The organism is Mesorhizobium sp. M1338 (assembly GCF_040318045.1).
GTDB lineage: Bacteria > Pseudomonadota > Alphaproteobacteria > Rhizobiales > Rhizobiaceae > Mesorhizobium.
In genome coordinates this window covers 111,771-166,212 of record NZ_JAMYLL010000005.1, presented here as the reverse complement: position 1 = coordinate 166,212, position 54,442 = coordinate 111,771, and the positions used below count along the sequence as shown (strand labels likewise).

Below are 54,442 nucleotides of genomic sequence, written 5' to 3'. Positions count from 1 at the left end.
CGGCATGATCAACACCTGGAACCGGCTGTGCGTCCCGTTCCAGGCACTTCATCCGATGCCGGCGGCCAAGGCCGCCTGATCGTCCTGATCCAGTTTTGGAGCGCCGTCGATCGGCGGCGCTCCAATTGTTTCTTCAAGGGGAGAGTTCGATGCCTGCCGATTTGCCTTCGACCTTATTGTTCCTCGGCCGCCTGCTGCTCGGCGGCGTCTTCGTTTTCGCCGGCTTGCGCAACATTCAGAATACGGCGTTCCTGACCCAGTTGATGGCCGCGCGCGGCGTGCCGCAGGCGCGGCCGGCGCTGTGGCTCGGCATCGTGCTTCAGGTCGGCGCCGGCGTGCTGGTGATCGCCGGCTTGTGGACGGCAATCGCGGCAGCGGTACTGCTGGCATTCCTCATCGTTGCCACGCCGATGTTCCATAATTTCTGGGACCATCAGGGCGCCGACCGGGCGTCGCGCATCAACGGCTTCGTCGGCAATGTCGCGCTGAGCGGCGGTTTCCTGTCGCTGATCGCGCAGTCGTTTTAGCCGCAGTTCCATGCCGACTGCGGCACTGTAGCGCCGACAGTATGGATCATTAAAACGGAACCAATCGAGCGGTTGACGCATTTCGCCCCTGTATGCCGAACATCCCGGGATGAAATATGAAAATTGCCCATGTAGCGCCGCTCTATGAATCGGTGCCGCCCAGACTCTATGGTGGCACCGAGCGCATCGTCTCGTATCTCACCGAAGCGCTTGTCGATTTGGGCCATGAGGTGACGCTGTTTGCCAGCGGCGACAGCCAGACCTCCGCGAAGCTGGTGGCTGGCCGGGAATGCGCGCTTCGCCTCGATCCGCGTCCTTTCAAATCCGAGATCGCGGCGCATCTTTCGATGCTTGCCGAGGTGCGGAAACGGGAGCGGGAGTTCGACGTCATCCACTTCCACCTCAGCCACTTCCTGCACTTTTCCTTCTTCGAGGACATGGCGGAGCGGACGGTAACGACGCCGCATGGCAGGCTGGATTATGTCGATCTGGCGCCGGCCTATGAGTGTTTCCCGCGTTTTCCCCTGATTTCCATTTCGCGCAGCCAGAAGGCGGGCCTTGCCAGCGCCAACTGGCTAGCGACGATCCATCATGGACTGCCGACCAACATTTACGAGCCGAGTTTCGAGACGACGGCGGAGGAACCCTATCTTTGCTTCCTGGGCCGGTTTTCACGCGACAAGCGCCCGGACCGCGCCATCGAGATCGCCTTGCGCTCGGGATTGAAACTGAAGCTTGCGGCAAAGATCGGCGACGACGATCGTTCCTATTTCCACAAGATGGTCGAGCCTTTGATCGACGGCGATCGCATCGTCTATGTCGGCGAGATCGAAGAGGACCAGAAGGCGGAGTTTCTCGGCAAGGCGGCCGGCCTGCTGTTCCCGATCGACTGGCCGGAGCCGTTCGGTCTGGCCGCCATCGAGGCCATGGCCTGTGGCACGCCGGTGATCGCCTGGAATTGCGGCGCGCTGCCCGAGATCATCGATCAGGGCGTAACCGGTTTTATCGCCGGATCGATGGACGACGCCGTCGCCGCGGTGCCGGACTTGCTGCGGCTCGACAGGCGAAAGGTGAGGGCCGTTTTCGAAAAGCGGTTTTCCGCCAAAAGAATGGCCGGCGATTATCTCGCCGCTTATACGCGCCTGATCGGTGTCCCGGTTGAGGCGAAGGCATCGTGAGCAACGATGTGTTCGGGCGACGACAACGAAACAAGAGGGGATTTGTGACGAATGGCCCAACTCGATGAGCGCCAGCTCGATCCCGCCGTAGCGCTTGCTTCGCTCGACGCGACCGCTCCTCGCGAGCCGCACCGGCTGTTCGCGCTTAAGCAGGGCGACTGCTTTGCGGTTGCCGATGCCTTTGGTGACATACGCGGCGCCGGTGACGGTTTCTTCCGCGACGATACACGCGTGCTCTCCGAATTCCGGCTGACCGTCGGCGGCAGGCAGACATCGCTGCTTGGCGCCTCGCTCAGCCAGGACAATGTGCTGTTCACCGCCAATCTGACCAATCTGCCGATGCAGAGCGTCAGCGGCCGCGACATTCCGCAGGGCGCGATTCATATCGAACGCGTCAGGCTGCTTTGGCAAGACAGGCTGTTCGAGCGCATCACCCTTTCCAACTACAGCCGGGAGACCTCGACAATCGGCGTTTCCCTGCACTTTGCCGCCGATTTCCGCGACATGTTCGAAGTGCGCGGCTCGACACGGCCGAGGCGCGGAATGGCCCATGTGGCCGAGATGGATGCGACATCCGTTCTGCTGCGCTACGACGGGTTGGATGGGCTGGTGCGCGTATCGGCGGTATCGTTCTCGCAGGCGCCGGACCAGTTGACGGCCGACCGTGCCGATTTCCTGGTTGCCGTAACCAAGCGCAGCCGCAAGGTGCTTTATGTCGAGGTCGGTCCCGAGATGGCGGATGCGCCCGACCGCGACCGTTTCCGCGCCGCCGCCGCCCGGGCGCGCTTTGGCATGCGGGCCAAGCGCCGCCATGGCGCGACGGTGCACAGTTCGGGCCGCGTCTTCAACGATTGGGTGGAGCGCGCCCGCGCCGATGTCGCGCTGCTGACCACGGAGCTTTCGACCGGACCCTATCCCTATGCCGGCATCCCCTGGTTCTCGACGGCGTTCGGCCGTGACGGCGTCATCTCGGCGCTGCAGATGCTGTGGCTCAATCCAGGCCTGGCGCGGGGCGTGCTGGCCTTCCTTGCCCAACACCAGGCGACGGAGACGTCGCCGTTCAGCGATTCGCAGCCGGGCAAGATCATGCACGAGACGCGCAAGGGCGAGATGGCGGCGCTGCGCGAGCTTCCTTTCGGCCGCTATTATGGCGGTGTCGACACGACGCCGCTCTACATCCATCTCGCCTGCGCCTATGCCGATCGTACCGGTGACATGGCGTTCATCGACAGCCTGTGGCCGTCGCTGTGCGCCGCGGCCGAATGGACGGAGGAGGCGGGCCGCGAGACCGGCTTCGTCACCTACCAGCGTGCCGCCGAGTCCGGCCTCGCCAACCAGGGATGGAAGGACAGTTTCGATTCCGTCTTCCACGCCGATGGCCGCATTCCCAAGGGCCCGATCGCGCTGGTCGAGGTGCAAGGCTATGTCTTTGCCGCCTTCCGGGGGCTGGCCGCACTTGCCCGTCGCCGCGGCGAGGACGACAGGGCCGATCACTGGGAGGGCCGCGCCGAGGCCATGCGGGTCGCAGTGGAACGCGATTTCTGGCTCGACGATCTCGGCTTCTATGCCCTGGCGATCGACGGTGAAGGCGAACCCTGCAAGGTGCGGACCTCGAATGTGGGCCATCTCCTCCTTGTCGGACTGCCCGAACCGGGGCGGGCGCGGATGGTCACCGATCAGCTTCTTTCCGCCTCCTTCCACTCCGGCTGGGGGCTGAGGACGCTTGCCGACGATGCGGTGTTCTTCAACCCGATGTCGTATCACAATGGCTCGATCTGGCCGCATGACACCGCCATGTGCGGTGCCGGCCTGGCGCGCTATGGCGAGCGTGAAAGCGTGGTCCGCCTAATGAGCGGCACGTTCGAGTCCGCGGTCCATTTCAACATGCGGCTGCCCGAACTGTTCTGCGGCTTTACCCGAGCGCCGGGCGAAGCACCGATCGCCTATCCGGTAGCCTGCCTGCCGCAAGCGTGGTCGGCTGGCTCCGCCTTCATGCTGATGCAGGCCTGCCTTGGCCTGGAGATCGACGGCTGGGATGGCGAAATCCGCGTTACCCGTCCCAGGCTGCCGATCGGCATCGACATGCTCACGCTTCGCCATCTGGGCGTCGGCGAAAAAGTGGTCGATCTCACCTTCCAGCGCGTCGGCGACCGGGTCGTCGCTTTCCTCGCCGACCGCCATGAAGGGCTGGTGCCGCTCATCGTTAGAACATGAACCAGATTGGGCGGAACCGATCCCGGCCTTGTGCGTTGCAAAAATGTAGGTCCGGACGGCGATCTTATCGCCGGTGGATAGTTTCAAATCGGAAACACGAACAAAACGGCCGCCGAACGGCCGGAGGTGAGTTGATATTCCAATGACAAATTACGGTGCGGACCTGCTCTGGGTTCTGATCCTTGCGAGCCTCGGTCTTTCCGCTCTTGCCGTTTTCTTCTCCATATCGCGGCAGCGTCGCAGTCACCCTCCGGCGGTCGTACATCCGGCCGGCGAGGACGTGGCCGCGGAAGCGGCGCGCAAGGTGATACGGGAGTTCGAAAAGAATGGCCAATCGGCCGACGCGGCGCTGGTGACATGGTCGCCCGAAACATTGCGCAAGATCCTGGCCGACGACCTGCCGGGGGCACAGGTTATCGTGGTGTCCAACCGCGAACCCTATATCCACAACATCAATAATGATGGCGTCGAATTGCTGGTGCCGGCCAGCGGGCTGGTGTCTGCGCTCGAGCCGATTACCCGCGCATGTGGCGGCACCTGGATTGCCTATGGCGGTGGAACGGCAGACCGTATGATGGTCGACGACAACGATCGCGTGCAGGTGCCGCCCGGCAATCCGTCCTACACGCTGCGCCGGGTCTGGCTGACGGAGGAAGAATATCAGAGCTACTATCTCGGCTTCGCCAATGAGGGTCTCTGGCCGCTTTGCCACATCGCCTTCACCCGGCCGATTTTTCGCGCCTCGGACTGGGAAGCCTATGAAGCCGTCAACCGGAAGTTCGCCGACACGATAGTCGCCGAAGCGCGCAACGAGCGGCCGATCGTGCTGGTCCAGGATTATCACTTCGCGCTGCTGCCGCGGATGATCCGCGAGCGCCTGCCCGAGGCGATCGTCATCACCTTCTGGCATATCCCATGGCCGAACTCGGAGGTGTACAGCATCTGCCCGTGGCGTGAGCGCATCCTTGAGGGACTGCTCGGCAGCTCGATCATCGGTTTCCACACCCAGTTCCACGCCAACAATTTCACCGAAAGCGTCGATCGCTTCCTGGAAAGCCGCATCGAACGGGCGGATGCGGCCATCTCCTATGGTGGGCAGACGACGCTGGTGCACGCCTATCCCATCTCGATAGAATGGCCGGCGGACCTTCTGGCAAGATTGCCTGATGTAGATGACTGCCGCGCCCGCCTGCGGAATAGGTTCGGACTGAAAGCGGATGTGAAGCTGGCCGTCGGGGTCGAGCGTCTCGACTACACCAAGGGCATTCTCGATCGGTTTCACGCGCTGGACGAATTGTTCAAGCGATACCCTGAATGGATCGGAAAACTGGTTTTCCTGCAGGTCGCGGCGCCCAGCCGCGGCACGCTCCCTGCCTACAGGCTGCTCCATGACGAATGCCACCGTTATGCCGAAGAACTCAACCAGCGTTATGGCAGCGAGGGCTACAGACCGGTGATCATGGTGGCCCAACATCACTCTCAGGAACAGGTCTACGAAATCTACCGGGCCGCTGACATATGCATGGTCACAAGCCTGCATGACGGCATGAACCTGGTCGCAAAGGAATTCGTCGCGGCGCGAGACGACGAACAGGGCGTTTTGATGCTCAGCACATTCGCCGGTGCTTCGCGCGAATTGCTGGAGGCGCTGATCGTCAATCCCTACGACGCCGCCATGATGAGCGAAGCGCTGCTGCAGGCGCTGACCATGACTTCAGAAGAACAGCGCGAACGTATGCGGCCCATGCGCGAGACCATCCGCAACAACAACGTCTATCGCTGGGCCGGCAGCATGCTTCTGGACGCTGCGCGCTTGCGCAAGCGCGGTGATCTCGACCGGGTGACCGGTGTTGGCGACCGTCCGCAAGGTATCGACAATGTCGTTCCCATGTTCGAGCGCAAACGGGTGGCACTATCATGAGCGATATCCTGCAAAAGGCTGCGAGCGAGACCCTGCAAAAGCCGCAGCCCTTGCTGACCGGCGAGTGGGCGCTGTTCCTCGACATCGATGGCACCCTGCTGGAGCATGCCGAACATCCGGACGCCGTTTCGGTCAGCGCCGAGCTTCGCTCTTTGCTGCAAGGCCTGGATCACAAGTTGGACGGGGCATTGGCCTTCATCACCGGCCGCTCCGTTGCGGCCGTGGACCATCTGTTTCAGCCTTTGAAGTTGCGCGCGGCCGGGCTTTATGGCCTGGAACACAGGCTCCTGCCGGACGACGATGTCGAAATCGCGGACGAGCCGGCGGATATTGCCGCCCTTGCCGACGAGATCGAGGCCGAGTTCGGTCGCGGGAAGGTCTATATCGAGCGCAAGGGCCGGGTGCTGGCCATCCACACGCGCGCCGCCCCGCACCTGCTTCCCCGCGCCACGCAGCTTGTCGAGCAAGCGCTGGCCGTCCTGCCAAAGGGCTATCGGGTGGTTGCCGGCAATGCCGGTGTGGAGTTGCTACCGCTCGAGGCAGCCAAGGGCGCCGCGATCCGGCGCTTCATGGATATCGCGCCATTCAGAGGCCGCCGCCCGGTCTTCCTGGGCGACGACACCTCGGACGAAAACGGCTTCGAAGCCATCAATGATGCCGGCGGAATATCGATACGGGTGAAGCCACCAGCGCATACCGCCGCGCGGTACGGGCTTGCCGGCGTTGCCGAGACGCTCGCCTGGCTGAGAGGCCAACTTTAGGTCCAGCCGACGCATCCGCGATCGTGCATCTGGAAAGGGTAAGGAAAGGAACGGTTCGATGGGACGCTTTGCACAACTGGTTCGAGAGATCACACCGAGTTGGCTTCATTCCCGCTCCTCCCGCCATGGGTCCGCCAACATTTCACCGTCCGACGCGGACTACAGCTGGCAGGAGGCGATCGACAACAAGATGTATGGAGCCGACACGCCTGACTATTCCTATGTTCCGGATAAGCCCGCTTCAGATGCCGCAAGACCGGCCGGCGACAGCTCCATGGGCGAGAAAAACATGCAGCGCGGTCCAACGAAGTCCAATTGAGGGTGAAAGCATTTCCGCGGCGGACGATCGCTACGCCGCAAATCGCAGGCCGCCGTCGCAGGTCAGGACCTGGCCGGTCATGAAGCCGTTGGAGACGAGAAACGCGATTGCGTCGGCGACATCCTCGGCGCGGCCGACGCGGCCGACCGGGGTCTTGCCGGCATAATCGGCAAACAGCGCCTGCCTCTGCTCCTCGGCCAGGAAATCCCACCAGGGCGTGTCGATGACGCCGGGCGCCACGACATTGACGCGCAGTGGCTTCAGTTCCACCGCCAGGATCGGCACCACGGTCAACAGCATGCCGTTGATGGCGGCGATGCCGGAGACGCCGGGAGTTGCGAGCTGGGCCGATACAGCCGAGATGAAGGTCACCGATCCGCTTCTGTTCAAGGTTGGCAAGGCGGCCTGCAGGCAGGACAGCTGCGGGCGGACTTTCTCGTCGACGCCGCTGCCGATGTCGCTCAGGTCAAGCGTCGGGAAGGGGCCAAGGCCCTTGCCGCCGCTGGCGGCCAGCACCAAATGGTCGAAAGGGCCGAGGCGCTCGAAGAACCCGCTGGCCTCGTCCGGCTTCGCGGCATCGAAAGTGGCCTTGTCGGCAGCGCCGTCAAGGCTTTTCCATGCGTTCTTCAGCTTCTCCTCGTTGCGCCCGGTGATGGTCACCTTCATCCCGGGACCAAGCAGTTTTCGTGCCGTCGCCAGGCCGATGCCGGATGAGCCGCCGATGACGACGGTGTGTTGGATTGTCGTGGTCATGAACGCTGTTCCTTCGATGTGGGGGAAGCCAGGCCGACGAGGTCCTGGCTCAAACTTCGCAACTGTTGTCTCGCGCTGGCGTCGTAGGCTTGGTCATCAGCGCGGGATTCCCGCAGGCCGTCGAAATAGAGGCCGCTTTTCCCGTCGAGCGCGGGTGATGTCGCGAGGTTGAGGATGGCGTCGGCGCCGGTTTCGACCGAACTCCATGGCGTCACGCCTGCCTGCCGGACCATGGTGGTGTTCATGTAGCTCGCCGGATGCAGTGCGTTGACGGTGACGCCGGCGCCCTTCAACTGCTCCGCGAGGTCGACAGTGAACAGTATCTGCGCCAGCTTGCTTTGGCAGTAGGCGCGCACGCCGTCGTAACTGCGGGTCAGCATGACATCGCTAAAATCGATCGCCTGCTGCCCCGCCGAGGCGACATTGACAATGCGCGCCGGAGCACTGGCCTTCAGCAACGGCAGAAGCTCCGATGTCAGCAGGAAACCGGCGAGATAATTGACCGCGAAGCGCAGTTCGTAGCCATCAGCGCTGACTTGGCGTTTGGCGCCTTGGCCCGCCGTTCCGATGCCGGCGTTGTTGATGAGGATGTCGAGCCGGTCCGTCTTGGCACGCACCGCCTCGGCGAGGCGGCGAACCTCGGCCAGAGAAGAGAGGTCGGCGACCACAAGCTCGGCCTTGCCGCCGGCGGCTTCGATCTCAGTGACAACAGCCTTGCCGCGCGTTGCATCGCGGCCGTGTACAAGGACACGGGCACCCGCGGCGCCGAGCCGTTGCGCGACGACGCGGCCAACGCCGTCGGTCGAGCCCGTGATGAGGATTGTCTTGTCTTTCAGGTCCATGTTCAGAGCCTCCGTTCTGTTGCTCTGGGTGGAAGATGGGACAGTTGGCGTGAGCCAAACAGTTCAAACTTTATCCTGGTATCAATACTGCTATAATAAGCGCATGGAGTCCCAACCCCGACCGGCCCCCACACACTCCGCTGAAGACAGTCGCCGGCGCGAGCTCGGTGCTTTCCTGCGCTCGCGCCGCGAAAGGCTGACGCCCTCGGCCATAGGCATCGCCACCGGCCTGAGGCGGCGCACGCCCGGGCTGCGCCGTGAGGAGGTGGCGATGATCGCCGGCGTCGGCACGACCTGGTACACGTGGCTGGAGCAGGGGCGGGAGGTCCGGCCCTCGGTCGAGGTGCTGGCCGCGCTCGCCGAAGCACTGCGCCTCGACGCCGCCGAAAAACAGCATTTGTTCATCCTGGCCGACCGCCAGCAGCCGGAACGCCGTGCCGTGGCGCCGGAAAAGGTCGACGGCCCGTTGCTGCATATGCTGCAAAGCCTGGTTCTGCAGCCGGCTTATGTGGTCGGGCGACGCTGGGACGTGCTCGCCTGGAACCCGGCGGCCGTCGCGGTGTTCGGTGATTATGGCCTGCTGGAGGGTGACGCCCGCAACATCGTCCACATGGTGTTCACCAATCCGCACCACCGGCGCCTGCTGGTCGACTGGGAGGAATTGGCGCGCACCGTGCTGGCCTCGTTCCGGGCGGCGAGCGCCCGGTATGTCGGCGATCCGGATTTTGAGCGGCTGATTGAGTTGATGACGCGCTCGAGTCCCGAGTTTCGCGCCTGGTGGCCGCAGCGCGACGTCGCGCACCGGCTGTCGGGCGTGAAGCATGTCCGGCACCCGAGCGCGGGGGCGATGACATTCGAGCATATGAGCCTGTCGATCAGTGACGGCTCCGATATGAAGCTGATCGTCTACACGCCGCTTGCCGAGCAGAACTCCGTCGCCAAGCTGCAGACATTGCTGGACGCGCTGCCGGCCGAGCGGCGCAGCGCCTGAAGCGTCAGCTTTTCGGCTTCAGCCCGTCGAGGAATAAATGCTCCAGGAACCTTGCAGCGTCCTCGAATCGGCCGTCGCCGCCACGGTTCGGCCCGAGCACGGCGCGGACCTGGACATCGAAATCAGCATAGTGCTGCGTCGTCGCCCAGATCGAGAAGATCAGGTGCCAGGGGTCGGTGCGGGCGATCTTGCCGGCGCGCATCCAGCCCTTGATGACGACGGCCTTCTCGTCGACCAGCGTTTTCAACTCCCCGGTCAAGAGCGGCATGATGCGCGGTGCGCCTTGCAGGATTTCGTTGGCGAACAGCCGGCTCTCGCGCGGGAAATCGCGCGCCATCTCCAGCTTGCGCCTGATGTAGCTGCGCAATTCGGTCAGCGGATCGCCAATGTCGTCGAGTTCGCGCAGCGGCGCCAGCCAAGTGTCGAGCAGGCGCTGCATCAGCGTCTCGTGGATGTCTTCCTTGCGGCGGAAATAGTAGAGCAGGTTCGGCTTCGACATGCCGGCGGCTTCGGCGATCTGGTCGATGGTCGACCCACGAAAACCGTTGGTGGAGAACACCTCGAGCGCCGCCTCCAGGATGAGTTCCCGCTTTTCCTGCTGGATGCGGGTCCGGCGAGGCGTGTCCGTTCCGGTGGTCACCGTTGCAAGCCCTCGTGTTGAGGGTCATCTGGACCAATTCTCTGGACCAGTTTTTCCCTAGCCTGTGGAACGCACTTCAGGTGCCGCATTTCCGCTAGTAATCCCTTGACCGCCGACAGGGCGGTGCTAACGTTTGTCCAATCGGTCAAAAATTTGCGTAGCATGAAAACGCGGCAAAGACCAAGCGTTGGGCGCACCGAAACAGGTTACAAGGGGAAGTCTTGGTCATGTCCAACCGGCTGAAAGTCACGCCGAACGATCTCAGCGCATTCTGGATGCCGTTCACGGCAAACCGGCAGTTCAAGCAGGCGCCGCGCATGATGGTGTCCGCCAAGGACATGCATTACACGACCAGCGACGGCCGCAAGGTGCTCGACGGCACCGCTGGTCTCTGGTGCGTGAATGCCGGCCATTGCCGGCCGAAGATCACCGAGGCGATCCAGCACCAGGCCGCCGAGCTCGACTATGCGCCGGCCTTCCAGATGGGCCATCCGATCGTCTTCGAGCTGGCCAACCGCCTGGTCGACCTCGCGCCCAAAGGCATGGATCATGTCTTCTTCACCAATTCCGGTTCGGAATCGGTCGAAACCGCGCTCAAGATGGCGATCGCCTATCACCGCGCCAGGGGCGAGGGTTCGCGCACCCGGCTGATCGGCCGCGAGCGCGGCTATCACGGCGTCAATTTCGGCGGCATCTCGGTCGGCGGCATCGTCACCAACCGCAAGATGTTCGGCACGCTGCTCGGCGGCGTCGACCATATGCCGCACACGCATCTGCCGGAAAAGAACGCCTTCACCAAGGGCGTGCCGGAGCATGGCGCGGAACTCGCCAACGAGCTGGAGCGCATCGTCGCGCTGCATGACGCCTCGACCATCGCCGCCGTCATCGTCGAGCCGGTCGCCGGCTCCACCGGCGTCATCCTGCCGCCGAAGGGCTATCTGCAGAAGCTGCGCGAAATCTGCACCAAGCACGGCATTCTGTTGATCTTCGACGAGGTCATCACCGGTTTCGGTCGTCTCGGCACGCCGTTCGCCGCCGATTATTTCGGCGTCACGCCTGACATCATGACCACAGCCAAGGGCGTCTCCAACGGCGTCATCCCTATGGGAGCGGTGTTCGTGAAGAAGGAAATCCACGACGCCTTCATGACCGGCCCCGAGCACATGATCGAGTTCTTCCACGGCTACACCTATTCGGGCAATCCGATCGCCTGCGCGGCCGCTCTGGGCACGCTCGACACCTACAAGGAAGAGGGCCTGCTCACCCGCGGCGAGGAACTGGCGCCGTACTGGGAAGACGCACTGCATTCGCTGAAGGGCGAGCCGAACGTCATCGACATCAGGAACATCGGCCTGATCGGTGCGATCGAGCTGGCGCCGATCGCCGGCCAGCCGACCAAACGGGCCTTCTCGGCCTTCGTCAAGGCGTTCGAGCGCGGCGCGCTGATCCGCACGACCGGCGACATCATCGCGCTGTCGCCGCCGCTGATCATCACCAAGGGCCAGATCAACGAATTGATCGACCATGTGCGTGAAATCTTGAGGGCGATCGATTGAAGAACTGGACGCGGATATCCCTCCCCTGCGAGGGGAGGGGGGCCGCGAAGCGGTCGGGTGGGGTCGGTGCGGCAGTGCGCCGACCTGATCTTTTGCTGCGAGGTCGCTCCTGATGCCCCGTACCCGCGCGAGTTTCGAAATGCGCCAGAAGGCGCGCGCGCTTCGAGTTCACGCGACCAAGGGCGAATCCCTGCTGTGGTATGAACTGCGGGAGCTGAAATCAGCCGGCATCAAGTTTCGCCGCCAGTGCCCGATTGGGCCCTATATCGTCGATTTCGCTTGCCTCGCGGTGAAGCTGATCGTTGAGGTCGACGGTGATCCGCTCGAACACGAGAGGGGTAAACGGCACGATGCCGTTCGTGACGCCTATCTGCGCTCACTCGGGTTCGATGTCTTTCGCGTTGACGAGCCCGATGTCATAAACAGCGCGTGGCATGTCGCGCGGGTGGTCAAGGAAAAGGTCGCGCGCATGTTCGGCGACCCCACCCGACCGCTTCGCGGCCACCCTCCCCTCGAGGGGGAGGGGGACGCAGGCGCTGCACAATCGATGAGGTTTTAAAGCATGGCCGCACCCGGCGAGAATCTGCGAATCAATTCAGACCGTTTGTGGGATTCCATCATGGAAATGGCGAAGATCGGTCCCGGCATTGCCGGCGGCAACAATCGCCAGACCGTGACCGACGAGGATGGCGAGGGCCGGCATCTGTTCAAGCGCTGGTGCGATGCGGCCGGGCTCGAAATGGGTGTCGACGAAATGGGCACGATGTTTGCCCGCCGAGAAGGCACCGATCCCAGCCTGCCGCCGGTCTATGTCGGCAGCCATCTCGATACGCAGCCGACCGGCGGCAAGTATGACGGCGTGCTCGGCGTGCTGGGCGGGCTTGAAGTGGTGCGCTCGCTCAATGATCTCGGCATCAAGACCAAACATCCGATCGTCGTCACCAACTGGACGAACGAAGAAGGCGCGCGCTTCGCGCCGGCGATGATGGCGTCCGGCGTGTTCGCCGGCGTGCTCGACCAGGCCGATGTCTACGAGCATACCGACAAGCAGGGGAAAAAATTCGGCGAGGAGCTCGGACGCATCGGCTGGAAGGGCACCGAGAAGGTCGGTGACCGCAAGATCCACGCCTTCTTCGAACTGCATATCGAGCAAGGACCGATCCTCGAGGACGAGGGCATCGACATCGGTGTCGTCACCCACGGCCAGGGCCTGAAATGGCTGCAGGTGACGCTGACCGGCAAGGAGGCGCATACCGGCTCGACACCAATGCCGAAGCGCCGCAATGCCGGGCTCGGCATGGCTCGCGTGATCGAGCTGGTGCACGAGATCGCCATGGACTACCAGCCGGATGCCGTCGGCGCCGTCGGCCACATGGAGGTCTACCCCAATTCGCGCAACATCATCGCCGGACGCACCGTCTTCACCATCGACATCCGTTCGCCGGAGAAGGAAGTGCTGGACGCCATGGACGGCCGCATCCGCGAAGGCATCGACACGATCTGCGAGGCGTTGGACATCCAGTACAAAATCGAGCAGGTCGGCCATTTCGATCCGGTCACCTTCGATGCCGGCTGCGTCAAGGCGATCCGGGATGCCGCCGAACGCCTCGGCTATTCCCACCGCAACATCGTTTCCGGCGCCGGCCATGACGCCTGCTGGATCAACCGCGTCGCTCCGACCGCAATGGTCATGTGCCCCTGCGTCGACGGCCTCAGCCACAACGAGGCCGAGGAGATCACCAAGGAATGGGCCAGCGCCGGCGCCGACGTTTTGTTCCACGCAGTGGTGGAGACGGCGGAGATCGTCGGGTGAACTGTCGGCGCTGTACCCCCACCCCTAACCCCTCCCCACAAGGGGGAGGGGGATCAGTAGTGCCGGCGCCTATGGCGAAAGCTTTGAAGGGTTCAGCTGTGATAGCGCGACGCCAAGCCTCCCTCCCCCTTGTGGGGAGGGATTGAGGGTGGGGGTACTCTTGGCACCGACCGGAATTGATCCTGCTGTTATCAAACGGGCCAGGGTTTTGCGTCGGAACATGACGGAAGGCGAGCGTAAGCTCTGGTCCGAGTTGAAGGAGTTCCGTCGCCTATACGGTTTACACGCCAGAAAGCAGGCACCCATCGGCCCTTACGTTGCTGACTTTGTTCTGCATGGGAAGAACCTCGTTATCGAAGTGGATGGAGAGCATCACTTCACACCGGAGCAGATGGAGAAGGATCGGATACGCGACGCATGGTTTTTCCGACAGGGCTATCGTGTGTTGCGGTTTTCGACCGGAGATCTGGCGAACTCTTTCGATGGTTGCATCGAGGAGATATTGAGGGAAGTTGGAGTCATGTAGAGGCCGGGCTTCAGCCCTGAACCGATCTGAAATACTGCCAAGACGCTCGCAAAGAAGCGCGATGAGAACAAGGGAACAAGAAAAATGACCAAAGTCATCAAGAACGGCACCGTCGTCACCGCCGACCGCACGTGGAAGGCCGATGTGCTGTTCAGCCACGGCAAGATCGTCGCCATCGGCTCGGACCTGCATGGCGACCACGAGTTCGATGCCACCGGCTGCTACGTCATGCCGGGCGGCATCGACCCGCACACGCATCTCGAAATGCCGTTCATGGGCACCTATTCGGCCGATGATTTCGAATCCGGCACGCGCGCCGCCTTGGCCGGCGGCACCACCATGGTGGTCGATTTCTGCCTGCCGGCGCCGAAGCAGTCGCTGCTCGAAGCCTTGCAGATGTGGGACAACAAGACCTCCAAGGCGTCCTGCGACTACTCCTTCCACATGGCGATCACCTGGTGGGGCAAGCAAGTGTTCGACGAAATGGCTGATGTCGTCGACAGGGGCATCACCTCGTTCAAGCACTTCATGGCCTACAAGGGCGCGCTGATGGTCGACGACGATGAGATGTATGCGTCGTTCCAGCGCTGCGCCGACCTTGGCGCGCTGCCGCTGGTGCATGCCGAGAATGGCGACGTGGTTGCGGCACTCTCGCAGAAGCTGCTCGCCGCAGGCAACAACGGTCCCGAGGGCCATGCCTATTCGCGGCCGCCGGAAGTCGAAGGCGAAGCGACCAACCGCGCGATCATGATCGCCGACATGGCCGGCGTGCCGCTCTATGTCGTGCATGTCTCCTGCGAGCAGGCGCATGAGGCCATCCGCCGGGCGCGTCAGAAGGGCATGCGCGTGTTCGGCGAGCCGCTGATCCAGCACCTGACGCTGGACGAGAGCGAGTATTTCGACAAGGACTGGGACCATGCGGCGCGCCGCGTGATGAGCCCGCCCTTCCGCAACAAACTGCATCAGGATTCGCTGTGGGCCGGCCTGCAGGCCGGATCGCTGCAGGTGGTGGCGACCGACCACTGCGCCTTCACCACCAAGCAGAAGCGCAACGGCGTCGGCGATTTCACCAAGATCCCGAACGGCACCGGCGGGCTTGAAGACCGCATGCCGGTGCTGTGGACCACCGGTGTCAACACCGGCCGGCTGACGATGAACGAGTTCGTCGCGGTGACCTCGACCAACATCGCCAAGATCCTCAACATGTATCCGAAAAAGGGCGCAATCGTCGAAGGCGCCGACGCCGACATCGTCGTCTGGGATCCCAGCGCCAAGAAGAGGATTTCCTCGAAGAAGCAGCAGTCGGTCATCGACTACAATGTCTTCGAGGGGTTCGAGGTGACCGGCCTGCCGCGCTTCGTGTTTTCGCGTGGCGAACTGTCGATCCAGGAGGCTGAGGTGAAGGCCAAGCCTGGTCATGGCGAGTTCGTCGCCCGCGAGCCGAATGCGGCGGTCAACCGGGCGCTGTCGACGTGGAAGGAAATTTCCGCGCCGCGCAAGGTCGAACGCACCGGCATCCCGGCGACCGGGGTTTGAGCTTGGCGCGTTCGGCCGCGCTCATTTCGTTGGTCTTGGCGGCAATTGCCGCTGGCCCGGCGGCAGCCGGCGGCGTGCTGGCCGGCTCCTGGGGCAATGATGTCGGCTGTGCCGGCGTCAAGGCCGGTTATCAGGACAGTGACGCTTATATCGTGCTGACCGCCGAAGGCATCGAGACCTATGGCAGCGGCTGCCGGTTCGCGCGGCAATTGACGCCGGTACTGGGCTCGCAATCGCTCAGTTCGACCTGCTCCGCCGAGGGCGAAGCGGAGACGACGATCGAAACAGTCGTGGTCACCAACAAGGGGAAGGATGGTTTCTTCGTCACCATCCCCGGTCTTGAGGAAATGGGGCCGCTGCAATCATGTTCGTGACGTTTTGGGGGTGAGCATGCGTGGTTTTGGTCTGTCTGTTGCGATGGTTCTCGTGCTGGCCGCGGGGCAAGCCTCGGCGGCGGGCATCGATCTGTCCAAGCCCTATGGCAACAAGTCCGGCTGCATCAACAAGAACGGCCAGGAAGTCTATGCGGAAGACATGCTGCTGCTGAACGATACGGAATTCATCACCGCGACCAGCGCCTGCACCTTTACCGATAAGAAGACGCAGGCTGACGGTTCGCTGGTGGTGAAGTCAATGTGCGAGGCAGAAGGCGAGGATGGTCAGTCGCCGATACAGTTCACCATCAAGCGCAGTCCCAAGAACGCCAAGAAGCTGGTGATCGCGGATGAGGATGGCACTGTGTACGGGGAAGTGTCTCGGTGCCGTTGACGCGCAAGTTCCCATCGACTCCGTCGGTTTCAGGCGACGAGCGCATCCAGTTCCGGCAACAGCACGACGCTTTCCTGTTCGTTGGGATCGGTGCGAGCAATGACGGCCGAAGACGGGGCGCCGCTCAGATTGGCCGGCAGATGCGGCACGCCGGCGGGAATGTAGAAAAGGTCGCCAGCCTTGACGACGATATGATGCTCGAGCCGTTCGCCATACCACGTATGGACTTCGCCGGAGAGGACATAGATCGCCGTCTCATGGCTCTCATGCATGTGCGCCTTGGCGCGGGCGCCGGGTGGCAGGGTGAGCAGATGCATGCAGATGCCGGAGGCACCGACGGTTTCGGCGGCGATGCCGGCGAAATAGGTCAATCCCTGCTTGCCTTCATAAGTGCTTTCAGGGCGGATAAGATGACAAGTGGGTTTGGGCGACATCGGGAAACTCCGGGCGTCGATTGAATGCGGACAAGACCAATGGGACAGGGCGAGTGGAAAACAACATCGCGATAAAAGCAATCGGATTCCAGCCGGCGCCGCAGGGACGGGACCAGGCAGGCGGCAGCCGATGACAGGGACCTCGCCAGCCGTCGTCGCGGCAAGCAAACTCGGACTGACCTTCCAGACCAATGACGGGCCGGTGCAGGCGCTGTCCAATGTCGATCTCACCATCGGCAAGGGAGAATTCGTCTCCTTCATCGGGCCTTCTGGCTGCGGCAAGACCACGCTGCTGCGTGTCATCGCCGATCTGGAGAAGCCGACCTCGGGGACGATTTCGGTCAATGGCATGACGCCCGAACAGGCACGCGAGAAACGCGCTTATGGCTATGTCTTCCAGGCAGCGGCGTTGTTTGCCTGGCGCACCATCGAGCGCAATGTCGGGCTGCCGCTGGAGATCATGGGCCTGTCCAAGGCGGAACAGGCGCAGCGCATCAAGCGCACGCTCGACCTCGTCAACCTCTTGGGGTTCGAAAAGAAGTATCCCTGGCAATTGTCGGGCGGCATGCAGCAGCGCGCCTCGATCGCACGCGCGCTGGCCTTCGATGCCGACCTCCTGCTGATGGACGAGCCGTTCGGCGCGCTGGACGAGATCGTGCGCGACCACCTCAATGAGCAATTGCTGGAACTGTGGGGACGGACCAACAAGACCATCTGCTTCGTCACCCACTCCATTCCCGAAGCCGTCTACCTGTCGACGCGCATCGTCGTCATGTCGCCGCGCCCAGGCCGCGTCAGCGATGTGATCGAATCGACGCTGCCGAAAGAACGGCCGCTCGACATCCGCGAGACGCCGGAATTTCTGGCGATCGCGGCGCGGGTGCGCGACGGGCTGCGGGCAGGGCATAGTTATGATGATTGAGGGGATGCCGGACGAGGTTCCTCCTCTCCCCAGCGGGGAGAGGGTGGCCGGAGCGAAGCGGAGGTCGGGTGAGGGGGTGGCCACCCGCGCCTTCGTCATCCTAGGGCGGAGCCAACGCGAAGCGGCGAGCGCAGACCCTAGGATGACGAAGGCGTGGTTGGCCGTTCCCGCTACGCACACCCCTTTGCGGCTGCTCCGCCCTAGGATGACGAACGCGTGGTGGGTCGCTCGCGTTACGCAGAGCGCACGCCTATCTGGCGAGGCCTGCTAATGGACACCTTCCGCGACAAGCTCATTCCCGTGACCTCGATCCTCGCTGGCGTGGTCGTGCTCTGGTATGTCTTCGCCGTCATCCTCAACACGCCGTTCCAGCGCGATCTCGACCGCCGCGCCGGTGAAACACATACCTTGAGCGAGTTCATCGGCAAGACGCTGGCGCAGCCGAAGCCGACACTGCCGGCACCGCATCAGGTGGCGGTGAATTTCTTCGAAAACACCTTCCTGCGGCCCGTCACCTCCAGTCGCAGCCTCGTCTACAATGCCTGGGTGACGCTGTCGTCGACGCTGCTCGGCTTTGCTTTCGGCACGGCGCTCGGCATCATCATCGCTGTCGGCATCGTGCATGTGGCGACGCTCGACCGCAGCCTGATGCCCTGGATCATCGCCTCACAGACTATTCCCATCCTGGCGGTGGCGCCAATGATCATCGTCGTGCTGGCGGCGGTCGGCATCACCGGCCTGATCCCGAAGGCGATGATCTCGACCTATCTGTCGTTCTTCCCGGTGACCGTGGGCATGGTGAAAGGGCTGCGTTCGCCCGAGATCATGCATCTCGATCTGATGCACACCTACAATGCCAGCCTTGCGCAGACCTTCTGGAAATTGCGCGTGCCGGCCTCGGTGCCGTTCCTGTTCACCTCGATGAAGGTGGCGGTGGCGGCGAGCCTGGTCGGCGCCATCGTCGGCGAACTGCCGACCGGTGCGGTCGCCGGCATCGGCGCCAAGCTTCTGGCAGGCGCCTATTACAGCCAGTCCATCGACATCTGGTCGGCGCTGGTCGCCGGTTCGGTGGTGGCGGCACTTCTGGTCATGGTCGTCGGCATCGCCGGACGCATCGTCGACCGCGCCATGGGCGGGAGGCCGGCATGAACTGGCTGAAACCTTCGTGGCAAGCAGTACTGGCCATCGTGCTGTGCCTGTTCGCGGTGGCGCTCGGCGCGATGTCGAGCCCGGAAGCGGCGGCACTTGCCGACCCGACAGCCAGCTTCGACTACCCCTATCTCGGAACCAAGGGCTTGATGCTCGGCCTGGCGGTGCTGGCGGCGCTGATCTCGATGGCCAGGATTCCTCCTCTTGCGGAAGCGGTGGTGCTGTTTGTCGGCGCCCACCTCGTCGCCTGGCTGCTGATATCGGGCATTACAGGTTTCGAGGGCACCGCACTGGCGCCGTACTTCCTGCTGCTCGCGGCCGCATGGCTGCTTGGCTGGCGCTGCGTGGCGGTGCTGTCGTCATTGCGTCCTTTAGCCAGTTGGGCACGGACGGGGTTGCGCCTGATCATCCCGGCCATCTTCGGCGCCTGGATCCTGATCATCTGGGAAACGGTGACGCGAGGCGCGGGCATCCCCTTCATCCTGTTGCCGCCGCCTAGCGCCATCGGCGTGCGCATCGCCGGTTCGCTGCCTGTACTCGGCGCCGATGTCCGCCAGACCATCTTCAAGGCAGTTGTCTTCGGCTATGTCGTGGGCAGCAGCGCCGGCTTCATCGCCGCGGTGCTCGCCGACCGCGTGCCGTTCCTGCGGCGCGGGCTGCTGCCGATCGGCAACATGGTCTCGGCGCTGCCGATCATCGGCGTAGCACCGATCATGGTCATGTGGTTCGGCTTCGACTGGCAGTCCAAGGCGGCGGTGGTCATCATCATGACCTTCTTCCCGATGCTGGTGAACACGGTCGCCGGCCTTACCGCCTCCGGCCATATGGAGCGCGACCTGATGCGCACCTATGCGTCGGGTTACTGGCAGACGCTGCTGAAGCTCAGGCTGCCGGCAGCCGCGCCTTTCATCTTCAACGCGCTGAAGATCAACTCGACGCTGGCGCTGATCGGCGCCATCGTCGCCGAGTTCTTCGGCACGCCTGTCGTCGGCATGGGCTTCCGCATCTCGACCGAGGTCGGGCGGATGAACATCGACATGGTCTGGGCCGAAATCGCAGTTGCAGCACTTGCGGGTTCGGTCTTTTATGGCGTGGTCGCTCTTGTCGAAAGAGCCGTCACGTTTTGGCATCCCTCTGTCCGTGGTGGATAGGGCGGTGGGTTTAAGGGCACTAACTTCAGAGGGTAATAAAATGAAAAGACTGATTATTCCTGTTCTGGCCGGCGCGATGTCGCTTGCCGCTTTCCAGGCAATGGCCGCCGACAAGGTGACGTTGCAGCTGAAATGGGTCACTCAGGCCCAGTTTGCCGGCTACTATGTCGCCAAGGCCAAGGGTTTCTACGAGGCCGAAGGCCTCGACGTCGAGATCAAGCCGGGCGGCCCGGACATCGCGCCCGAGCAGGTGATCGCCGGCGGCGGCGCCGACGTCATCGTCGACTGGATGGGCGGTGCGCTGGCCGCCCGCGAAAAGGGCGTGCCGCTGGTCAACATCGCCCAGCCGTTCAAGAAGGCCGGCATGGAACTTGTCTGCCCGAAGGACGGACCGATCAAGACCGAAGCCGACTTCAAGGGCCACACGCTCGGCGTCTGGTTCTTCGGCAATGAATATCCGTTCTACGCCTGGATGAACAAGCTCGGCCTCAAGACCGACGGCGGCCCGGACGGTGTCACCGTGCTCAAGCAGAGCTTCGACGTGCAGCCGCTGATCCAGAAGCAGGCGGATTGCATCTCGGTCATGACCTACAACGAATACTGGCAGTTGATCGACGCCGGCTACAAGCCGGAGCAGTTGACCGTGTTCAACTACTCGGCGATGGGCAATGATCTGCTCGAGGACGGGCTCTATGCGTCGGAAGACAAGCTCAAGGATCCGGCTTTCGAAGACAAGATGGTGCGTTTCGTGCGCGCCTCGATGAAGGGCTGGAAATACGCCATCGACAACAATGATGAAGCCGCAGGCATCGTCATGGACGCAGGCGGCCAGGACGAGAACCACCAGAAGCGCATGATGAGCGAAGTCGCCAAGCTGGTCGACAATGCCGACGGCAAGCTGGACCCGGCAACCTACGAGCGCACCGCCAAGGCGCTGCTCGACCAGAAGATCATCACCAAGGAGCCGACCGGCGCCTACACCACCGCCATCACCGACAAGGCGGTGAAGTAAGCCTAGTCAGCGACACACCGATCTCGAAAGCGGCGCCTCCGGCAAGAATGTCAGAGGCGCCGTTCCTTTATGGTGTTCATGACGAAGCTGGTCTCGATCGAGGCGACGCATTTCAGCCGCGCGATCTTTTCCTTGATGAAGCGCTCGTACTGTTCGAGGCTTCCCGTCACCACCTTCAGCACATAGTCGCGCGAACCGGTGACGAGGTGGCATTCCAGCACCTCCTCCCAGCCGCGGATCGCGTCCTCGAACATGACGATCTCGTCCTCGTTCTGGCGGCCGAGCCGGATGGTGGCGATGGCGACCATGCTCCAGCCGAAGGCTGAGGGATCGACCAGCGTGGTGTAGCCCCTGATGACGCCGGTTTCCTCCAGCCGCCGCACCCGCCGCAGGCAAGGCGAGGGCGACAAGCCGATCCGTTCGGCAAGCTCGTTGTTGGTGATGCGGGCGTCCGCCTGCAGCTCACGCAGGATCCTGCGGTCGAAATCATCGGCTATCTTCTGCTGCACTTTCGGTCTCTCCAGGCAATTTGTTGCGGGAATGCAGCCATGCGAGCCGAAGAATAGCAAGGACTGGCCGATCGGGATCGCATAAATTGCCGCGACACTCCTCGAGAAAGGCAGGAAAGATCATGACCGCGCCACGCCCGTCGAAAACCCATATCGGCAACCACAAGCTCCATCCGGAGACGCTGATGCTGAGCTATGGCTTCGATCCGCAGCTTTCGGAGGGCGCCGTCAAGCCGCCGGTGTTCCTGACCTCGACCTTCGTGTTCAAGTCGGCGGAGGAGGGACGCGACTTCTTCGACTACACGTCCGGGCGCAAGGAGCCGCCGAGCGGCACGGCGTCCGGCCTGGTCTATTCGCGCTTCAACCATCCCAACAGCGAGATCGTCGAGGACCGGCTGGCGGTCTACGAGGGGACGGATGCCTGCATCCTGTTTTCGTCTGGCATGTCGGCGATCGCCACCACACTGCTCGCCTATGCCCGTCCGGGCGACGTCATCCTGCATTCGCAGCCGCTTTACGGCGGCACGGAGACGCTTCTGACGCGCACGCTTTCCGGTTTCGGCATCGGCGCTGTCGGCTTCGCGGATGGCGTCGACGAGACGGCTGTGCGCGCGGCTAGCGACGCGGCCGTCGCGAAAGGCCGCGTGTCGGTCATCCTGATCGAGACGCCGTCGAATCCGACCAACAGCCTGGTCGATATCGCGCTGATGCGGACGATCGCCGACGAGATCGGCGCGGCCCAAGGGTCGACGCCGATCGTCGTCTGCGACAACACATTGCTCGGCCCGGTTTTCCAGCGGCCGATCGAACACGGCGCCGATGTCTCCGTCTATTCGCTGACCAAATATGTCGGTGGCCACTCCGACCTGATCGCGGGTGCCGCCATGGGCAGCAAGAGGGTCACCAAGCCGATCAAGGCGCTGCGCGGCGCGATCGGCACGCAGCTTGACCCGCATTCCTGCTGGATGCTCGGCCGCTCGTTGGAGACGCTGTCGATCCGCATGGAGCGGGCCAACGACAATGCGCGGCTGGTCGCCGAATTCCTGCGCGATCATGCCAAGGTCGAGAAGGTGCATTATCTGCCGTTCCTGGGCGAGGATACGCCGGCAGGCCTTGTCTACAGGGCACAATGCAGCGGCGCCGGCTCGACTTTCTCCTTCGACATCAGGGGCGGGGAGAAGGCGGCCTTCGCCTTTCTCAACGGGCTGCAGATATTCAAGCTGGCGGTGAGCCTCGGCGGAACGGAATCGCTGGCCAGTCATCCCGCGGCCATGACCCATTCGGGAATTCCGTTCGACGTGCGCCAGCGCATCGGCGTGCTGGAGACCACGGTCAGGCTGTCGATCGGTGTCGAGCACCCCGACGATCTGATCGCCGACCTGACGCAGGCGCTGGCGGCGGTCTGACGGGGTCACCTGCCCTGGAATCCGGGAAGGGCGAGCGATCGGATTCTCTTATCGGCCATCACAAAAGCGTGTGGTGGGATACATTTCGATGCTCAGCCGTTGCGTTACCGCATGCGCGCGCCGGGAGGCGCGACGGATGCGACATCCCAATCGGAGGTTCTTCATGCGCAACCTATCCTTCTTCCCGGCGCTTTCGGCGCTGGCCATTTCGACCGCGTTCCTGTTCGCATCGCCGGCTCTGGCCGCCACGGAAAAGTTCAAGGCGACGCTCGACGGCGGCCAGCAAAACCCGCCCGTCACCACGAAGGGCAAGGGCACGGCCACTTTCACGTTCGACACGGCCAAGAAGAAGCTCAACTGGAACGTCAAATATTCCGGCCTCAGCGGACCAGCAACGGGCGCGCACATTCACGGCCCGGCGGCGATGGGGGCAAACGCCGACCCGGTCATCCCATTCAAAAAGCTCAAGAGCCCGATCAGGGGATCTGAAACGTTGACGGATGCGCAGGCGGCTGACCTGGAGGCAGGCAAATATTACGTCAACATCCATACATCAGCCAACCAGGACGGCGAGATCCGCGGCCAGATCGAAAAGGCGAAGTAGGATTCCGAGAGAAAGGGGCGGGTGACCGCCCCTTTTTCATCAGGCCTTGTCGCGAATCTGGGTCATCGTCTTGGTCGGCGTGATTGCCTCGGGGTCGAGCCTGATTTCGACGATCGCCGGCTTGCCGCTGGCACGGGCACGCTCGAAGGCCGGGGCGAATTCGGCGGTCTTCTCGACGGTTTCGCCGTGACCGCCATAGGCACGGGCCAATGCCGCGAAGTCAGGATTCTTCAAATCAGTAGCGACGACGCGGCCGGGATATTCGCGCTCCTGATGCATGCGGATGGTGCCGTAGATGCCGTTGTTGACGACGACGACGACGATCGGCAGGTCATATTGCACGGCGGTGGCGAATTCCTGCCCGTTCATCAGGAAGCAGCCGTCGCCGGCGAAGGCGACCACGGTGCGGTCCGGAAACAGCTCTTTGGCGGCGACCGCCGCAGGTGTGCCATAGCCCATCGAGCCTGAGGTCGGTGCGCCTTGCGTGGCAAAGCGGCGGAAGCGGTGGAAACGATGCACCCAGGTGGCGTAATTGCCGGCGCCGTTGGTGAGGATGGCGTCGTCGGGCAACATCTTTTCCAGATAGTTCATGATCGGCCCCATCTGGACCGAGCCGGGGCCGCTTTCCGGCGGCGTCGACCAGTCGAGATAGGCGGCATGCAGCTTTGGCGTCTCGGCTGCCCAGGTCGGCGAGGCCGGCTTGCGCTTGGCGAAAGCCTCGACGAAGGCGGAGGGCGAAGCGTTGATCGCCAGTGTTGGCCGGTAGACGCGGCCGAGTTCGCCGGCGTCGGCATGGACATGGACCAGCGCCTGGTCGGGGTAGGGGCTTTTCAGCAGCGTGTAGTCGGACGACGGCATTTCGCCCATGCGGCCACCGATCAGCAGCACCAGATCGGCCTGCTTGATCGCTGTCGCCAGCTTCGGGTTGATGCCGATGCCGACATCGCCGGCATAGTTCGGATGCAGATGATCGAACAGCATCTGGCGGCGGAAGGAGCAGCCGATTGGCAGCGACCACGCCTCGGCGATCGTGCGCATTTGTGCAACCGCCTCGGCATCCCAGCGCGTGCCGCCGAGGATAACGAAAGGCCGCTTGGCCTTGGCCAACAATTTCTCCAGCGCGTCGAGTTCGGCTTCGCCGGCCCGCGTTTCGACCGGCGTGTGCGGCAAGGCGATGGGTGCCTCTACGACGCTTGTCAGCATGTCTTCCGGCAGCGAGATGACGACCGGGCCGGGGCGGCCGGATGTCGCCACCGCGAAGGCGCGGGTGACGAATTCGGGGATGCGCGAGGCGTCGTCGATCTCGACCACCCATTTGGCGATATCGCCAAAAAAGCGCTTATAGTCGACTTCCTGGAAGGCCTCGCGCTCCTTGGCGTGGCTGGCGACCTGGCCGATGAACAGGATGACGGGTATCGAATCCTGCATGGCGATGTGGATGCCGGCCGAGGCGTTGGTGGCGCCGGGGCCGCGGGTGACGAAGCAGATGCCGGGTTTGCCGGTCAGGCGGCCGTGACAATCGGCCATCATGGCAGCACCGCCTTCCTGGCGGCAGACTATGGTGCGGATCGCTGAATCGTGCAGCGCGTCGAGCACCGCCAGATAGGATTCACCCGGCACGCAATAGATGCGGTCGGTGCCGTTGGCTTCGAGCGCATCGACGATCAGTTGTCCGCCGGTCTTCATTGTCCAGACTTCTCCAGTTCGGCAAGGATCTCTTGCGTGTGCTCGCCCAGGCGCGGCGAGGGGCGCTCATAGACCAGCGGCGTGCCCGACATGACCATCGGTGCGCGCACCGACGGCAGAAGGTTGCCGTGGCCATCGTCGAGGTCGAGCCGCATGCCGCGCGCGATTGTCTGCGGATCGGCGAACATCTGGCCGATCGTGTTGATCGGGCTGGCCGGCACGCTCGCCGCTTCCAGCCTTGCCAGCAGCGGATCGCGATCAAAAACCTTCAGCGCCTCGATGATGCGTTCGCGCAGCCTGACCCGGTTGGCGACCCGGGCAGGATTGGTGGCGAAGTCGGGATTTGCAGGTAGATCGTCCAGCCCGACGGCAGCGCAGAATTTGGCGAACTGGCCGTCATTGCCGACCGCCAGGATGATGTGGCCATCCCTGACCGGCACCACTTCGTAAGGGGCGATGTTCATATGCGCATTGCCCATCTGCACCGGTGACTTGCCGGAGACGAGATAATTCAAATTCTGGTTGCCGAGCGCCGAGATCTGGGTGTCGAAAAGCGACATGTCGATATGCTGGCCTTCGCCGGTCCGTTCGGCATGGCGCAGTGCCGCCTGGATGGCGATGACCGAATAAAGGCCGGTGAAGATGTCCGAGATGGCGACGCCGGCTTTTTGCGGCTCGCGGCCGACCTCGCCGGTGATCGACATCATGCCGGCCATGGCCTGGATAATGAAGTCGTAGCCGGCGCGTGGGGCGTAAGGTCCGTCCTGGCCAAAGCCGGTGATCGAGCAATAGACGAGGCGCGGGTTGATCTTGCGTAGGCTGTCATAGTCGAGGCCGTACTTCTTCAGGCCGCCGAGCTTGAAGTTTTCGATCAGCACATCCGAAGTCGCGACCAGCCTGCGCACGGTCTCAGCGCCCTCCGGCGTCGAGAAGTCGATGGCGATGGAGCGCTTGCCGCGATTACAGGAATGGTAGTAAGCGGCCGACAGGTTCTCGCCGTCCTTGCCCATGACGAAGGGCGGGCCCCATTTGCGGGTGTCATCGCCACCATCGGGGCTTTCCACCTTGATGACATCGGCGCCAAGATCGGCAAGCAATTGCCCGGCCCAAGGCCCGGCAAGGATGCGGGCGAGTTCAACGACGCGGACGCCTTTCAGCGGGGGTTCGGCCATAAATCACCGTGGTTGCTGCAATCACCTTGATTGCTGCGAATGCAGAGCCTCTACCAAGCCCTGCAATGGCTGTCACGGCTCTTGCGATAGGCCAATCCCTTCAACCCTTCAGCACGCCGTCGGCCCAAGTCGCAAAATCGTTCATGATGATGTCGCGATTCACCTCGTTCAGGCTTTCGTGGCGGGTGTCGGCGTAAACCTTTGAAACGAGATTCGAAAAACCCATTCCGCGCATGCGATCGGCAAGATGGGTGATCCCTTTGCCGTAGTCCGATGCGGGATCCTTCTCGCCACCGACGATGCCGATGCGGAGATCGCGCCGGATACCGGCAAAGCCGGCATCCCTGCCGCCATTCAGCGCCATGCCGACGACGTCGCGCCACATCGACACCGAGGCATCCCAGCCGCACAGGGGATCGGCGATGTATTTCGCCACTTCCGCTTCGTCGCGCGACAGCCAGTCGAACAATGTGCGGTGGTTGGGCACCGCCTTGCCCCAGGCCTGGAAGGTGAGTTTCGGCAACAGCCGGGACGGAACATCCGAGCCCAGCCGGAACCGTTCCCAGGCAAGGATGCCGAGCGCCAGCTGGCCGAGCAGGCCAGCTGAGAAATTGCCGTTCCAGATCGCGGCGGCATGAACGCGCGACGAGTGGCGCAGCAGGTAGTTCAGCGCCACGGACGCACCCATCGAATGACCAAACAGGATGACCGGCCGGTTCGGCTGTTCGCTGGCGATGACATCGTGAATGGCGTCGACGTCGGCGATCACCTTGGCCGGACCGTCCTTGCCCGCGAACCTGCCGAGCGGGGCATCGGGGGCCTTGGTCGCACCGTGGCCACGATGATCGTGGACATAGACGTGGAAGCCGCGTGCCCCGAGGAAATCGGCGAAGCGGGCATAGCGCGCGGCGTGCTCGGCTAGCCCGTGATTGATCTGGACGACGGCACGTGCCCGGCCATCGGCCTGCCTGACGAAAAGATTGAGGTCGGCCCCGGTCGGCGAGGCAACCACGCGCTGCTGGCTGAATGACATGCCGCTCGGTCTCCAGGCTCTGGCCACCACCGTGGCGCCGGCTTTGTTTGCGCCGGTGCCGGTTGTGCGTCAATCCGCCCTGCCTGCTTTCGCAGACCATGTTTCTTGCGTTTGGCCAGCAAAATATCGCAATTCTGACATGGAGACAGCTTCAGTCTGTCGCCCACTTCTTCAGCCGGGGATTTTCCATGCGCATTGCTGTCGTTTTCGGATTGGCCACGTTGGCGGCGTCGCTGGCCGGGGCGGCGCGTGCCGACGTCAAGATGAGCGGCTCCTTTGTCGCCGACGCGGCCTGTCCGGCGACGCAAGCCATCAAGAACGGCAAGAACCCCGGCAATGTCTCGACTGATGCCGGACAGAGCTACCAGCTGCTTGCCGGCAATAAGGAGGCGCCGACGCATTATCTGATCCTGGTGCCGGGCGCCGATCCGGAGCGCCGCTGGGTGAAGGTCACCTGCGGCCATGTCTCCGGGAGCAGCGCGGTGACGGTGCCGGCCGCACCGGGTGGGCAAGGCAAGCCGGCGGCATCGGGAAAACCCGAATACGTGTTCGCGCTGAGCTGGCAGCCGGCCTTTTGCGAAACCAAGTCGAACAAGACCGAATGCAAGGCGCAGAGTGCCAACGACTTCGACGCGACGCATTTCACCTTGCACGGCCTGTGGCCGCAGCCGAACGGCAATTTCTATTGCCAGGCGACGGCGGGCGATAAGGCCAACGACAATCCGGCTCACTGGAAGGACCTGCCGCCGGTCAATCTGGACGCGGGCACACGCACGGAACTCGACAAGGTGATGCCGGGGACAGCTTCGAAGCTCGAACGGCATGAGTGGATCAAGCACGGCACCTGCTACGGCAAGAGCCAGCAGGAATACTTCTCCGACGCGCTTAGTCTGATGCGGGCGGTGAACGGCTCGCCGGTCCGCGATCTCTTTGCCAAGAACATCGGCGGCAAGCTGACGGCGGACCAGATCCGCGGCGCCTTCGACACTGCCTTCGGCGCGGGAGCAGGGGACCGCGTGCGCGTGTCCTGCGTCATCGATCCGTCGAGCGGCCGGCGGCTGATCGGCGAGTTGACACTCGGCCTTGCTGGCTCGATCGGTCCCAACAGCTCGCTGAAGGATCTGCTGCTGGCTTCGGTGCCGACCAACAAGGCCGGCTGCCCGACCGGCACGGTCGATGCGATTGGGTTCCAGTAAGCGCGGGCTCCGGGCGGTACCGGCAGCGCGCACTTGTCCACGTGACCGGCCAGATATGGCAAAAGCGATTGCCGTTCGCCGCCGCATCGCCTACATAGCGGCCAACCTCCACTCAATTCGACAAATCCAGTCAGTTTTCTGGATCAGTCAGTTTTTCAGGGAAAGCGCGCGTGGCACGCCAGTTCATCTATCACATGGCCGGCCTCAACAAGGCCTACGGCACCAAGAAGGTGCTCGAGAACATCCATCTGTCCTTCTATCCGGACGCCAAGATCGGCATCCTCGGCCCCAACGGGTCGGGCAAGTCGACGATCCTCAAGATCATGGCTGGGCTCGACAAAGAGTGGAACGGCGAAGCCTGGCTGGCTGAAGGCGCCACCGTCGGCTACCTGGCGCAGGAGCCGGCGCTCGATCCGAGCAAGACCGTGTTCGAAAACATCATGGAAGGCGTCGCCGCCAAGACCGCCATCATCGAGCGCTACAACGAATTGATGATGAACTATTCCGACGAGACGGCCGACGAGTCGGCCAAGCTCCAGGACGAGATGGACCGGCTCAACCTGTGGGATCTCGAACAGCAGGTCGAGATGGCGATGGAAGCGCTGGGCTGCCCGCCCAAGGATTCGGAAGTCACCAAGCTTTCGGGCGGCGAGCGCCGCCGGGTAGCGCTTTGCCAGCTCTTGCTGCGCCAGCCCGACCTTCTGCTGCTCGACGAACCGACTAACCATCTCGACGCCGAAACCACGGCGTGGCTGGAAAAGCACCTGCGTGCCTATCCGGGCGCCGTGATGATCATCACCCACGATCGCTACTTCCTCGACAATGTCACCGGCTGGATCCTCGAACTCGACCGTGGTCGCGGCATTCCCTATGAGGGCAACTACACCAAGTACCTCGAAGCCAAGGCCAAGCGCCTCAAGCAGGAAGGCCGCGAGGATGATGCCCGCCAGCGCGCCATCGGCCGCGAGCGCGAGTGGATCCAGTCGAGCCCGAAGGCGCGTCAGACCAAGTCCAAGGCGCGTATCCAGGCGTTCCAGGATCTGCTGGATGCAGCCGACAAGCGGCGTCCAAGCGATACGCAGATCGTCATTCCGCATGGCGAGCGGCTCGGCAATGTGGTGATCGAGGCGGAGGGCCTGTCGAAGGGCTTTGGCGACACGCTCTTGATCGACGGCCTGGAATTCAAGCTGCCGCCCGGCGGCATCGTCGGCGTCATCGGCCCGAACGGCGCCGGCAAGACGACGCTGTTCCGTATGATCACCGGCCAGGAAAAGCCGGACGCGGGCTCCGTGCGCGTCGGCGAGACGGTCAAGCTCGGCTATGTCGACCAGAGCCGCGATGCGCTCGATCCGTCAAAGACCGTGTGGGAAGAGATTTCCGGCGGCGCCGAAGTGGTCAAGCTTGGCAAGTTCGAGGCCAACACGCGTGCTTATTGCGCGTCGTTCAACTTCCGTGGCGGCGACCAGCAGCAGAAGGTCGGCAATCTGTCCGGCGGCCAGCGCAACCGCGTGCACTTGGCCAAGATGCTGAAGACCGGCGGCAACGTGCTGCTGCTCGACGAACCGACCAACGATCTCGATACGGAAACGCTGGCGGCACTCGAAGACGCGCTGGAAAACTTCGGCGGCTGCGCGGTCATCATCTCGCACGATCGCATGTTCCTCGACCGCCTGGCGACGCACATCCTCGCCTTCGAGGGGGACAGCCATGTCGAATGGTTCGAGGGCAATTTCGAGGATTACGAGCAGGACAAGATCCGCCGGCTTGGGCCCGATGCCGTAAACCCGCACCGCATGACCTACAAGAGGCTGACGCGGTAGAGGAACAGTTCCGTTGCGGGAGATCGTCGTTTGACCTAAATTGGGTTGACGGAGCTTTCCATGATCACAGTCAAACTGCCGCAAAAGACCGAAAAGCTGCTGGCCGACATGGCCGAGGCCAGTGGCCGTACGACCGATCAGGTCGCCGTCGACGCGATTCTCGAGGCCATCGAGGATTGGCAGGACTCCAGGATTGCCGAGGAACGGGTCAGGAATGACGACGGCGTTCGTATCCCGCTGGAGGAGATGATCCGCCAGCTCGAACTTCGTGAAAGCGACGAGCGTAGCAAGAAGCCTGCCGCTGAATGACTTGGCGTGTCGAGTTCACGCCGCGCGCTAAAAAGGATATTGAACGGCTTTCGACGAAGGACCAGCGCCGTGTCCTCGAATTCCTCGCCGGGCGAGTTTCGGCGCATCCCGATCCAAGAGTTCTTGCCAAACGCCTGACCGCAACCAAAGAAGAAGCTTGGCGGTTTCGCGTCGGCGACCACCGGATCATCGTCCAGTTCTGGGATAGCCGCCTTGTCGTCCTGGTCGTGGAAATAGGCAACCGTCGCGAGGTCTATCGATGAACAGCAGCGCTGTTTCGCAAAAGCCCGATTGGTCCGCCGCCCAATATCTGAAATTCGAGGACGAGCGCACGCGGCCGGCGCGTGATCTCGTGGCACAGGTGCCGGTGGATTTCCCGCGCCGGGTGGTCGATATCGGCTGCGGGCCGGGCAATTCGACCGAGCTGCTGGTCGAGCGCTGGCCGGATGCGCGGGTGAGCGGCTTCGACACGTCGCCCGACATGATCGAGAAGGCGAGGGCGCGTCTGCCCGAGGTCACCTTTGATCTGGCCGATGCATCGAAGTGGCAGCCGGCTGAGCCGGTCGACGTGATCTTCGCCAATGCGGTGTTCCAGTGGCTGCCCGAGCATCCCGCGGTGTTCCAGCGGCTGATGGGCTTCCTGGCGCCGGGCGGCGCCTTGACCGTCCAGATGCCCGACAATATGGGCGAGGACTCGCACCGCCTGATGCGGGAAACCGCCGCCGAAATGCCGTTTGCCGCCAAGATGAAGGGCGCGGTGCGCGCGCCCTTGCCGCCGGTGTCGTTCTATTATGACCTTCTGTCGCCGCTCAGCGATCGGCTGGACATCTGGCACACGATCTACAACCACCCGCTTGCCGACGCCGAAGCGATCGTCGAATGGGTGAAATCGACCGGCTTGAAGCCCTTTGTCGACCCGCTCGATGCGGACGAGAAGACGCTGTTCCTCGACAGCTATACGGCCAAGATCGCCAAGGCCTATCCGAAGACGGCGAGCGGCAAGGTGCTCTTGCGCTTTCCGCGCATCTTCATCGTCGCCAAGCGGGCCTGATTATCCACGTTGCACGACGCTCAATGCCGCCGCTTGACGGGGTTTCGCCGCCATGCGCATTTCATCCCGATGGGATGAAATGCCCGTGTGGCAGGTTGGGCCCGCGTGGCGGGGGTGATGACACCGAAAAAGATGCTCTTCGGCGGCGGCGTGTGCGCGGCGGCACTTCTGGCGTTCTCGATCTCGGCCGAGGCCAAGCGGGCGCGCTGCTTCACCAGCGATGACGGCTATTTTCCGTGCAGCTATCGCGCGATCGATGATGCCGGCAGCTTCCGCATCTCGGCGCCGGGCTATCCGACCTATGTCCTGGAGATCGACGAGCCGGGCTTTGCCTATGGCTATGTCAATCTCGGCCGCCGCAATGTGCCGCTGCCGGGGCAGTTCGTGCGCAGCCGCGACGACGGTGCCTGCTGGAACAACCCACAGACCAGCACCAAGCTGTGCGCCTGGTGAGTCCGGCTTAAGCCGGCGTAAACCGCCGCGGTGAGAAAACTGTTGCGCCGGAGCGTTCCGGCGCCCACATGGAGCCCGCAACGCCTGCGGATGGGACGGACTGGATATATGCATCGCGTCATCATCAGCGGCATCGGCGTAGAAATCCCTGAAGCCAAGATCACCAATGAAGAACTGGTCGCCAGCTTCAATGCCTGGGTCGACATGGAGAATGCGCGCCGTCTGGGCACCGGCGAGCCGCTGCTGCCGAAATCGGACAGCGACTTCATCGTTCACGCCTCGGGCGTGCGCACCCGGCATGTCATCGAGCGCGAGGGCATTCTCGATCCGACCCGGATGGCGCCACGCATTCCGGCACGGCCCGACGATGCGCTGTCGCTCGAAGCCGAGTTCGGTATCGCCTCGGCCAAGAAGGCTCTCGACCATGCTGGCCTAGAACCATCCGACATTGACCTGGTGATCTGCTCGGCCTCGCATCACCAGCGGCCCTATCCGGCGATCGCCGTCGAAATGCAGGAGGCGCTGGGCACCAAGGGTGCCGGGTTCGACATGGGGCTTGGCTGTTCGTCCGCTGCGGCGGCCCTTCACATGGCGGTGAATTTGGTGCGCTCGGGCGCGCACAAGCGCATTCTGGTGACGACGCCGGAAATTATCACCGGTCATCTCAATTTCCGCGACCGGCAGACGCATTTCATCTTCGGCGACGCCTCGGTGTCAATGGTGGTCGAAGGGCTGGCGCAGGGCGACAAGCGGCCGGGGCGCTTCGAGGTGCTCGACACGCGCATCTGGACGCAGATGTCGAACAACATCCGCACCAATCTGGGCTACCACACCCGCACCGCCCAGGACGATCCCTACATGATCAACCTGGAAGGCAATCTGATCAAGCAGGTCGGCAACAAGGTGTTCAAGGAAGTCACCGTCGCCGGGCAGAAGTTCATCGTGGAATTCCTCGCCGAGCATGGGCTGACGCCACAGGCGGTCAGGCGCTTCTGGCTGCATCAGGCCAATGCGCGGATGAACGCCATGATCCTGAAACTGTCATTCGGCCACGAGGTCGATCACGACCGCGCGCCGATGGTGCTTGAACGGCTGGGCAACACGGCGGGCGCCGGCGCCATCGTGGCGCTGTCGGAGAACCATGCCGACATGAAACCCGGCGATTTCGGCCTGATCTGCGCCTTTGGCGCGGGGTATTCGATTGGCGGCGCGCTGCTGAGGATGCTTTGAGCTTGTCGCGTCAGGCTGGCGCGAACGGCACCAGCATCGGCACTCGCCTGGCGTAGTCGTCATAGGCACTGCCCAACTCGCCGCGCAGGAAGCGTTCCTCGAGCTTTGCCTTCATGACGATGCCGATGGTCAGCAGGATGGCCCCGGCAACACCCCAGACAGTGCCTTTCGCCGCCATGGTGGCAAGGATGGCCAAAAGCAGTCCTGTGTAGATCGGATGGCGGACGAGGCCGTACGGGCCGGTGTCGACGACACGGTGCCCGACCTTGGCGGTGACAGTGCCCGACCACAAGCGGCCGAGATGCAGGCGCGCCCACCAGCAGAAGGCGAAGCCGACGGCAATCAGTGCGACGCAAATCCAGGCTTCGGCAAGGTTGGGGAACCACAGGCGAAGCCGGCCGACATAGTTATGCGCCGGAATGAAGAGCAGGATGGTGCCGATCATCAGAGCCACGCGGTAAGGCGCCTCGGCCCGGAAGCCGGCGCGCTTCTCGGCTTTGTCGGCCCAGAAGGCGGCAGCGGCCCACGACACCACCCAGATCAGCCAAAGCAGCGCGATTGCCGTCCCGGGACGCATGAGACCCTCCGCGGACTTGGTTCGAAGGCATCATCTAGCCGGCATAGCGCGGCAGCAATGCGGCGCTGTCTGGGAGTGGTTCCATTTCAGGCAGGAAGATCGTGACCCGCAACGGACCTCATTCATTGGGACAGCCAAACATCCACTGCACGCCGAAGGCGTCGACCAGCATGCCGAAGCTGGTTCCCCAATATTGCCTCGCCAGAGGGACGGTGATCCGGCCGCCCGAACTCATTCGGCCGAAAAGCTCCTGCATGGCGGCCAGGTCGTCGAACTCCAGCATCATGGCGGAGCCCTTCATCGGCTCCGCATCGTCATTATCGGAAGCGTGAAACAACACTCCCGCACCTTCGAACCGCGCGTGCAGGACCTTTCCGCGCATCGCTTCGGTTCGCACCGGCATGTCGTTGTCGCCCCAGCGCAGCAGGATCGTCCCTCGGCCAAGGCCGCACTGTTCGTAGAAGGCCAGTGCCGGCTCGCAATTGGTGGTGAAGAACAGGGAAGGGGAGAGCCGCATCGGTTAACTCCTGTTGATCGCAACGGACAGATCAGTGCGCGGCGGCGGTGGCGGCAGCGATGAGCGCCTCGCCGGAATATTGCCTGCTACCGATACCCCAGCCTCCGTCGGGTGCGTTGACGATGTTGATCCAGGTGTTTTCGGGCTGGTGCTCCGGCACGCAGAGATCGGCGACAATCGCGGCTGCAGCGATGATAAAGTCCTTGCGGGCTTCGACCGAGCCGAGACCGATGTTCGGCAGCTTCAACTCGACCATGACGACAGGCCGATTGACGCCGCCGGCGTAGATGCGATGGAGCGGCAGCACATGGACCGTGCCGCCGACGATCGCGGTGAAGAACGGATTGCCGGTGGCGCCCGAGGCTTCGATGAGGGCGCCGCTGAGACGCGGCAGGATCTCGCGCTCACCCGTCGGGGTCAGTATGCCTTCCGGCGCGGTCACGGTTATCGGCATTTGGCTCTCCATTTTGCTGGTTTCCATGGCTTTCCGACTGACATGTCTTCCGGCTTGCCATGTTTCGTATCGATTGGTACGTTATATCGAAAAGACGAGTCAATGGGTTTCGTATCGATCGCTATGAATACTTCGGAAAAGCCCCGTGGCGGCCGGCCGCGCGCATTCGATCCCGACCGGGCACTGGATGCGGCGATGCATCTGTTCTGGGAGCATGGCTATGAGGCGACGTCGCTGGCCATGCTGCGCGAGGCGATGGGACTGACGCCGCCGCAAATCTACAACGCCTTCACCGACAAGGAGACCTTGTTCCGCAAGGCGCTGACGCGCTACCACGAAACCGAGATTGGGTTTGCGCTGGAAGCGCTGAGCGCGCCGGTATCGACGCGGGAAGCGATCCGGCGGTTGCTGCTCGGCGCGGCGGAGGCGTATTCCAGGCCCGGCAAGCCTGGTGGCTGTCTGTTCGTCAGCGGCGCGTTGGCAGCCTCGCCACAGGCGCAAGCCATTGCCGATGAACTCAGAACCTATCGCAAGGCGAGTGAAGCGGCGATTGCAGATCGCCTGGCCAGGGGCAGGGCGGTGGGCGACCTGCCGGCGGACCTGTCGGTCGAGGGGTTCGCCAAATACCTGGCTGGCGTCATGAACGGCATGTCGATCCAGGCGCGGGATGGGGCTTCGGTCGAAGAGTTGCGCGTTTTGGCCCAAACCGCTCTTGCGGCCTTGCCGGCCGAAGGGCAAAACCAAGCGGCGTTATCCAAGGAATGAAGCCATGCTGAATCTCTTCCCCGAGGCTGAAAAGCCGGCCGAAATCATCCCCGCGCGAAAGCTTGTCGCCAAGACGGCAGCACTTTACGTGGCGCCATCGGATCATTTTCAGACGCGCCCGGTGGATGAATTGCGGCTGGGTTTCGACGGTATAGCGGGCGATTTCCATGCCGGGCAAACGCGGCGTTCGGGCGGGCGCGAACCCTGGTATCCGCGCGGCACAGAAATGCGCAACGAACGGCAATTGTCCATCGTGGCGGCGGATGAACTTGCCATCGTCGCCGAACGGATGGGCCTGGCCGAGATCAAGCCGGAATGGATTGGCGCCAATCTGGTGATCGAAGGCGTGCCGAACCTCTCCATGCTGTCGTCCGGTACGCTGCTGTTCTTCAAGGGCGGCGTGACGATCAAGGTCGACGCGCAGAACGGCCCCTGCCGTATCGCCGGCCGATCGATAGCCGAAAATACCGGAATGGCCGACATTGAAGCCGGCGCGTTGTTGTTCCCGAAGATGGCGAAGCGGCTGCGTGGCGTCGTCGCCTGGGTCGAGAAGCCGGGAACGATCAGCGTTGGCGAAGAGATTTCGGTGCGCGTGCCGGAGCAGTGGATCTATTCGGCATAGCTATGCGGCAACCAAAGGACAGGGGCTACGCCGCCGGGGCGGCGTAGCCCAGGCCCACTAGGCGTTAGCTTTGCGGTTCTTCCTGGCGCCTTGCGCCATAACGGAAACCTCATCCCACTTTTCCCAGGTGGCGATGCGGTTGGCGTATTCCTGTTTGATCATCGGCAGGCCGCCATCGCCCAAGAACACCCTGAGCGGCGGCTCGGCGGAGTCGACAATGGCCAGCATGGCCGGCCCGGTGGCCTCGGGATCGCCGGCGACCGAATTGGCGCGGCGCTCGGCCATCTTGGCGCGGGCGGGCGCGTAGGCCTCGATCGGTTGGGAGACCTTGGCCGACGGGCCGGCCCAGTCGGTGGAGAAACCGCCGGGTTCGACCAGCGTCACATGGATGCCGAATTCCGCGACCTCGATGCTCAGCGACTGGCTGAAGGCTTCCAGCGCCCATTTCGAGGCGTGGTAGAGGCCGAGCGAGGCAAAGGCATTGACGCCGCCGATCGACGAGATCTGGATGATGTGGCCGGACCGCTGCGCCCGCATGATCGGCAGTGCGGCCTGGGTGACCCACAGGGCGCCGAAGACATTGGTTTCGATCTGGTCGCGGGCTTCCTGTTCGCTGACCTCCTCGATGGCGCCGAAATGGCCGTAGCCGGCATTGTTGATGACGACGTCGAGCCGGCCGAAGCGCTTGTGCGCCTCGGCGACAGCGGCATCGACGGCTTTCTTGTCGGTGACGTCGAGCTTTATCGCGGCAATCTTGTCGCCGTATGTCTCGACGAGATCGGCGAGCGTGCCGGCATCGCGGGCGGTCGCCGCGACGCGGTCGCCACGGGCGAGCGCGGCCTCGGCCCAGACGCGGCCAAAGCCTTTCGACGATCCGGTGATGAACCAAACCTTGTTTGTCATGATGTAGAGTCCTTGCCCCTGCGGGCGTGATTTCGGATAAAAGCGGAGGCATCTCCGCTTTCGCCCATATACGGTCTATCGCGTGATTTTCCAGAGGAGAGGAAAATCTTTTTGAACAAAACGCCCGGTCGATCAGGGATAATTCACCTGAGACGACCATGCCGGGTCGTCGTGCTTCTCCCAGTAAAGTGCCATCAGCCGGGTGGTGATCGCGCCGATCTTGCCGTCCGCGACCCGGGCGCCGTCGATCTCCGTCACCGGCATGATGCCGCCGGCGGTAGAGGTGATGAAAACCTCGTCGGCGTCACGCAGCGCGGCGACGCTGACGTCGGCCGGGGCGGCAACAAGACCTTCCTCAGCGCAGAGATCGAAGACGGTGCGCCTTGTGATGCCGGGCAGAACGCCTGTGGCCGGGGTCGACAGTTTGCCGTCCTTGACGCGGAAGACGTTGAAGCCCGGACCTTCGGCGACATTGCCGTTGAAGTCGAGGATCAACGCGGTCTCGGCGCCGCGGTCGTAGGCGTCGTAGAGACCGCGCACCAGATCGAGCCAGTGGTAGTTCTTGATCGCCGGGTCGATCGAGGCCGGCGGGATGCGCACCTTGTCGCTGATGGCGACACGCAGGCCGCGCCGCAACTGCTCGGCATTGGCGACCGAGCCGAACGGCACCGCGAACGCCATGAAGCGGTTGACCGCCTGGCGCGGATCGCGGCTGAAGGTGGGAGAGGCGCCGCGCGTGCACAGCATTTCGACATAGGCGGCGCGATGGCCGGACAGCGCCACGCAATTGTGCAGGATTTCGGTCACGCCTTCGCGGTCGAAGGGGATCGTCATGCGCAGCTTTTCCAGCCCGCCGAAGAAGCGGTCGAGATGCAAATCGAGGCGGAAGAAGCGACCGTTCCAAACATGCACGGTGTCGTAGGTGGCGTCGGAATGCAGAAAACCCCAGTCCAGCACCGAGATCTTGGCTTGCGACATCGGCAGGTATTGGCCGTCGAGGAAAGCGACGCCCTCGGGGTAGGAATGCGGGTCGATGTGGCGAACGCCAACCACGGGCAGTTGCTTCTCGTCCATCGTCTGCCTCATTGGAGCCCCCTGTCGCGCAAGGCGAGGTCAGCAGGCTAGCGGTGCTGGCCAGAAGGCATAGAGCCACCCGCTCGGCGCTGTTCGGCCTCCGTGATGATCTGAACGATACATTGGATTGGAATTGCCCTACCATTCCGGTTCCGAACAGGAGGGGAAGATGGACAAGGTTGGGGTCGTCATGGCAGCCATGATGATGTTCGCTGCCGCGGGCGAAGCCAGCGCCCAGTGCGCGCGGGAGGGTGAAGAACTGTGCCAGGGCGGCCAGACCTATCGCTGCGAAAAAACCGGCAGCGAATTGACGCCGATCTTCCAGAATGTGCCTTGCGCGGTGCCGTCGCTGAGCGGCACCTGGGTAGGCAGCGGCCACCAGAGCCCGGCCGGCGATGCCGGGGCCGACTGGTCGATCTCCATGACGATCGAGGATGGCGGCGCGTCGATCGACTATCCGTCGCTCGGCTGCGGCGGATCCCTATCCCAGACGTCCAGGGACGATACGTCGGCGGAATACCACGAGAGCATCACCTACGGTCAGGACAAATGCATCGACGGCGGCGACATCACCGTCAGGTTCTTCAAGGGAAATCTGTCCTGGACGTGGGTTGGCCAGGCGGACGGCCAGCCCTACAATGCCGTCGCCGTCCTGAAGCGGCAGTAGCGGCCGTTCATTCCTCGTCGTCGGCGTCGAGCAGGCGTGTCGCGCGCCAGCGCGTGAGCACGATGTTGGTCTGCTCGATGACGAAGAAACGCGCCGAGTCGCGATCGTACCCTTCGGCCAGAAGTTTCTCGTAGTCGGTGTGCATGTGGCGGATATGGGCAATCGTCGCCAGCCATACAGCGATGCCCGGCGGCAAGGTTTTCATGTGGACCGCGCCGGCGTCTGTGCGGATCTTCTCCATGTCGGCATAGGGCGCCAGCGGCAGCAGTGCCGTCAGCGCCTTGGCGATGGCGCGGCGTCGGCCGGTAGGCGCCGTCATCGCCGCACCCGATTGGCCTCGTCGCGCCCTTCGATGGTCGCCTCCGATATGGCGTCGGTCGAGGCAAAATAAGGCTTGATGTCGATGACCGGCGTGCCGTCGAGCACGTCGATGGCGTCGAGATCGATGCGGCCGGTGTTTTGGTCGAGTGCGACGAGCCTGGCCATATGCAGCCCGATGGGGTTCGGGCGGGCAGGGGAGCGCAGCGAAAACACGCCTCTCGCTTCAGCCGCATGGCGCGGTTTCTGCACAATCAGATCACGCGGCGCGTGATGCAGCCAAGAGAGGATGATGACGTGGCTGGCGCGCTCCAGTCCTTGCAGGCCATCGCGATAAAGCGCGTCGATGGTCAGCACCGCGGGCTGTCCGGTTTCGCGCGCGGCACGCATGTTCTTCGGGCAGGACTCCCGCGTTATCCATGGCGAGGCGATGCGGCCGATGAAGACGATGCCGCCATCCGGCGGCATCGATGCCGGATCGTTTTCCAGCCTACGCTCGCCTTCGCGTTCCTCGAACATCTCACGCGATCCGGTCATTCTGCTCATCTTTTTGTTGGTGCATGTCGCTATCTCAAAACCGCGACACACTTTTAAGCGACATGCATCGAGAATCACGCAAGCGCCATTTTCTTGTCCGGAAGCGACATAGCGCTTGCAAGGTTTTCAAAATCGACATAAACATATGTTTATATCTTTTCAAAGAGAATACGCTGATGCATGTCTCGCTCGACACCATGGTGGATACATTGAAGGCGGCCGCCGAATCCAGCCGTCTGCGTATACTGGCACTGTTGTCGCGCGGCGACCTCACCGTTTCCGACCTTACCGAAATTCTCGGCCAGTCGCAGCCGCGCGTTTCGCGGCACCTGAAGCTCTTGCTGGAAGCCGGGCTGATCGGCCGCTACCAGGAAGGGTCTTGGGCCTTCTTCCGCCTGTCGGATGCGGATTCCGCGCGGGACTTCGTCATGGGGCTGGTTTCCGGCATTCGCGGTGCCGATCCGCAGGTCGTGCGCGATCTAGAGCGGCTGGCCTCGGTCAAGCGCAAGCGGCAGGACCGGGCGGTCGAGTATTTTTCCGTGAATGCGGCGAGTTGGGACCATATCCGCTCGCTGCATGTGCCGGACCGCGCCGTCGAAGCCGCAATGCTGAAGCTGGTCGGCAAGCGGCCGTTCCAGTCCATGCTGGATCTCGGAACCGGCACCGGGCGGCTGCTCGAAATCTTCTCGCCGCTCTACCGGCGCGGTGTCGGCATCGACATGTCGCGCGAGATGCTGACCGTGGCGCGCGCCAATCTCGACAAGGCCGGCGTTTCGAATGCGCAGGTGCGGCAGGGCGACATCTTCGCGCCGCCGGTCGAGCGCGATGCCTTCGATCTCGTCACCATCCATCAGGTGCTGCACTATCTCGACGATCCCGCCCGCGCCATCCATGAGGCGGCGCGGCTTTTGCGCCCGGCCGGGCGCCTGGTCATCGTCGACTTCGCGCCGCACACGCTGGAATTCCTGCGCGACGAGCACGCGCATATGCGGCTCGGCTTTTCCGACCGGCAGATCGCCGACTGGTTCGAGGAAGCCGGCCTCGATCTCGAAGATAGCCAGGAATTCGAGCCGCGCGGCGGTAACGAGGCCAGGCTCACGGTGAAACTCTGGCTCGGCCGCGACCGGCGCCTGCTGATCGCCGATCCTTCCAACGACAGCAAGCAGATAAGGGAAATCGCCTGATGAACCAGTTCCGCTTTTCCCGCCGCCCCGACATCGGCGACAAGGTCAGGGTTTCCTTCGAATTCTTCCCGCCGAAGACCGACGACATGGAGGCCAAGCTTTGGGACACAGTCAAAAGGCTGGAGCCGCTGAAGCCGAAATTCGTCTCGGTCACCTACGGCGCTGGCGGCTCGACACGTGAGCGCACCGCGCGCACCGTGAAGCGCATCCTGACGGAGACCGATATTCCTGCCGCGGCGCATCTGACCTGCGTCGGTGCAACGCGCGAAGAGGTCGACGCGGTCATCCAGGATTACAAGTCAATCGGCATCAACCGGTTCGTGGCGCTGCGCGGCGACCCGGCCTCCGGCGTCGGCGAACCCTATCGCCCGCACCCCGGTGGCTACGAGAATGGCGCGGAGCTGGTCGCCGGGCTTAAGTCGATCGCGGATTTCGACATCTCCGTCGCGGCTTACCCGGAGAAGCATCCGCAGAGCCCCGATTTCGCCACCGACATCGAGATGCTGAAACGCAAGGTCGACAATGGCGCGACGCGCGCCATCACTCAGTTCTTCTTCGACAATGATCTCTACGAGCGCTATGTCGAGCGCGTCCGCCGCGCCGGCATCTACATCCCCATCGTGCCGGGCATCCAGCCGGTTCACAGTTTCAAGCAAGTCGCGAACTTTTCCGCGAGGGCGGGCGCGCATGTGCCCGGCTGGCTGGCGGAACGGTTCGAGGGCCTTGACCGAGACCCGCAGACGCATGCGCTTGTGGCGTCGGCGGTGGCCGCCGAGCAGGTCATGGATCTGGTCGAGCGCGGTGTCGGCGATTTCCACTTCTACACGATGAACCGGGCCGATCTGGTCTTTGCCATCTGCCATATGATCGGCATCCGCTCGCATGAGGCGGCGGCCGCTGGATCAGCCGCCGCATGAGCCAGGCTCAACAACAAAAGGCCGGGAAAAACCCGGCCTTTTGAATTGGTTGGACTATTTTTTGGGTGCTGGTCTTCCCCGCTTTGGCGGTCAGGGAAGGAAGCCCATAATGAGCGCTCCGATAAAGGCGAACGCAGCACAGATCATCAATGCGTTGATAGGCCTCGTAAGTCCCATGACATAGCCTCCTCTTAAAGAGCTATGCCTAGGAGTCTAGGTTCATTTGTGCCACAGGCAAGCGGAAAATATGCTGCATTGCGACGTGATTGTGAAATTTGCGACCCGCCTTTTGCCGTTAGGCATTGAAACTCCTAGGCAAAAACCGGCTTCGGGCCTGTGAATAAATTATGGCGGTGATGTGTCTCTGTCGTGTCATGGCAGCGCTACCCCCGCGAAAGCCGAATTCGACTTTCGCGATGCGGCGCGTCCAGTTGGACGCACGGCTAACGTCTTCCGAACAGTCGCCCGTCGATGGTGATGAGGCCAAGGGCGATCAGCACCACGCCGCCGATTTCGAACAGTTCGAGCCGCTCGCCAAGGAACAGGAAGCCGAGCAGCATGGCGCTGGCCGGCACGATGAGCGTGACCAGCGAAGCGTTGGTGGCGCCGGCCGAAGCGACGATGTTGAAATAGAGGATGTAGGCGAAGGCGGTGGACAAAAGCGCCAGCGCCAGCACCGCGGCCCAGACCGGCGGCGAGGCCAGGAACAGGCCTGATGGACCATAGGTGAAGAGCACGATCGGGATCATGATGATGGTCGAGGCGGTCAATTGTCCGGTGGCGATGACCGGCGATGGCACGCCCTTGAAGCGACGAGCGACCATCAGGGCGATGCCATAGGACAGCGAAGCGCCGATCAGCGCGAATTTGGCCCAGACCGGGCCGCCGAGTCCTGCAAGCAGCCCGGGGCCGATCATGACAGCCGTGCCGGCGATGCCGAGCGCAATGCCGGCGAGCTTGTTCCAGGAGAGCTTTTCGTCCGATGTCAGCGCATTGGCGAGGATCAATGTCCAGAACGGCGTCGTCGCGTTGAGCACCGAGGCGATGCCGGCGCCAAGCTCCGTCTGGCCGGCGAAGATCAGCGAGAAGGGCACGACGTTGTTGGTGAGTGCCAGCAGGAAGAACAGGCCGGCATGCGGAAGCGCGAGGCGGAAGGAGGGGCCACGCAGGCCGAGATAGATATGCAGCGCGACCGCCGCGATGGCGACGCGAAACAGCACCAGCACCAGCGGATGGAGTTCCGCCACCGCGATGCGGGCAAAGAAGAACGAGCCGCCCCAGATCGCACCGAGCAGCAGGAGCTGCCCCCAGTCCTTGAGCACCATCGGCCCGCGTGATGCAGTCGCCCCGGCTATCGCCATGTGAATCGTTCTCCCCCAGACGGCCTGAATGCCAGTCGGTCAGGCGAAACGCATATCGGGTCGGGCCACAAGGGCCACCCGAAACCTGATTGATGTCGAGCCTTCATGCCAAGACCTAGCGCCGCTGCGTCAGGGCCGCGAGACACAGAATTGTTTTCATTAGCCGCTAGCTTGGATTAATTGTGCGCAGGCTAGGTCAAGGATTCGTCGATGCAGCGATTCGAAAATGCCCGCGAGGCGGCACTGGCGCTTCGTCCGGACGATCCGGTCTATTGCTTCCGCCCGCGGGTGTTGATGGCCGATGCCAAACAGTTCATGGGCATGTTCCCCGGCAAGACCGCCTATGCGGTCAAGACCAACGGCGAGCAGATCGTGCTGAAGACCCTGGTGGAGGCCGGCGTCAAGGCTTTCGACGTGGCTTCGCCGGGGGAGTTCGCCGCCGTGCGCGCGGTGTCCGCCGATGCCGAGATGCTCTACATGCACCCGGTCAAGGCGCAGTCGGACATCAAGCTGGCGCTGGAGAAGTACGGCATTCGCGTCATTTCGCTCGACCATGAGGACGAGATCACCAAGCTGACCCGCGTGGTGCGGGCGCTCGACGTCGATCCGGGCTCGATCAGCGTCTTCGTGCGGGTGCAGACCAAGGGGCTTGCCGCCTACGAACTGTCGAAGAAGTTCGGCGCCGGGCCGGCCTATGCCGTCGAACTCGCCGAGCGGCTGAACCGCACCGGCTACAAGGTTGGTCTGTGTTTCCATGTCGGCAGCCAGATCGAGGATCCCGACACCTATGAGCGGGCGCTAGCGTCGGCCGACTGGGTGCGCAACCGGCTGACCTTCGATATTGCCGGGCTCGATGTCGGCGGCGGCTTTCCCGCCGAATACGGCCATGACCCGAACCGCAAGCAGATCGAGATGCCGTCGCTCGGCCAGATCATGTCGCGACTGTCGGGCGATCTCAAGGAGTACCAATTCGATCAGATGCCATTGGTGGCCGAGCCGGGCAGGGTGATCGTGGCGCGCTGCCTGTCGCTGATCGTGCGCGTGCTGCTGCGCAAGGGCAAACGGCTCTACATCAATGACGGCATCTGGGCATCGCTGTCGGACTCATGGACCGGCAAGATCACGCTGCCGGCGCGTTTCATCCCCGACCCGGCGATCCGCTCGCGCAATGGCGAGGAAAAGAACATCGTGCCGTTCAAGGTGTGCGGGGCGACCTGCGATTCCGTCGACATCCTGTCGCGGCCCTTCTGGCTGCCGGAGACGGTCGACACCGGCGACTGGATCGAGATCGGCCATATCGGCGCCTATTCGCTGTCGCTGAGGACCCGCTTCAACGGCTTTTACCCAGACACCTTCGTCGAGGTGACGACGCCCTTCGACGAGGGCGACGTGCCGCAGGGGTTCGCGAGTCTGGAGACGATGGCGGATTAGGGAATAGGGAATAGGGAATAGGGAATAGGGAATAGGGGCGGCAGTCACTGCTTTCGGAGTAATTTTCTACTGCCTACTGCCTACTGCCTACAATTTCCCCAGCAGATCCGGCGTCGGCCAGCCATCCACGGGCAGGCCAAGCCGCATCTGCTCCTTGCGGATCGCTTCGCGGGTGTTGGTGCCGAGAATGCCGTCGACGGTGCCGACGTCGTAGCCCCTGGCTTCGAGCTTTGTCTGCAAGGCCTTCATCTGCTCGTTGTCGAGACCAGTTTCGGGATGGCGCGGGTCGAATTGCTTTGCCCCGCCCAGCCGTGCGGCGAGATTTGCCGCGGTCAGCGCATAGGTGAAGGACTGGTTCCACTCGAGATAGACGTCGAAATTGTCATAGGCGAGGAAGGCCGGGCCCTTGCGGCCCATGGGCAGCGCCAGGCCGGCCTTGAGGCCGTTGTCGATGAGCGGCGTACCGTCGGGGTTGGTGACGCCCCATTGGGCCCATTGCGATAGCGGCAGCTTGTTGGTGCGGCCGGTCTGGTCCCACGGCATGTCTTCGGGCACGCGGACTTCCTGGATCCAGGGTTCGTCGCGTTTCCAGCCCCGCGACAGCACCTTGTTGGCGGTGGTCATGATCACGTCCGGCACGCTGCCGCGCAGGTCCACCTTGCCATCGCCATCGCCGTCGACGCCGCGCGCCAGATAGTCGGAAGGCAGGATCTGCGTTTGGCCGATCTCGCCGGCCCAGGCACCCCTTACGTCGGCCGGCACCACGCCGCGATCGATCAATTGCAGAAGCGGTATCAACTGAGGCCGGAACAGTTGCGGGCGGCGGCAATCATGGGAAAGCGTCACCAGGGCGCTCAGCGTGTGGAAATCGCCCTGCACGGCGCCGAAATCGGTCTCCAGCGCCCAGAAGGCGGCGATGATCGGCGCCTGGACGCCGAACTGCTGATCGGCGCGGGCGAAGACATCGGCGTATTTCGTCAGGTTCGCCGCACCTTGCTTCAGCCGGTAGGCCGAGATCATGCGGTTGGAGAATTCGATGAAGGTCTGGGTGAAGACGCCCTGGGCGCGGTCGCGTGCCAGAACCTTCTCGTCTATGGTGGCGTCCTCCAGTGCGTCGAGACCGACGGGGCCGACGCCAGCCGCCTTGGCTTCCACTGCCACGCCCTGCTTCCAGGCTTCGAAGTCGCCGCCGCATTCCTGCGCCATCGCCGGCAAGGCCGTGGCGCACAGGATCAGCGCAGCGAGGGCTCGAGAACGCAGTCGCATCAGCTTCCTTTCGAAACGAATGGGGGCATTTTGTCGTGCTTCGCCGGGAAGCCCAACGCCCTGAATTACCGGCGGTTGCACTCTTTACCGCAGGCAGTGTCGAAAGCAGGCGGCAGCCCCGGTGTCAACGGTTCTTCTGCCCTAGCCTCTTGTTGCAGCCGACTTCGCTGCCGTTGAACCCGGTGTCAACGGTTCTTCTGCCCTAGCCTCTTGTTGCAGCCGACTTCGCTGCCGTTGAACCCGGTGTCAACGGGTGTTTTGCCGCAGCCACTTGTTCCAGGCGGCTTCGCTGCCGTTGAAGACGTTGATGTCGGACTTGCCGGTCATGCCCGGAACGATGCCGGTTCCGGTGTACTGCCAGAAGGTGAAAGGGTGACTGCCATACTTTTCGCGCGGATGGCCGGCGACGGAGCGCAGCCAATAGGGATAGCCGCGGAAGCCCGACAGCTCGTTGTCCTCGAAGAAGTCGACCGAGGTGTAGATGATCGGCTTCTTGCCGTAGTGCCGTTCGACGATTTCGAGGAAGGTGCTCATCTCCGCGCGCACGGTGGCCGCGTCGGGACGCAGCCTGCAGGTCGGCGATTGCGGGTTCCATTCCATGTCGAGAACCGGCGGCATTGCCGAGCGATCGACGGGGACGTTGCGGATGAACCAGCGCGCCTGCACGGCAGCCGGGGTGCAGAAATAGTAGAAGTGATAGGCGGCTCGCGGAATCCCGTTGGCCTTCGTGCGCGCCCAATGCTCATTGAAATACTCGTCGAAACGGTCACCGCCTTCGGTCGCCTTGATGAAGGCGAAGGAGATGCCGCCGGCCCTTGCTGCCGGCCAGTCGACCGAGGTCTGGTATTTGGAGACATCGGTGCCGTGGATCGCGTAGCTCCACGGCGCGCCGCTTTCCCATTCATGCGGCTTGGAATCGGCAAAGCGCGGCGCGCGCACGGCGACCGCCAGGCTGTTCGACGCGGACGGCGACAGCGGCGAGAGGTCGTCAATGGTCGAACAGGCGCCAAGCAGCGTCAGTATGAAAAAGACCGCAAGACGGCGCATCGCAACTCCCGAGCCGGATTCAGCCGGTCGCTGATGGGTCTTGTTGCGGGTGGCCCCCTCGACTGGCCTCTCCGAGCGATCGCCCCACAGCATCGCCCCAACCTATCCTGTGATCGCCGATCATGGTTGATAATCCGTTGACGGCGCTCGACAAGCACCATGATTTGCGAAAGCAATGGCGGCAAATCGATGACAACAGTCGGGCAGGGCCTTGGAGGAAAAGAAAAGAAATGCGGATCGTTGTCAAGATCGTCAAAGGGCTGCTTGGCCTGATCGTGCTGGCGATCGCAGCGCTTTTTGCCTGGCTTTATATCGCGCCGCCGGAATTGATCCGCGTCGGCTCTGGCTACTCGGCCAAGATCGTCTGTTCGAACGTCTTCATCGCCGGTCGTGACGCCAATGAGGTGCTAGCCGTCGATGTGCAGGCGCCAGGGCACCCGCTGCTGCGGCTGATGCGGGTCTCGGTGGACAAGAACAGGGGAACGGTCTCCGCGGGCTTGCTTGGTTTCCTCGGCAAGAGCGTCGCCGTCGCCCGTGATGGGCTGGGCTGCGCTTCGGTCCCCGACGGCGACGTCGGCAAGGTTCGGCGGACGGCAATCCATGCGGAGCCCTCGGCGGTCAGCCAGGATGCGCTGTGGCCGGAAGGTGAGCGGATCGAGGCATCACAGGACCCGCTGATTGCTGAGTTGCTGGACGATGCGGCACTGACCGGCCCTGGGATGCGTGCGGTGGTGGTGGTCAAGAACGGTCGTGTCATCGCCGAGCGCTATGGCGACGGCTTTTCCGCCAAGACGCCGCTGCTCGGATGGTCGATGACCAAGACGGTGAACGCCGCCATCGTCGGCACGCTGGTCAAGGACGGCAAGATGACCTTTACCGACAAGGGACTGTTCGGGCCGTGGAAGGCGGACGGCCGCAGTGCCATCAGCCTTGCCGACATGATGGCGATGTCGAGCGGGCTGGAGTTCAATGAGGATTATGGCGACGTCGCCGACGTCACGCGCATGCTCTATCTCGAGCCTGACATGGCGGGCTTTGCCGAATCAAAGCCGCTGGCGGCCGAGGTCGGCAAATTGTTTTCCTATTCGAGCGGCACGGCGGTGATGCTGTCGCGCCTCTGGCAGGAAGCGATCGGCGACAAGGCCAAGGCGCTGACCTGGCCTCGCACGGCGCTGTTCGAGCCGCTCGGCATGCACAGCGCGGTGCTCGAGACCGACGAGCAGGGCACCTTCGTCGGCTCGTCCTATCTCTACGCAACCGCGCATGACTGGGCGCGCTTCGGTCAGTTCCTGCTGCAAAGCGGGGTGTGGAACGGCAACCAAATCCTGCCTGCCGGCTTCGTCGACTGGATGCGGGAGCCGGCATCGGCGTCGAAAGTCTACGGCAAGGGCCAGGTGTGGATCGAGGCCCCGGGCGATGAGGAAAACCCCGGCGCCGGCGTTGCCGCCGGACTGCCCAAGGACACCTATTGGATGGAAGGTCATGACGGGCAGACGGTCGCCATCATTCCCTCGGAGCAACTGGTGGTCGTGCGGCTGGGGCTGACGCCGGCCAAGCTCGGCTACCGGCCGCAGACGATGGTGGGCGCGCTGGTGAAGGCGCTGCATTAGAACTAGCGCACCGCAACTCTTGCTATGCAGCTGTCGCCAAAGGCTTGGCGCGATCAACCCGCGCCCGCTCGTCGGGTGAGTTCATGACCTGCCAAAGATCGCTGCGGCGCTGGACGTTCAACCAGAAGTCCGGGCTGTTGCCGAATACCCGCGCCAGAATGAGCGCGGTGGCGGCCGTCATGTTGCGGCGGTCGTTGCACAATTCGTTCACATGCTTGCGCTGGACCCCCATCGCCTCGGCCAAAGCCGCCTGCGTCAGGCCAAGCGGCTGCATGAATTCTTCCGTGAGAATTTCGCCAACCGTTACTGGCTTGCGTGCGGTCATCAACATGTCTCACCTCACCTACGGCTGTGGTCGTCGAGATAGATGTCCGGCGGCCGCCGTCCCAGCGGAAGACCAGCCGCCATTGCTTGTTGACGCGTATTGAATGGAAGCCTTCGAGATTGCCGCGCAGCTTCTCGAAATGGTTGCTGGGCGGCACACGCAAATCCTGATCGATCATCGCGTCGTCAATCATCTGGAGCTTGCGGAACAAACGGCTTTCGAGATCGGACGGAATGTTGCGAGAGTGGGTGTCTTCCACGAAGAAGGCCCGCAGCCATTCATCCCTAAAACCGACGATCATCACATGTTTCCATGCATGTGAGATAATGTACCGTTCTCGGGGTCATCTGGCAATGTAGATCCGACTGATCGCGGCTGCCTCGCCCTTGCATGCGCTTGCCACGGCAATATTCAGATGGCGATCTTGATAACCGCCAGCCAGGCATAACCGCGATAAAGCGTGCGGAAACGGAAGCTTGCGCTGGTTCGCCGAGATTCCGAATCCAGGATCTCGCGCAGCGATTCACGCGGCGCGACGTGGAATTTTTTGAGCCAGCCGCGCAGCAAGGCCCGGAACCAGGGTGGCAGGCCTTCCTGCTGGCCGAAATCGACAATGTGCAGCGAACCGGTCGGTGACAGCGCGGCAAGTGCCGCCGATACCGTCTTTTCCCAGCCGGGGATCATCGACAGCGAGTAGGACACGAAGATGCGGTCGAACCGTTCGATGCCGAAGAGTGCCTTCGCATCGAAGTCGGTGGCGTCGCCCCTTGCCAGCAGGACGCGGCCGGACAGGCCATCGCGCGTCATTGCGGCGCGCGCCGTCTCCAGCATTTCGGCAGAGATATCGAGGCCGAAGAAGCGCGCGTCGGGATAGCGGCGCGCGGCCTGGATGATGTTGCGGCCGGTGCCGCAGCCGAGTTCAAGCACGGTGCCGCCGGCCGGCACATCAAGCTCCGCGATCAGCCGGTCGCGGCCGAGCAGGTAGTATTTGCGGGTCAGGTCGTAGATGTGGCGCTGCCAGCGGTAGACGCCGTCCATCAATTCGGCATGGTTTGCCTTAAATTCGGGGCTGGCCGGCAGCTCGCTCGTGCTCATGCCGCGCGCTTCACATAGAGGTGGAAGCCGCCATAGATGGCCGAGCGGTCGCGGGCCGAGAATTCCCGCGACGCCTCGTCCTGATAGGCCCACTGGTCAAGCAGCGAACTGGAGACCCGGCCGGGCAGCAGGCTGGGCTCGGCGGCGGTGCGGAAGATGACGCGGGCGCCGGCCGACGCGGTGCGCGTGATTTCCGCCCACAGTGCGTTAAGCTGTTCATCGGTCATCCAGTCCTGCGCATCGAGCAGGATGAATCGGTCGACCGCGCCCGCATCCTTGCCGGCGAGGAATTCGATCAAATTGGCATGGTGGATGGCGACGCGGTCGACATTGCCGCGGATGGCCTCGTAGTTCTGCTTTTCGAGATAGGCGGGCAGGGCGGCCTCGCCGGGGTTCGGATAGCGCCGGGCGAAGGCCTGCCAGGCGAAGTAGTTGTTCCGCAGCGGAAAATCGCAAGCGAGCTTTTCCAGCCGGGCTTTCAGCACGCTGGCCATCGTGCCGTCGCCCGAGGTGATCAGCGAATCGTACTGCGCCGGCGGAATGCCGAGGCCGAACAGCGAGGCCTTGCGCGACGTCGCCCATTTCAAGAGCTTCCTGTCGAAGACCGGCGCCAACTCCTCATGGAAGAAGCGACGCTGCTCGCCGATATCGCGAGCCTGCATGATACCCGCTGGGTCGACGCCGAAGAACTTTGCCGTGCGATGGCCCATGGCGATGAACAGGCCAAGCAGGCCGGTCTGGTAGAAATTGCCGTCGAAGACGGCGATGCGCCTGATGCCGCGCCAGTTGCGGCGCTCCCAGTAGTGTCGGCTGACCGGGTCGAGATGCGGCGCGATGAAACGGTCGTAGGCTTGCGAGTTGTGGCTGGTGTCGGCGGCGCCGAAGAAGCGGAACAGATCGCCCTGCGAAGGCAAATGACGCACCGCCTCCAGCTTCATGCGGTTCAGCGCGATGTGGGCGGTGTTGAGGTCGACGGCATCGACCCGTGCCGGTGAGCGGGTGAGGTAGGCCAGGATGTTGCAGCCGCCCGAGGCGATGGTGACGACCCGGTGACCCTGGTCAAGCTGCATCGCCTCCATATCGACGTCGGGGTCTTCCCAGATCTGCGGATAGACGAGGCCGGAAAACAGGAAGGCGAACAACCGCTCCGAAATGCCTGCCTTCGACAGCGGACGGTTCTGGTAGACGGCCTTTCCAACTTCCTTGCCGCGGCGAAAAACCAGATCTGCGGAGACGTCCGTCATGGAAGATGATTCCCCATTTGCTTTGCCGCAAGCGGGTAACCCAGGGTGATGACAGGCCGGTGACAGCCTGTTGATGCCTGCTTACGGCTTGCCAAATCCGCCCGGCGTCGGCGTCGTCAGGATGACGGCTTCACCCGGCTGAAGCACGGTCTGGTCGCAGGCCTTGAGGACTTCAATGGTTCCGTCCTTGCGGCGGACCTTGGTCGAGCCGACCTCGCCGTCGCCGCCTCCGTCCAGGCCTTGCGGCGGACGGTTGCGGTGCGACGACAGGATCGCGCATTCCATCTTTTCGAGGAAGCGGATGGTGCGCTTGGTGCCGTCGCCAGCGTTCCATTTGCCCTTGCCGCCGGAACCTTCCCGAATGTGGAAATCCTCGAGCAGCACGGGAAAGCGCAGCTCCAGCACTTCGGGATCGGTGAGGCGCGAATTGGTCATGTGGGTGTGGACCCCGGAGGTGCCGGCAAAGCCGCGGCCGGAGTTCATCTGGCCGGCCGGCGAGCCGGAGCAGATCGTCTCGTAATATTGGTACGTCTTGTTGCCGAAGGTCAGGTTGTTCATCGTGCCTTGCGCGTTGGCCATGGCGCCCATGGCGCCGAACAGCGCGTTGGTGACGTGCTGCGAGGTCTCGACATTGCCAGCGACGACGGCGGCGGGGTAGGCGGGTTTCAGCATGCAGCCATCGGGAATGATGATGTTGATTGGCCGCAGACACCCGGCATTCATCGGGATCATGTCCTCGACCATGACGCGGAAGGCATAGAGCACGGCCGCGCGGGCGACCGGCTCGGGCGCGTTGAAATTGTTCTTCATGACCGGCGACGTGCCGGTGAAGTCCACGGTCGCCTCGCGCTTTTTCCGGTCGACCGTGATCTTGACCTTGATGATCTGTCCGGTGTCGGTCGGGTATTCGTACTGCGAACTGTCTGGCAGCCGCTCCAGCACGCGGCGCACACTTTCGGCGGCATTGTCCTGGACATGGCCCATATAGGCCTCCACGACATCGAGGCCGAAATGCGCGACCATCTTGCGCAGTTCGGCGACACCCTTCTCGTTGGCGGCAATCTGCGCCTTGAGGTCGGCGATGTTCTGGTGCGGATTGCGGGCCGGGTAAGGATGGTCGGTGAGCAGCGTCTCCAGCTCCCTCTCGCGGAAGCGGCCACGATCGACGATGCGGAAATTGTCGAACAGCACGCCTTCCTCGTCGACGGTGGTGGCAAGCGGCGTCATCGAACCGGGTGCCGTGCCGCCGATGTCCGCATGATGGCCGCGCGAGGCGGCCCAGAAGAGGATTTCCTCCCCCCTTGATGGGGAGGTGGCGGCGAAGGCGGCGGAGGGGGTCGGTGCGGCAGTGCTCGACGTTCTGGCAGTGCCTTCTGAGAGGACCCCACCCGGCCGCTGCGCGGCCACCCTCCCCTCGAGGGGGAGGGAAAACACCGGCGTCACGACAGTGATGTCGGGCAGGTGCGTGCCGCCATTGTAGGGCGCGTTGAGGGCAAAGACGTCGCCGGGGTGGATGTCGCCGGAATTCAGCCGGATGATGGTTTCGACCGAACGGTCCATCGATCCGAGATGCACCGGCATGTGCGGCGCATTGGCGACCAGCGCACCGGTGCGGTCGAAGACGGCGCAGGAGAAATCCAGCCTTTCCTTGATGTTGACGGAGTAGGCGGTGTTCTGCAGCGTCACGCCCATCTGTTCGGCGATCGACATGAACAGGTTGTTGAAGACCTCCAGCATGACCGGGTCGGCTTCGGTGCCGAGCGCTGCCTGCCGGCGCTTTTTCTCGACGCGGCGCAGGAGCACATGGTTCCTGGGGGTGATTTCAGCGTGCCAGCCCGGCTCGATGACGATCGTCTGGTTCGGTTCGATGATCAAGGCAGGACCTGCAACCGTATTTCCCGGCCTCAGCGCCTCGCGGCGGAAGATGCCTGAAGCACGCCACTCACCCTCGGTGAAGATTTCGCGGGTCTGCGAAGGGCTTACGGCAAGGTTTTCGGTTTGCGATTCACTCTCGTCGCGGCCAGTGCCGCCGGTATCGGTGCCTTCGACGCCGACGATCTCGACGATCATCGGCTTGTCGTCATAGACGAAACCGAACTGCGCCTTGTGGGCGATTTCGAAATCGCGCTTGGCCTGGAAAATCGAGTCTTCCCCGAAATTCACCGGCAGTGTCGTGTCGGTGCCGTCATAACGAATATGCAGCACGGGCTTCGCGGCAACCGTATCCTCGGCGATGCCTTGTGCCGCGAGTTCGGCGATGACGGCTTTTTTCAAGGTGGCAATGAGGTTGCCGATCTCCGTTCTGGACTCTTCGGCAAGCGGCTTCAGCAGCGCCTGCTGGCGCGAGGCAAAAACCGAGGACAGGCCAATGCCGTAGGCCGACAGCAGGCCGGAGAAGGGGTGGATCAGCACCGCCTCCATGCCGAGCGCGTCAGCGACCAGGCAAGCGTGCTGGCCGCCTGCGCCACCGAAGCAGTTCAGGAGATATTCGGTGACGTCGTAGCCGCGCTGGACGGAAATCTTCTTGATGGCGTTAGCCATGTTCTCAACGGCAATGGTGACGAACCCTTCGGCGACCGCCTCGGGCGTACGGCCATCGCCGATTTCGGCGGCCAGCATGGCGAATTTTGCCTGCACCGTCTCGACATCGAGCGGCTGGTCCTGGCCGGGTCCGAAGATGGCCGGGAAGAAATCGGGCTGCAGCTTGCCCAGCATGACATTGGCGTCGGTGACGGCGAGCGGGCCGCCGCGCCGGTAGGCGGCCGGGCCGGGATTGGCGCCAGCCGAGTCAGGTCCGGCACGGAAGCGGCCGGCCTCGTAATGCAGGATCGAGCCGCCACCGGCGGCGACGGTGTGGATGCGCATCATCGGCGCGCGGATGCGCACTCCGGCGACCTCGGTGTCGAAGGCGCGCTCATACTCGCCGTCATAATGGGCGACGTCGGTGGAGGTGCCGCCCATGTCGAAGCCGATGACCTTGCCGAAACCGGCGAGCCTGGCTGTCTCGACCATGCCGACGACGCCGCCGGCCGGGCCCGAGAGCAGC

The 54,442-nt window shown here is 63.2% G+C and carries 57 protein-coding genes and 1 pseudogene (2 of these 58 only partly in view); 35 read left to right on the top strand and 23 right to left on the bottom strand.

Annotated elements, in window-relative coordinates:
- The 7 genes from NKH19_RS07795 to NKH19_RS07765 form a co-directional block, all read left to right on the top strand.
- On the top strand, nucleotides 1–79 hold the 3' portion of the coding sequence (locus NKH19_RS07795; protein WP_352865497.1) for a carboxymuconolactone decarboxylase family protein. The gene continues 380 nt to the left of window position 1, outside the view; 79 of the gene's 459 nt are visible here — the last part of the coding sequence; its start codon lies off the left edge, out of view; the stop codon is at nucleotides 77–79.
- 70 nt (nucleotides 80–149) lie between these two features.
- A complete protein-coding gene (locus tag NKH19_RS07790; RefSeq protein WP_352865494.1) occupies nucleotides 150–527 on the top strand; it encodes a DoxX family protein in 378 nt (125 codons plus the stop codon).
- Between the two features lie 116 nt (nucleotides 528–643).
- On the top strand, nucleotides 644–1,705 hold the full coding sequence (locus NKH19_RS07785; protein WP_352865492.1) for a glycosyltransferase family 4 protein: 1,062 nt from the start codon (nucleotides 644–646) through the stop codon (nucleotides 1,703–1,705).
- A gap of 51 nt (nucleotides 1,706–1,756) precedes the next feature.
- Nucleotides 1,757–3,919, top strand: a complete 2,163-nt coding sequence (locus NKH19_RS07780; RefSeq protein WP_352865490.1) for an amylo-alpha-1,6-glucosidase — start codon at nucleotides 1,757–1,759, stop codon at nucleotides 3,917–3,919.
- 142 nt (nucleotides 3,920–4,061) lie between these two features.
- Nucleotides 4,062–5,840 (top strand): alpha,alpha-trehalose-phosphate synthase (UDP-forming), encoded by a 1,779-nt coding sequence (locus NKH19_RS07775; RefSeq protein ID WP_352882010.1) that lies wholly within the window; start codon nucleotides 4,062–4,064, stop codon nucleotides 5,838–5,840.
- Nucleotides 5,837–6,601, top strand: a complete 765-nt coding sequence (gene otsB, locus NKH19_RS07770) for a trehalose-phosphatase (RefSeq protein ID WP_352865486.1) — start codon at nucleotides 5,837–5,839, stop codon at nucleotides 6,599–6,601. Before NKH19_RS07775 ends, otsB begins: the two co-directional genes overlap by 4 nt.
- Nucleotides 6,602–6,659: 58 nt before the next feature.
- Nucleotides 6,660–6,920, top strand: a complete 261-nt coding sequence (locus tag NKH19_RS07765) for a hypothetical protein (RefSeq protein ID WP_352865483.1) — start codon at nucleotides 6,660–6,662, stop codon at nucleotides 6,918–6,920.
- Between the two features lie 30 nt (nucleotides 6,921–6,950).
- Here NKH19_RS07765 and NKH19_RS07760 read toward each other — a convergent pair whose 3' ends face one another.
- Together NKH19_RS07760 and NKH19_RS07755 are read right to left on the bottom strand one after the other, a co-directional pair.
- Complete coding sequence (locus NKH19_RS07760; RefSeq protein WP_352865481.1) at nucleotides 6,951–7,673, bottom strand: SDR family oxidoreductase; 723 nt, start codon at nucleotides 7,671–7,673, stop codon at nucleotides 6,951–6,953.
- Nucleotides 7,670–8,515, bottom strand: coding sequence for an SDR family oxidoreductase (locus tag NKH19_RS07755; protein ID WP_352865480.1), 846 nt, complete (start codon nucleotides 8,513–8,515; stop codon nucleotides 7,670–7,672). The genes NKH19_RS07760 and NKH19_RS07755 overlap by 4 nt, the downstream gene beginning before the upstream one ends.
- Nucleotides 8,516–8,618: 103 nt before the next feature.
- On the opposite strand from NKH19_RS07755, the gene NKH19_RS07750 reads away from it, so the two are divergent.
- The gene (locus NKH19_RS07750; RefSeq protein ID WP_352865478.1) at nucleotides 8,619–9,506 is read left to right on the top strand and encodes a helix-turn-helix transcriptional regulator; all 888 of its coding nucleotides are present in this window, start codon (nucleotides 8,619–8,621) and stop codon (nucleotides 9,504–9,506) included.
- Between the two features lie 4 nt (nucleotides 9,507–9,510).
- Here NKH19_RS07750 and NKH19_RS07745 read toward each other — a convergent pair whose 3' ends face one another.
- Nucleotides 9,511–10,146 carry a TetR family transcriptional regulator C-terminal domain-containing protein gene (locus tag NKH19_RS07745; protein WP_352865475.1) on the bottom strand — a complete coding sequence of 212 codons (636 nt, stop codon included), beginning with the start codon at nucleotides 10,144–10,146 and terminating at the stop codon, nucleotides 9,511–9,513.
- Between the two features lie 227 nt (nucleotides 10,147–10,373).
- Here NKH19_RS07745 and aptA point away from each other — a divergent pair, with 227 nt between their 5' ends.
- The 7 genes from aptA (at nucleotide 10,374) to NKH19_RS07710 (ending at nucleotide 16,345) form a co-directional block, all read left to right on the top strand.
- A complete protein-coding gene (gene aptA / locus NKH19_RS07740) occupies nucleotides 10,374–11,702 on the top strand; it encodes an omega-aminotransferase AptA (protein WP_352865473.1) in 1,329 nt (442 codons plus the stop codon).
- A gap of 139 nt (nucleotides 11,703–11,841) precedes the next feature.
- Nucleotides 11,842–12,261, top strand: a complete 420-nt coding sequence (locus NKH19_RS07735; RefSeq protein WP_352865471.1) for an endonuclease domain-containing protein — start codon at nucleotides 11,842–11,844, stop codon at nucleotides 12,259–12,261.
- A 3-nt stretch (nucleotides 12,262–12,264) separates the two neighbouring features.
- The gene (locus NKH19_RS07730) at nucleotides 12,265–13,515 is read left to right on the top strand and encodes a Zn-dependent hydrolase (protein ID WP_352865469.1); all 1,251 of its coding nucleotides are present in this window, start codon (nucleotides 12,265–12,267) and stop codon (nucleotides 13,513–13,515) included.
- 160 nt (nucleotides 13,516–13,675) lie between these two features.
- Nucleotides 13,676–14,041, top strand: a complete 366-nt coding sequence (locus NKH19_RS07725) for an endonuclease domain-containing protein (protein WP_352865466.1) — start codon at nucleotides 13,676–13,678, stop codon at nucleotides 14,039–14,041.
- Nucleotides 14,042–14,125: 84 nt separating this feature from the next.
- Entirely contained in the window at nucleotides 14,126–15,577 is a 1,452-nt protein-coding gene (hydA, locus tag NKH19_RS07720; protein ID WP_352865463.1) for a dihydropyrimidinase, read from the top strand.
- A gap of 2 nt (nucleotides 15,578–15,579) precedes the next feature.
- Nucleotides 15,580–15,951: a hypothetical protein gene (locus NKH19_RS07715; protein WP_352865460.1), complete on the top strand. Its 372-nt coding sequence runs from the start codon at nucleotides 15,580–15,582 to the stop codon at nucleotides 15,949–15,951.
- Nucleotides 15,952–15,967: 16 nt separating this feature from the next.
- Nucleotides 15,968–16,345 carry a hypothetical protein gene (locus NKH19_RS07710; RefSeq protein WP_352865458.1) on the top strand — a complete coding sequence of 126 codons (378 nt, stop codon included), beginning with the start codon at nucleotides 15,968–15,970 and terminating at the stop codon, nucleotides 16,343–16,345.
- A gap of 29 nt (nucleotides 16,346–16,374) precedes the next feature.
- Here NKH19_RS07710 and NKH19_RS07705 read toward each other — a convergent pair whose 3' ends face one another.
- On the bottom strand, nucleotides 16,375–16,779 hold the full coding sequence (locus NKH19_RS07705; protein WP_352865457.1) for a cupin domain-containing protein: 405 nt from the start codon (nucleotides 16,777–16,779) through the stop codon (nucleotides 16,375–16,377).
- A gap of 130 nt (nucleotides 16,780–16,909) precedes the next feature.
- Here NKH19_RS07705 and NKH19_RS07700 point away from each other — a divergent pair, with 130 nt between their 5' ends.
- The 4 genes from NKH19_RS07700 to NKH19_RS07685 all read left to right on the top strand — a co-directional run bounded on the left by NKH19_RS07700 (nucleotide 16,910) and on the right by NKH19_RS07685 (nucleotide 21,013).
- Nucleotides 16,910–17,701: an ABC transporter ATP-binding protein gene (locus NKH19_RS07700; RefSeq protein WP_352865454.1), complete on the top strand. Its 792-nt coding sequence runs from the start codon at nucleotides 16,910–16,912 to the stop codon at nucleotides 17,699–17,701.
- A gap of 270 nt (nucleotides 17,702–17,971) precedes the next feature.
- Nucleotides 17,972–18,850, top strand: coding sequence for an ABC transporter permease (locus NKH19_RS07695; protein WP_352865452.1), 879 nt, complete (start codon nucleotides 17,972–17,974; stop codon nucleotides 18,848–18,850).
- Nucleotides 18,847–20,001 (top strand): ABC transporter permease, encoded by a 1,155-nt coding sequence (locus NKH19_RS07690; RefSeq protein WP_352865450.1) that lies wholly within the window; start codon nucleotides 18,847–18,849, stop codon nucleotides 19,999–20,001. The genes NKH19_RS07695 and NKH19_RS07690 overlap by 4 nt, the downstream gene beginning before the upstream one ends.
- A gap of 40 nt (nucleotides 20,002–20,041) precedes the next feature.
- Nucleotides 20,042–21,013: an ABC transporter substrate-binding protein gene (locus tag NKH19_RS07685; protein WP_352865448.1), complete on the top strand. Its 972-nt coding sequence runs from the start codon at nucleotides 20,042–20,044 to the stop codon at nucleotides 21,011–21,013.
- Between the two features lie 50 nt (nucleotides 21,014–21,063).
- On the opposite strand, the gene NKH19_RS07680 is transcribed toward NKH19_RS07685, so the two are convergent.
- Nucleotides 21,064–21,522, bottom strand: coding sequence for an Lrp/AsnC family transcriptional regulator (locus NKH19_RS07680; protein ID WP_352865446.1), 459 nt, complete (start codon nucleotides 21,520–21,522; stop codon nucleotides 21,064–21,066).
- 122 nt (nucleotides 21,523–21,644) lie between these two features.
- Between NKH19_RS07680 and NKH19_RS07675 the strand changes: the two genes are divergently transcribed.
- Both NKH19_RS07675 and NKH19_RS07670 read left to right on the top strand, forming a co-directional pair.
- Nucleotides 21,645–22,928, top strand: a complete 1,284-nt coding sequence (locus tag NKH19_RS07675) for a cystathionine gamma-synthase family protein (RefSeq protein WP_352865444.1) — start codon at nucleotides 21,645–21,647, stop codon at nucleotides 22,926–22,928.
- Between the two features lie 163 nt (nucleotides 22,929–23,091).
- Nucleotides 23,092–23,532 (top strand): CHRD domain-containing protein, encoded by a 441-nt coding sequence (locus tag NKH19_RS07670; RefSeq protein ID WP_352865441.1) that lies wholly within the window; start codon nucleotides 23,092–23,094, stop codon nucleotides 23,530–23,532.
- A 39-nt stretch (nucleotides 23,533–23,571) separates the two neighbouring features.
- Here the strand turns inward: NKH19_RS07670 and NKH19_RS07665 are convergent, their stop codons facing one another.
- The 3 genes from NKH19_RS07665 to NKH19_RS07655 form a co-directional block, all read right to left on the bottom strand.
- Entirely contained in the window at nucleotides 23,572–25,218 is a 1,647-nt protein-coding gene (locus NKH19_RS07665) for a thiamine pyrophosphate-binding protein (RefSeq protein ID WP_352865439.1), read from the bottom strand.
- Nucleotides 25,215–26,390 carry a CaiB/BaiF CoA transferase family protein gene (locus NKH19_RS07660; RefSeq protein WP_352865436.1) on the bottom strand — a complete coding sequence of 392 codons (1,176 nt, stop codon included), beginning with the start codon at nucleotides 26,388–26,390 and terminating at the stop codon, nucleotides 25,215–25,217. The genes NKH19_RS07665 and NKH19_RS07660 overlap by 4 nt, the downstream gene beginning before the upstream one ends.
- A gap of 100 nt (nucleotides 26,391–26,490) precedes the next feature.
- The gene (locus NKH19_RS07655; RefSeq protein ID WP_352865433.1) at nucleotides 26,491–27,423 is read right to left on the bottom strand and encodes an alpha/beta fold hydrolase; all 933 of its coding nucleotides are present in this window, start codon (nucleotides 27,421–27,423) and stop codon (nucleotides 26,491–26,493) included.
- Nucleotides 27,424–27,611: 188 nt separating this feature from the next.
- On the opposite strand from NKH19_RS07655, the gene NKH19_RS07650 reads away from it, so the two are divergent.
- The 7 genes from NKH19_RS07650 to NKH19_RS07620 all read left to right on the top strand — a co-directional run bounded on the left by NKH19_RS07650 (nucleotide 27,612) and on the right by NKH19_RS07620 (nucleotide 33,482).
- A complete protein-coding gene (locus NKH19_RS07650) occupies nucleotides 27,612–28,619 on the top strand; it encodes a ribonuclease T2 family protein (RefSeq protein ID WP_352865430.1) in 1,008 nt (335 codons plus the stop codon).
- A 170-nt stretch (nucleotides 28,620–28,789) separates the two neighbouring features.
- The gene (gene ettA / locus NKH19_RS07645; protein WP_352865427.1) at nucleotides 28,790–30,439 is read left to right on the top strand and encodes an energy-dependent translational throttle protein EttA; all 1,650 of its coding nucleotides are present in this window, start codon (nucleotides 28,790–28,792) and stop codon (nucleotides 30,437–30,439) included.
- A 60-nt stretch (nucleotides 30,440–30,499) separates the two neighbouring features.
- Nucleotides 30,500–30,748 carry a DUF6290 family protein gene (locus tag NKH19_RS07640; RefSeq protein WP_352865424.1) on the top strand — a complete coding sequence of 83 codons (249 nt, stop codon included), beginning with the start codon at nucleotides 30,500–30,502 and terminating at the stop codon, nucleotides 30,746–30,748.
- Entirely contained in the window at nucleotides 30,745–31,011 is a 267-nt protein-coding gene (locus NKH19_RS07635) for a type II toxin-antitoxin system RelE family toxin (RefSeq protein WP_352865421.1), read from the top strand. The genes NKH19_RS07640 and NKH19_RS07635 overlap by 4 nt, the downstream gene beginning before the upstream one ends.
- Nucleotides 31,008–31,799 (top strand): trans-aconitate 2-methyltransferase, encoded by a 792-nt coding sequence (gene tam, locus NKH19_RS07630; RefSeq protein ID WP_352865418.1) that lies wholly within the window; start codon nucleotides 31,008–31,010, stop codon nucleotides 31,797–31,799. The genes NKH19_RS07635 and tam overlap by 4 nt, the downstream gene beginning before the upstream one ends.
- A gap of 117 nt (nucleotides 31,800–31,916) precedes the next feature.
- Nucleotides 31,917–32,252, top strand: a complete 336-nt coding sequence (locus NKH19_RS07625; RefSeq protein WP_352865415.1) for a hypothetical protein — start codon at nucleotides 31,917–31,919, stop codon at nucleotides 32,250–32,252.
- A 108-nt stretch (nucleotides 32,253–32,360) separates the two neighbouring features.
- On the top strand, nucleotides 32,361–33,482 hold the full coding sequence (locus tag NKH19_RS07620; protein WP_352865412.1) for a beta-ketoacyl-ACP synthase III: 1,122 nt from the start codon (nucleotides 32,361–32,363) through the stop codon (nucleotides 33,480–33,482).
- 10 nt (nucleotides 33,483–33,492) lie between these two features.
- Here the strand turns inward: NKH19_RS07620 and NKH19_RS07615 are convergent, their stop codons facing one another.
- The 3 genes from NKH19_RS07615 to NKH19_RS07605 form a co-directional block, all read right to left on the bottom strand.
- Entirely contained in the window at nucleotides 33,493–34,059 is a 567-nt protein-coding gene (locus NKH19_RS07615) for a methyltransferase family protein (protein WP_352865410.1), read from the bottom strand.
- A 118-nt stretch (nucleotides 34,060–34,177) separates the two neighbouring features.
- Complete coding sequence (locus NKH19_RS07610; RefSeq protein ID WP_352865407.1) at nucleotides 34,178–34,576, bottom strand: VOC family protein; 399 nt, start codon at nucleotides 34,574–34,576, stop codon at nucleotides 34,178–34,180.
- A 31-nt stretch (nucleotides 34,577–34,607) separates the two neighbouring features.
- Nucleotides 34,608–35,030, bottom strand: coding sequence for a hypothetical protein (locus tag NKH19_RS07605; RefSeq protein WP_352865405.1), 423 nt, complete (start codon nucleotides 35,028–35,030; stop codon nucleotides 34,608–34,610).
- A gap of 102 nt (nucleotides 35,031–35,132) precedes the next feature.
- Between NKH19_RS07605 and NKH19_RS07600 the strand changes: the two genes are divergently transcribed.
- Nucleotides 35,133–35,795, top strand: coding sequence for a TetR/AcrR family transcriptional regulator (locus NKH19_RS07600; protein ID WP_352865402.1), 663 nt, complete (start codon nucleotides 35,133–35,135; stop codon nucleotides 35,793–35,795).
- A 4-nt stretch (nucleotides 35,796–35,799) separates the two neighbouring features.
- The gene (locus NKH19_RS07595) at nucleotides 35,800–36,417 is read left to right on the top strand and encodes an MOSC domain-containing protein (protein ID WP_352865400.1); all 618 of its coding nucleotides are present in this window, start codon (nucleotides 35,800–35,802) and stop codon (nucleotides 36,415–36,417) included.
- Between the two features lie 57 nt (nucleotides 36,418–36,474).
- On the opposite strand, the gene NKH19_RS07590 is transcribed toward NKH19_RS07595, so the two are convergent.
- Nucleotides 36,475–37,320: an SDR family oxidoreductase gene (locus tag NKH19_RS07590; RefSeq protein ID WP_352865398.1), complete on the bottom strand. Its 846-nt coding sequence runs from the start codon at nucleotides 37,318–37,320 to the stop codon at nucleotides 36,475–36,477.
- Between the two features lie 132 nt (nucleotides 37,321–37,452).
- A complete protein-coding gene (locus NKH19_RS07585) occupies nucleotides 37,453–38,406 on the bottom strand; it encodes a D-amino acid aminotransferase (protein ID WP_352865395.1) in 954 nt (317 codons plus the stop codon).
- A gap of 157 nt (nucleotides 38,407–38,563) precedes the next feature.
- On the opposite strand from NKH19_RS07585, the gene NKH19_RS07580 reads away from it, so the two are divergent.
- On the top strand, nucleotides 38,564–39,061 hold the full coding sequence (locus NKH19_RS07580; RefSeq protein WP_352865392.1) for a hypothetical protein: 498 nt from the start codon (nucleotides 38,564–38,566) through the stop codon (nucleotides 39,059–39,061).
- A 7-nt stretch (nucleotides 39,062–39,068) separates the two neighbouring features.
- Here the strand turns inward: NKH19_RS07580 and NKH19_RS07575 are convergent, their stop codons facing one another.
- Both NKH19_RS07575 and tsaA read right to left on the bottom strand, forming a co-directional pair.
- The gene (locus NKH19_RS07575; RefSeq protein WP_352865389.1) at nucleotides 39,069–39,380 is read right to left on the bottom strand and encodes a DUF2293 domain-containing protein; all 312 of its coding nucleotides are present in this window, start codon (nucleotides 39,378–39,380) and stop codon (nucleotides 39,069–39,071) included.
- On the bottom strand, nucleotides 39,377–39,916 hold the full coding sequence (gene tsaA / locus NKH19_RS07570; RefSeq protein ID WP_352865386.1) for a tRNA (N6-threonylcarbamoyladenosine(37)-N6)-methyltransferase TrmO: 540 nt from the start codon (nucleotides 39,914–39,916) through the stop codon (nucleotides 39,377–39,379). The genes NKH19_RS07575 and tsaA overlap by 4 nt, the downstream gene beginning before the upstream one ends.
- A 176-nt stretch (nucleotides 39,917–40,092) precedes the next feature.
- Here tsaA and NKH19_RS07565 point away from each other — a divergent pair, with 176 nt between their 5' ends.
- Nucleotides 40,093–41,100, top strand: coding sequence for an ArsR/SmtB family transcription factor (locus tag NKH19_RS07565; protein WP_352865383.1), 1,008 nt, complete (start codon nucleotides 40,093–40,095; stop codon nucleotides 41,098–41,100).
- Nucleotides 41,100–42,017, top strand: a complete 918-nt coding sequence (gene metF / locus NKH19_RS07560) for a methylenetetrahydrofolate reductase [NAD(P)H] (RefSeq protein ID WP_352967340.1) — start codon at nucleotides 41,100–41,102, stop codon at nucleotides 42,015–42,017. Before NKH19_RS07565 ends, metF begins: the two co-directional genes overlap by 1 nt.
- 443 nt (nucleotides 42,018–42,460) lie before the next feature.
- On the opposite strand, the gene NKH19_RS07555 is transcribed toward metF, so the two are convergent.
- On the bottom strand, nucleotides 42,461–43,378 hold the full coding sequence (locus tag NKH19_RS07555; RefSeq protein WP_352982080.1) for a DMT family transporter: 918 nt from the start codon (nucleotides 43,376–43,378) through the stop codon (nucleotides 42,461–42,463).
- Between the two features lie 210 nt (nucleotides 43,379–43,588).
- Here NKH19_RS07555 and NKH19_RS07550 point away from each other — a divergent pair, with 210 nt between their 5' ends.
- Nucleotides 43,589–44,809 carry an alanine racemase gene (locus NKH19_RS07550; RefSeq protein ID WP_352865374.1) on the top strand — a complete coding sequence of 407 codons (1,221 nt, stop codon included), beginning with the start codon at nucleotides 43,589–43,591 and terminating at the stop codon, nucleotides 44,807–44,809.
- An 87-nt stretch (nucleotides 44,810–44,896) separates the two neighbouring features.
- Here the strand turns inward: NKH19_RS07550 and NKH19_RS07545 are convergent, their stop codons facing one another.
- A complete protein-coding gene (locus NKH19_RS07545) occupies nucleotides 44,897–46,075 on the bottom strand; it encodes a lytic murein transglycosylase (protein WP_352865371.1) in 1,179 nt (392 codons plus the stop codon).
- 246 nt (nucleotides 46,076–46,321) lie between these two features.
- Nucleotides 46,322–47,122: a glycoside hydrolase family 25 protein gene (locus NKH19_RS07540; RefSeq protein ID WP_352865368.1), complete on the bottom strand. Its 801-nt coding sequence runs from the start codon at nucleotides 47,120–47,122 to the stop codon at nucleotides 46,322–46,324.
- A gap of 230 nt (nucleotides 47,123–47,352) precedes the next feature.
- On the opposite strand from NKH19_RS07540, the gene NKH19_RS07535 reads away from it, so the two are divergent.
- A complete protein-coding gene (locus NKH19_RS07535) occupies nucleotides 47,353–48,732 on the top strand; it encodes a serine hydrolase domain-containing protein (RefSeq protein ID WP_352865365.1) in 1,380 nt (459 codons plus the stop codon).
- A gap of 22 nt (nucleotides 48,733–48,754) precedes the next feature.
- Here the strand turns inward: NKH19_RS07535 and NKH19_RS07530 are convergent, their stop codons facing one another.
- The 5 genes and pseudogenes from NKH19_RS07530 to NKH19_RS07510 form a co-directional block, all read right to left on the bottom strand.
- The gene (locus NKH19_RS07530) at nucleotides 48,755–49,063 is read right to left on the bottom strand and encodes a HigA family addiction module antitoxin (protein WP_352865363.1); all 309 of its coding nucleotides are present in this window, start codon (nucleotides 49,061–49,063) and stop codon (nucleotides 48,755–48,757) included.
- Between the two features lie 8 nt (nucleotides 49,064–49,071).
- Nucleotides 49,072–49,358, bottom strand: a pseudogene (locus tag NKH19_RS07525) (type II toxin-antitoxin system RelE/ParE family toxin).
- Between the two features lie 110 nt (nucleotides 49,359–49,468).
- Nucleotides 49,469–50,152, bottom strand: coding sequence for a class I SAM-dependent methyltransferase (locus NKH19_RS07520; RefSeq protein WP_352865361.1), 684 nt, complete (start codon nucleotides 50,150–50,152; stop codon nucleotides 49,469–49,471).
- Nucleotides 50,149–51,396, bottom strand: a complete 1,248-nt coding sequence (locus NKH19_RS07515) for a BtaA family protein (protein ID WP_352865359.1) — start codon at nucleotides 51,394–51,396, stop codon at nucleotides 50,149–50,151. The genes NKH19_RS07520 and NKH19_RS07515 overlap by 4 nt, the downstream gene beginning before the upstream one ends.
- 81 nt (nucleotides 51,397–51,477) lie before the next feature.
- Nucleotides 51,478–54,442 carry the 3' portion of a hydantoinase B/oxoprolinase family protein gene (locus tag NKH19_RS07510; RefSeq protein ID WP_352865357.1) on the bottom strand. Its footprint extends 902 nt past the window's final position, so only the last 2,965 of its 3,867 coding nucleotides appear in the window; its start codon lies beyond the right edge, outside the window — the gene reads right to left on this strand; the stop codon is at nucleotides 51,478–51,480.

Excerpts from the sequence above, each read along its gene's own strand:
- NKH19_RS07655 (WP_352865433.1), bottom strand. The coding sequence starts at position 27,423 with ATGTCATTCAGCCAGCAGCGCGTGGTTGCCTCGCCGACCGGGGCCGAC.
- NKH19_RS07530 (WP_352865363.1), bottom strand. The coding sequence starts at position 49,063 with ATGTTGATGACCGCACGCAAGCCAGTAACGGTTGGCGAAATTCTCACG.
- NKH19_RS07595 (WP_352865400.1), top strand. The coding sequence starts at position 35,800 with ATGCTGAATCTCTTCCCCGAGGCTGAAAAGCCGGCCGAAATCATCCCC.
- NKH19_RS07775 (WP_352882010.1), top strand. The coding sequence starts at position 4,062 with ATGACAAATTACGGTGCGGACCTGCTCTGGGTTCTGATCCTTGCGAGC.
- NKH19_RS07760 (WP_352865481.1), bottom strand. The coding sequence starts at position 7,673 with ATGACCACGACAATCCAACACACCGTCGTCATCGGCGGCTCATCCGGC.
- aptA (WP_352865473.1), top strand. The coding sequence starts at position 10,374 with ATGTCCAACCGGCTGAAAGTCACGCCGAACGATCTCAGCGCATTCTGG.
- NKH19_RS07650 (WP_352865430.1), top strand. The coding sequence starts at position 27,612 with ATGCGCATTGCTGTCGTTTTCGGATTGGCCACGTTGGCGGCGTCGCTG.
- NKH19_RS07575 (WP_352865389.1), bottom strand. The coding sequence starts at position 39,380 with ATGACGGCGCCTACCGGCCGACGCCGCGCCATCGCCAAGGCGCTGACG.
- NKH19_RS07635 (WP_352865421.1), top strand. The coding sequence starts at position 30,745 with ATGACTTGGCGTGTCGAGTTCACGCCGCGCGCTAAAAAGGATATTGAA.
- NKH19_RS07685 (WP_352865448.1), top strand. The coding sequence starts at position 20,042 with ATGAAAAGACTGATTATTCCTGTTCTGGCCGGCGCGATGTCGCTTGCC.
- NKH19_RS07625 (WP_352865415.1), top strand. The coding sequence starts at position 31,917 with ATGACACCGAAAAAGATGCTCTTCGGCGGCGGCGTGTGCGCGGCGGCA.
- tam (WP_352865418.1), top strand. The coding sequence starts at position 31,008 with ATGAACAGCAGCGCTGTTTCGCAAAAGCCCGATTGGTCCGCCGCCCAA.
- NKH19_RS07605 (WP_352865405.1), bottom strand. The coding sequence starts at position 35,030 with ATGCCGATAACCGTGACCGCGCCGGAAGGCATACTGACCCCGACGGGT.
- NKH19_RS07780 (WP_352865490.1), top strand. The coding sequence starts at position 1,757 with ATGGCCCAACTCGATGAGCGCCAGCTCGATCCCGCCGTAGCGCTTGCT.
- NKH19_RS07540 (WP_352865368.1), bottom strand. The coding sequence starts at position 47,122 with ATGCGCCGTCTTGCGGTCTTTTTCATACTGACGCTGCTTGGCGCCTGT.
- NKH19_RS07730 (WP_352865469.1), top strand. The coding sequence starts at position 12,265 with ATGGCCGCACCCGGCGAGAATCTGCGAATCAATTCAGACCGTTTGTGG.
- NKH19_RS07700 (WP_352865454.1), top strand. The coding sequence starts at position 16,910 with ATGACAGGGACCTCGCCAGCCGTCGTCGCGGCAAGCAAACTCGGACTG.
- NKH19_RS07515 (WP_352865359.1), bottom strand. The coding sequence starts at position 51,396 with ATGACGGACGTCTCCGCAGATCTGGTTTTTCGCCGCGGCAAGGAAGTT.
- NKH19_RS07550 (WP_352865374.1), top strand. The coding sequence starts at position 43,589 with ATGCAGCGATTCGAAAATGCCCGCGAGGCGGCACTGGCGCTTCGTCCG.
- NKH19_RS07535 (WP_352865365.1), top strand. The coding sequence starts at position 47,353 with ATGCGGATCGTTGTCAAGATCGTCAAAGGGCTGCTTGGCCTGATCGTG.
- NKH19_RS07670 (WP_352865441.1), top strand. The coding sequence starts at position 23,092 with ATGCGCAACCTATCCTTCTTCCCGGCGCTTTCGGCGCTGGCCATTTCG.
- NKH19_RS07750 (WP_352865478.1), top strand. The coding sequence starts at position 8,619 with ATGGAGTCCCAACCCCGACCGGCCCCCACACACTCCGCTGAAGACAGT.
- otsB (WP_352865486.1), top strand. The coding sequence starts at position 5,837 with ATGAGCGATATCCTGCAAAAGGCTGCGAGCGAGACCCTGCAAAAGCCG.
- NKH19_RS07790 (WP_352865494.1), top strand. The coding sequence starts at position 150 with ATGCCTGCCGATTTGCCTTCGACCTTATTGTTCCTCGGCCGCCTGCTG.
- NKH19_RS07690 (WP_352865450.1), top strand. The coding sequence starts at position 18,847 with ATGAACTGGCTGAAACCTTCGTGGCAAGCAGTACTGGCCATCGTGCTG.
- NKH19_RS07735 (WP_352865471.1), top strand. The coding sequence starts at position 11,842 with ATGCGCCAGAAGGCGCGCGCGCTTCGAGTTCACGCGACCAAGGGCGAA.
- NKH19_RS07785 (WP_352865492.1), top strand. The coding sequence starts at position 644 with ATGAAAATTGCCCATGTAGCGCCGCTCTATGAATCGGTGCCGCCCAGA.
- NKH19_RS07615 (WP_352865410.1), bottom strand. The coding sequence starts at position 34,059 with ATGCGTCCCGGGACGGCAATCGCGCTGCTTTGGCTGATCTGGGTGGTG.
- NKH19_RS07755 (WP_352865480.1), bottom strand. The coding sequence starts at position 8,515 with ATGGACCTGAAAGACAAGACAATCCTCATCACGGGCTCGACCGACGGC.
- metF (WP_352967340.1), top strand. The coding sequence starts at position 41,100 with ATGAACCAGTTCCGCTTTTCCCGCCGCCCCGACATCGGCGACAAGGTC.
- hydA (WP_352865463.1), top strand. The coding sequence starts at position 14,126 with ATGACCAAAGTCATCAAGAACGGCACCGTCGTCACCGCCGACCGCACG.
- NKH19_RS07600 (WP_352865402.1), top strand. The coding sequence starts at position 35,133 with ATGGGTTTCGTATCGATCGCTATGAATACTTCGGAAAAGCCCCGTGGC.
- NKH19_RS07695 (WP_352865452.1), top strand. The coding sequence starts at position 17,972 with ATGGACACCTTCCGCGACAAGCTCATTCCCGTGACCTCGATCCTCGCT.
- NKH19_RS07580 (WP_352865392.1), top strand. The coding sequence starts at position 38,564 with ATGGACAAGGTTGGGGTCGTCATGGCAGCCATGATGATGTTCGCTGCC.
- NKH19_RS07660 (WP_352865436.1), bottom strand. The coding sequence starts at position 26,390 with ATGGCCGAACCCCCGCTGAAAGGCGTCCGCGTCGTTGAACTCGCCCGC.
- NKH19_RS07590 (WP_352865398.1), bottom strand. The coding sequence starts at position 37,320 with ATGACAAACAAGGTTTGGTTCATCACCGGATCGTCGAAAGGCTTTGGC.
- NKH19_RS07555 (WP_352982080.1), bottom strand. The coding sequence starts at position 43,378 with ATGGCGATAGCCGGGGCGACTGCATCACGCGGGCCGATGGTGCTCAAG.
- NKH19_RS07545 (WP_352865371.1), bottom strand. The coding sequence starts at position 46,075 with ATGCGACTGCGTTCTCGAGCCCTCGCTGCGCTGATCCTGTGCGCCACG.
- NKH19_RS07705 (WP_352865457.1), bottom strand. The coding sequence starts at position 16,779 with ATGTCGCCCAAACCCACTTGTCATCTTATCCGCCCTGAAAGCACTTAT.
- NKH19_RS07620 (WP_352865412.1), top strand. The coding sequence starts at position 32,361 with ATGCATCGCGTCATCATCAGCGGCATCGGCGTAGAAATCCCTGAAGCC.
- NKH19_RS07710 (WP_352865458.1), top strand. The coding sequence starts at position 15,968 with ATGCGTGGTTTTGGTCTGTCTGTTGCGATGGTTCTCGTGCTGGCCGCG.
- NKH19_RS07765 (WP_352865483.1), top strand. The coding sequence starts at position 6,660 with ATGGGACGCTTTGCACAACTGGTTCGAGAGATCACACCGAGTTGGCTT.
- NKH19_RS07675 (WP_352865444.1), top strand. The coding sequence starts at position 21,645 with ATGACCGCGCCACGCCCGTCGAAAACCCATATCGGCAACCACAAGCTC.
- NKH19_RS07610 (WP_352865407.1), bottom strand. The coding sequence starts at position 34,576 with ATGCGGCTCTCCCCTTCCCTGTTCTTCACCACCAATTGCGAGCCGGCA.
- NKH19_RS07665 (WP_352865439.1), bottom strand. The coding sequence starts at position 25,218 with ATGAAGACCGGCGGACAACTGATCGTCGATGCGCTCGAAGCCAACGGC.
- NKH19_RS07640 (WP_352865424.1), top strand. The coding sequence starts at position 30,500 with ATGATCACAGTCAAACTGCCGCAAAAGACCGAAAAGCTGCTGGCCGAC.
- NKH19_RS07585 (WP_352865395.1), bottom strand. The coding sequence starts at position 38,406 with ATGAGGCAGACGATGGACGAGAAGCAACTGCCCGTGGTTGGCGTTCGC.
- NKH19_RS07565 (WP_352865383.1), top strand. The coding sequence starts at position 40,093 with ATGCATGTCTCGCTCGACACCATGGTGGATACATTGAAGGCGGCCGCC.
- tsaA (WP_352865386.1), bottom strand. The coding sequence starts at position 39,916 with ATGACCGGATCGCGTGAGATGTTCGAGGAACGCGAAGGCGAGCGTAGG.
- NKH19_RS07520 (WP_352865361.1), bottom strand. The coding sequence starts at position 50,152 with ATGAGCACGAGCGAGCTGCCGGCCAGCCCCGAATTTAAGGCAAACCAT.